Below are 46,215 nucleotides of genomic sequence, written 5' to 3' on the forward strand. Positions count from 1 at the left end.
CAGAGCTGAGGCTCTTTTTCTGCACTTAAAAGGTGAAAACGTAAAATTCCCATCAAGCACTTGAATCATGTGTTTGATGGGGATTTTGGAGTTTCTGGTGAATAATTCAGGTATCAATATATACCATAAATATTGCCACGAAAATAATTTTAACAACACCAATACCAATAGTTTCAATTAGTGATGCGTTAGTACCAATCCCTGTCTTTTGGAAAATAATAGGCGCATAATAACCGACCGCAATGGTACCAGTTAGCTGTTGAAAAGCCGCAGCTAACAGCGCAATCATCAAGGCAAAACGAACGCCCGGTTTAAACAGCTCCCTAAGCAGTCCTTTATTTTCTCCCTTGAGAGACTGTTTAATCGTGTTGCTTTCCTTTTTAGCAGATTCAGAACCATTCATACGAGTCAAAATTTTTTGTGCCTTGTCATCTTTTCCACGCCCAAATAAGTATCGGGGACTTTCCGGAATAATAGGCGTCAAAACAAAGAAAATGATGGCAGGAACCATCCCAGAACCAAACATGAACCGCCAGCCCATAGTTGTATTCCAAGCGGTTGAATTTAAATTAGCAATAGTTGCATTAACTATGTAAACTGTTGTCATTCCAATAGCGAAGGCCAGCTGATTGGCACTAACCAATGTTCCTCTAAGTCTAGCTGGCGCTACTTCTGAAATATAGAGTGGAACTATGGTTGATGCCATTCCAATTGCTAACCCAGAGATAACTCGTCCAATAACCAGGACAGTTACAGTCTGAGATATAGCTAACAGCAAACTGGATATCGTAAAAAGAGCTCCCGCAGTAACCATAACAGGCTTCCGTCCAGTACGATCACTCATCCAACCTGCAACAACACATCCAACCATTGCACCTAACGCCAAAACACCAGAGACAAAACCGACAGTAGCCTGTGACATGCTAAAATGTACACTGAAAAAACTGAGGGCACCTGAAACTACCCCTTGATCATAGCCGAAGAGTGAACCACCAATCGCTGCAATCAAAACAACTGCAACAATATACTTGAAACTCCCCTTTTGACCGGTAGCAGTACTAGTTGATTTTTCCACAAGGAACGCTTCCTTTTTGAATAAATATAAAGTTATCATTAATGAACACGTTAACATTTTCTGTCGAAAGCGCTTTCAACGGCTTAATAGTACACTCATCTAATTTTGTTGTCAATGATAACTAAGTGAAATTGCGCATGCCAGTCCTCAACTCCTGACAACCACTATGGCCTTTATTTAGAGAAAGCAGATCATTCAAAATATGACACATACTCAATTTCCAACAGCACTCTTGAAGACGTCAATCGCAGGATTAAGCAGATCAGAAAGACTACTTATGGCTATTGAAATTGGGTAACCTTCATCCAAAGAATTCAATTCAAATTCAAAAATCAAGGTACAGAAAAGGGAGTCAATTCATAAACGAATTGACCCCCTCAAAATCTTCCCTCATCAACATTCACTAACAAGGAGCTACTTTTTTCGACTACTTAAATTTGTACATATCTCACATCTATTGCCGTTGTTTCAACGCCAACTCCAACGTCCGATCAACCAACACCGATTGGCTATCCACCGTTGGTAACGTGGTTTCTGGTTCGCGTTCCTGAGCCAAGGAAAGCTCAGTGCAGCCCAGAATGACCACATCGGCATGCTGTTCGTCTATCATCTGGCGAATAATCCGATGATAGAGTTCCGCATCAACCGTATTGTTTTCCTTGATGCTGTGGTAAATCAAATCCATGGTCTCATTCTCAATCGCTTCCGTCGGCAACACGGGTTCCAAGCCAGCCGCCTGAACCTCGTGCTCATAAATCTTATCCGCAATCGTCCCTCGCGTACCGGTAATCCCGATGCGGCGAGCCTTGGGATAGCGCCGTTTAACCTCTTTAACGGTTTCCCGGGGCATATGCAGAATTGGAATGTCGGTTGCTGCCTGCAGGTCCTCATAAAAATAGTGAGCCGTGTTGCAAGGCAACGTAAAGAACGCCGGCCGCAGCTGACTCTGTTGCTGGATGTCTTCTAGCAGACTCGGCAACGGACTCGGCTGATTGTGATCTAAAATGTAGGCCGTGCGGTCGGGAACAGTCGCATGGTTAACCAAGATATAATTCAAATACTCCTGATCAGCGTGGGCTGGTGTCCGCAAGTTCAACTGATGCACGTAACTTTCGGTGGCCATGGTTCCCATGCCGCCAATAATCGTAAAGAATTTTTGCATGGTAATTACCCCTTGTTTTCTGCGAAATACTTCTTAAAGTTCACGGTGTAGTTGTGCTGCATCCACTGGATCAAGGCCCACCGCTTCAGATTCATATCCTGATCGAACCGGTAAGTCGTCCCGTATTTACCCGCAGCAATCAACTTCAATGCCCGTTCCTTATCGGCATTTTCACGCGTATACCGCTTAAACACCTTGACCGGCACCCCTAGCCACAATGCATGCTGGGCTTCGTCTTGGTTTCCATAAACGGTTGGCGCATCCACCAGCTCATTCTTGACATAGTCTTTGACAACCCAGTCAGCTAAGTTATAGCCGTTCAAGGTTACAAAGAAGCTGCTTCGTCCTTGACGCAGGTTGATTTCAAACAACTTAAAGGTTTGATCGCGCACATCGTACTTCATATCAAAGTTCGCATAACCGGTGAACTCGATGGCTTCTAAGAACTTCTGAATATTGTGGTAAATCGTTTCGTTATATTCAGGAATAATCGCCACGTAGTTTCCAATAGCCGATGGCGCTGGATCTTCCAACAATGGATGGCCCAGACACATCATTTTCACGTGATGGTGCTGATCAACATAGGCGTTCAGCACCCGCATGTTACTGTCGTCACCCGGAACAAAGTCTTGTAAGATCAAATCGGACGTGTACCCGTTCGCGTAGATCTTACCCACAATATCCTTGAATTCAGCTTCACTTTGAATCCGGAAAGCCTTCTTCCGCCCCTCAAAATGAACGTCGAGCCACTCGACACTGTTGGCCGGCTTCAAAGCAACTGGGTAGTCAAAAGGTTGTTCGACGTTGCCAGCCGTGGCCTCTTCCTTAGTGATGATTCGTGTTGCTGGGTATAGCAAATCATACTTGTCACAAACCTTGTAGAAGTTTTCCTTGTTATTTAAATGCCGTAACTTGTCATAATCAATGTATGGGCAAATAAAGACATCCTCAAGCTCTGCCTTATGCTTACTAATCAATTCGGCATAGCCATCCCCACAGCCAATCAAGATGACTGGTTCTGGGTGATTGGCGTACCGTTCCTTCAATTTACGCATGGTCTCAATCCAGACAGGATCCTCATCGAACCCGGGAATTAATTCTAGATTGACCACTTTGGTGTACCGCGTTGGGGCCAGCTGAATACTAGCAAAGGCCTGAACGGGTTCGTGATACAACTCATAAAACGACCGTGCCATTCCATAAACGTTGAAATCACTCCCCAACAGAATGGGGGTGAACTTTACGCCATTATTTTCCATAACGAATTAACGTCCCTTCACAACTACTTTTTTCTATTAAAACGCAATCAAGGTTGTTAGCGGACGAGTCCAATAGCAACCTTGAGCGTTATCGGTTAGCCATCGCTGGCATCCCGCTAAATATTAAACTTGGGTCCGGTGAACCAAATCAATGGTCTTCGCCGTCGTCTCTTCTGGGAAGTAAACTTCATACCACAGAATGAACGTGTAAATTGTAAAGATCTTTTGCATGCTGGACTTACCGTTGATGTGTTCCCGCAGGATATCCATCAAGGCTTCAGTATCAAAGAACTTGTGGGCCACGTCAGAATTGAAGGCTTCAATAATCCGTGACTTGTATGGTTCCGTCTTAATCCACGTTGCAATTGGGGATGGGAAGCCCATCTTTTCCTTCTTGGCAACCCGTTCTGGCAGTTCAGCTTCAGCAGCCGTCCGCAATGATACCTTAGTTTCGTCAGCGTGAATCCGCGTCTTAACTGGCATCGTCGCAGCAAATTTAGCCACTTCCTTATCCACCAGTGGCGTCCGGACTTCTAGCGAGTTCGCCATGCTCATCCGGTCGGCCTTGTGCAAGATATCATAAGGCAACCAGGTGTTGATATCGAAGTACTGCATCTGCGTCATTTCGTCTAAGCCCTTAACATCGTCAAACAGGTGCTTCGTGTAGGCACCAGCGTCCCGATTCAGTTTAGGATTCTTCAAGATCTTGTTCCGATCATGATAGTCGAAGACGTAGTTCACCCGGTAGTACCGTTCGCTCAGCGGCTGTGCGCCCCGAACCAAGAAGCGGCGACCGTGGAAACGAGGGAACTTCTCGGCGATGCCACCCAACATCTTGCGAATACCCTTAGGCACCCACTTTTGGTAACGTTCAAATGGAATGGCTTCAAGGTACGTGTTGTACCCACCGAAGAATTCATCGGCCCCTTCACCAGACAGCGCCACCTTAACGGACTGACGCGTCCCCTTGGAGAGGTAATACAGCTGCATCGCTGAAGGGTTGGACAGTGGTTCATCCATGTAATACATGATGGTTGGCAGGATGTCGAAATAGTCATCCCCCGTCATGTACAACGGTGTGTTCTTTTGCTTAATTTCCTTGGCGAATTCCGTAGACCAACTCAATTCACTATACTTGGAGTTCTTAAACCCTAAGGAGAAGGATTGGATCGGCTTTAACTTAGAAGCCTCGTTCAGCACGTAGGATGAATCGATCCCACTGGACAAGAAACTACCGACTTCAACGTCGGCGATCATATGTGCCTTAACGGATTCATCAACGATTCCCCGAATCTTCTTGGCATCTTCTTCGACCGTTTGACTGTTGTCGATGTGATCGTAGTTGAACTTGTAGTACCGGTGCGTTTCCGTTTCACCGTTTGCCCGGTGAATGAAATATTGACCTGGTAATACCTTGTAAACGTTCTTAAACATCGTATCGCGTGAAGGAATGAACTCAAAACTCAAATGAATTGGTAATAATTCTTCATTGAATTCCTTCTTGAAGTTAGGATGTTCCAAGAATGCCTTAATTTCGGAAGCCCACAGGAAGGTCTTCCCATCATCGTAGTAATACATGGGCTTGATCCCGAAATGATCCCGGGCACCAAAAACCTCGTTCTTGGTCTTATCGTAGATTGCGAAGGCATACATTCCCCGTAACCGGTCCAACAGCTTAGGACCCCAAGCATCGTAACCGTGAATGAGGACTTCTGAATCAACATCCGTTTTGAATTCGTAGCCGAGCTTTTGTAGATCTGCCCGGATTTCTTGATAGTTATAAATTTCACCATTGAAGGTCAGAACCTTCGTCTGGTCCTGGTTATACATGGGTTGCTTCCCGTGAGCCAAGTCAATGATTGATAGGCGTCGGAACCCCATCACGGCTTGATCATCACTGAAGAAAGCCTCGTCATCTGGTCCCCGGTGCTTGATTCGGTCTGCCATATTATTAATCGTGGTAGCCGGAACATCTTTTTGGTTCACATAGCCAACGAATCCACACATGTGCGTATCCCCTTTTTCCTCTTTAATAGTAAAACATGTCTAATTTGGTCGTCCATTAATATTTAAATGAAACACAACACCCATCATTTTAGCAAATTTATTTCGGGAATACCATATTATTAAGGATTCTTAAACGGTTCGCTGAAAATGCGTTAGGCCGGGGCCACATCCCCTAGCTTGGTGGCGTCGGTTATTTTGACCTGCCGGCGACCGATCGTTTCAATAATACCCGCCGTCACTAACTGACGAAGCTTGCGGCTGAGCGATTCGGGTGTCATCCCCAGATAAGCCGCTAAGTCTTGCTTACTCATCGGCAAATCCACGGTTCCCGCGGTATGACCGCTGAGTTCTCGTAAGTAACCGGCCAAACGTGGTAATGCGTCCGGAATCGCTAACAAGGTTGCTTGGCGTTCAGCGACCTTAAGTCGATCGGCTAGGGCGCCCAACAATGCCATCGATAAGGGCGGCATTTTTTTAATCAGTGCGGTCAACGCCGAGCGAGAAATCGTGCACAGCTCGGTGGTCTTGGTGGCTTCCGCGTAAGATGAGTGAATTTCATCCGTAAATAGTGCGATTTCACCAATGAAGTCCCCCGGATTGAGGACCCGCAGGACCTGCTCACGACCATCCTCGGCCAAATGATACAGCCGTACCTGCCCTTGATTGACAATGTACAGCGTCTGCGAGACTTCCCCCGTGCTAAAGACAGTTCCGCCCTTTTCCGCGTGAATCGGTCGGGTAACCTGTGCGACCGACATCATCTGATCCGCGGAAAGACGCTGAAATATGGGAACTTGTGAGACACACTCTAGCTCCCGTTCAATCGAATGTTCATGCGCCTGTCCATGTTCCATTACGACATCTCCCTTTAATTAAGCCAGCCATGATTCAGTTAGGACTGACCACTCACGGCTGGTTGATCATTATCTTCTAAAATGACTCTATCCAAAACCCATTCTAGCAAAATATTGCCGCCAACCGGTGACAAACGCCTCACGCCATTAAAATATGCTATAGTAAAATTTATAAATTGACGCACTTTATCCGGAGGAGGAACCCCTATGCTTCGTCAAACGCACCAAGCTTGCACGTCATTTCTAGCTGGAAAACACGCCACAATTGATGGTAGCCCGTTGATTGCCCGTAACGAGGATAACGGCGTCGCCATCTGGCCTAAACAGGCGGTCGTCTACCCGGCCACCGAGAACCAAGACACCACGTTTGTGTCCAAAAACAATCAGTTCACCACCACTTTACCCGTCCATGCGGCTCAATACACCGCCGTGCCGGACACCGATCCGAGCGAAGGTGACTACGCTGAAAGCGGGATCAATGCCCACAACGTGGCGATGAGCGCCACCGAATCAGCTTACGCTAACAGCCGGGTTCTCGGTGTCGATCCGCTGGTCGGCGATGGAATCGCCGAGGATGCCATGGTCACCGTCGTTCTGCCCTACATCGACTCCGCTCAGGCCGGTATCAAGCGGCTGGGCCACCTCGTAGAAACCAACGGGGCAGCGGAGGCCAACGGCGTTCTCTTTAGTGATGCGGACGAGGTCTGGTACATGGAAATTGTGAGTGGTCACCACTGGGTTGCTCAACGGATTCCTGACGACATGTACGCCGTGGTAGCGAATCAGTTAGCGATTCAAGACATTGATTTCGACCGGCCCGGCGACTTCTTAACTTCCACTGGCATCCGGCACTTCGTTCAAGCCAATCACCTCAATCCCGATGGTAACCGGTTCAATTCGCGCCATATTTTCGGCACCCAATCGACCTTTGACGCCCACTACAACACCCCGCGCGTCTGGTATGGCCACAAGCTGTTTACGCCCAGTGCCTTCGAAAATCCCACGGATCAGGAACTGCCATTTCTAAGACACGCCGAACGTAAAATCAGCGTCCCCGACGTCGCCGAATTATTGGGATCGCACTATCAGGAGACGCCCTACGATCCGCTGGGAACCGGGACCACCACGGAGAAACACCTCTACCGCGCAATCGGCCTGTCACGGACTGAAAATTCCCATATTTTACAAATTAGGCGCCACGTCATTCCCAGTCTAGCCGGGATTATCTGGCAATGCTTCGGGAATCCGGCCTTTAATCCGTACGTTCCCTTCTACGCCAGTGGCGATCAGCTCAGCGCCAGCTATCACGCGGACAACCGAACCTTCTCTCCGCAGAATCCTTACTGGGCCGGCAAGCTCTTGGAGACCCTCGGTGAAGCTCACTATCACCAAAATCGTGAGCAAATCAGTAATTTTCTTAAGCACACGCAAGCCTTGGGGATTCAACGCTTAGTTGTGGGAGATGCTTTGCCCCACCCCAATGCTTCAACGCTGGGAGAATTCAACGCCACCACAGCCACCACGTTTGCCACGGAGATTGAGACCCAAGCGGGAAAATTACTCTGTACCAACGCAGAACAATCCGCGCTGTCATTTAAGATGGACCATAATTTGTGAAATGATATCGTTTTCAGAGCAAGTGCGGTATAATGAAATTAGCAACTAGCCCTGAAAGGAATGATTAGGATGGATGAAGTTGTACTCTTTAATCCCGGCGATTCAATTGGTAACTTTCACGATTATCATGAAGCTGTGCAGACGGCGCAGATCTACCAAGCGCGGCACACCGATTCCGGTCATGTTTTGGTTGTGAAGAGTGAAAAGGGAGAACCTTCCTTTGATATCTTCTTAGCTGAATCACAGTTAAACAACGGTCAGACTGGGCACGCGGCCAGCGAAAAATATCGTATTAGTAAGAAACTCTAAATTAAACGAATTGAGCGTCAGCGGAATCATTCCGCTGACGCTCTTTTTCGTCGTTAACTAAAACATTTAGGTTCTAACAGTGATTTCGATAGCCAACATGGATGGAACTGCCGCCTTACCGTTCGCCAAATTTGAGCTGGATCGCTGTGGGCAGGACGGCTCGAGCCATAGAGCGGTCTCGAACCTCGCTTTGAGCCGAGAAACACGTCTCAAAGGCGCCATTTACCAAGCAAGCCACTTGGTAAATCCCACGGCTGAGCTCAAATTTAGCTCACTCACGGCTACGTAACGGTGGTCAACTCCTTGCCGACTGAATCTAGTTTATCATCCATTCAAGCTAACTCAGAACTCAACGACTTCCCTTAGCCGCAGGAGGGCAGAGATGGAGCCAGCTGTGACAACGGTGTTAGCCGATTCTCGGCTTACAGCGTGGGATGCGTTTGGAAACTGACGGTTTTGGTCAGGTTTCAAACCGAGCCGGAGGACCGCTTCTCAGGCCGCAGGCGGTCCCCCACAGCAGGCGGAATCTCTGCCAGCCGCAGGCGACTGGTTTAGGTTACCAGTTATGCGGTGAATAAATCGAGTTCCGCCTTCAGGTATTGACCAGTCACGCTGGCCGGATTCTCACTGACTGCTAGCGGCGTCCCCGTGGCGACTAACTTACCGCCGTTAATGCCACCACCGGGTCCCATATCAATGACGTAATCCGCATTGGCAATTAAATCCAAGTCGTGTTCAATCGCGATCACCGTCGCGCCCTGGTGAAGCAGCTGATCAAAGACTTTGACCAGTTGTTGAATATCCAGTGGGTGTAATCCTACGGTCGGTTCGTCAAAGATGAATAGCGTCCCATTCTGACGTTTACCGATTCGAGAAACTAATTTCAGTCGTTGCGCCTCACCACCGGACAACGCGGGCGTACTTTCACCTAACAACAAGTACCCCAATCCCATGTCATGTAGGGTTTGCAAGGTCTGCGAAATACCAGCCTCAGCCGCAAAGATCGGCAAGGCTTCGTCGACGGATAACGCCAAGACATCGGCAATGCTGTAATCATGCCATTTGACCGCCAACGTTTCGCGATTGTAGCGCTGACCATGACACTGCGGGCAAACTTCCGTAATATCTGGCAAGTATTGAACATCTAACGAGATCTGGCCGGTTCCCCCACACATGGGGCAAGCGCCAGCCTTAACGTTATAGGAGAAACGACTGCTGGTATAGCCCTGCTTTTGGGCCGCCGGTGTCGCTGCAAATAGCTTGCGTAGCCGGTTCAAAATATCTGTATACGTCGCGACCGTGGACCGCACGTTTTTTCCGACCGGCACGGAATCCACTTTCACCACGTGCCGAATTCCTGCTCGGTCAAGGGCTTTGACGTGCGTCGGCAAGGGACGGTGGTCCACTTCCGCCTCAATACCGGGGATCAAGCTATCTAATACCAGGGTGGTCTTACCGGCGCCACTCATCCCCGTCACCGTGGTCAGTCGATTCTTAGGGAACTTTACGGCGACATCGTCAATGTTAAACCGGTGCTGAACCTCCAACGCCAGACTTCCCTTTTGCCAAAGCGCTTGTTCACTGAGCTGCGGACGTTCCCGCAGTTGACTGGTGCCGTTTAAAAATGGTGCAATCAATGACCGCTGACTGTGGGCAATCTCCGTCACCGTTCCCTGGTCGACAACGGTGCCTCCATTCTTACCAGCACCTGGCCCGATTTCAATCACATCGTCCGCTGCGCCAATGATTCGCGTATCGTGGTCAACCACCACGACGGAGTTGCCTTGCGCCACTAGCCCCCGAAAAGCCTTAATTAAGCCCGTCACGTTAGCGGGATGCAAGCCGACAGAGGGTTCGTCTAGCACATAAAGCACGCCCGTAGTCGCACTACGCAGGGTCCGTCCCAATTGAATCCGCTGCAGTTCTCCCGTGGACAAGGTATTTCCGGGACGATCGAGCGTCAGGTAGTCTAATCCCAAGTCCACCATGGGTTGTAAACTCAAGAGCAACTCGTCGATCAGGTTGGTCCCCAGTTGATGCATTTTCGCTGGCAACCAATCCACGACTGTCGCCGCAAAGGTCCGCAATTGATCCACCGGCAATGCACACACTTCGGCCAGATTTTTACCATTTAGCGTTTGTTTTAGCAATTCCGGATTGAGTCGAGTTCCCTGGCAAGTCGGACACGTATCAAAGGTGTAAAACTTGTTGAGCTTCGCCATGGTCCGCTCATTCTTAGTCGTCGCCAGGCTATCCTCGACGGCGGCAAAGGCGTTCTCATAGACTGCATTGTCCATATGGAAAATTTTACCCTTGCTGCTGGGAATGTTAATCGCCACGGTCTGTTTCTTTCCATGCAGCACCCGTTGCTTGTCCGCAGCGCTAAGGTCCTTATAGGGCACATCAATGGGAATCCCAATTGCATTCGCCACGATCGGCATGAAGTTACGCCCCGGCAGATGCCACGATGCTACGGCACCCTCTTCCAAAGTCTGATCTTCATTGGCAATCAGTAAGGTCGCGTCCAGTTGCCGTACCTCCCCTAAACCGTCACAGGTCGGGCAAGCGCCGTCAGAATTGAAGGCAAAATCCTCGGCTCCCGGGGCTCGAAATCGAACGCCACAGGTTGGACAAATCACATAGCCATCATTTTCGGCGACTTCTAAAGTTGGGGGGACTTGATGACCGTTCGGACAGACTGGCGAGCCCAGTCGCGAAAAGACCAGCCGCAAGATGTTGAGGCTCTCAGACATCGTACCGACCGTCGAGCGTACTCCCGGCACGGCTGGCCGCTGACGTAACGCTAAGGCTGATGGCAAATACTCGACGGAATCAACCGCAGCTTTCCCCATCTGATTGATCCGCCGCCGGGTAAATGTCGACAAGGCATTCAAGTACCGGCGGGCGCCCTCGGCGTAGAGCACTCCCATGGCAAGCGACGACTTTCCCGAACCACTGCGCCCCGTAATGGCAACGAAACGATTCAAGGGGATGTCAACGTCAAGGCTCTTCAAGTTGTTGACCCTTGCTCCCCGCACTTTAATGGCTGATGGTAAGTGATTTGACATAAATATTGGGACTCCCTTCAAGTTTAGTCAGTGTTTTCATTTTACCCTAGTTGCCCTAAAAATTCAGGGTTACGCATTCACACGGTACCGCCGCCCACTTCCGTAAAAATTATACAAAGTGCGTCATTCATGCCAAATCTGGCAACCTTAACGTGTATAATATTTGGCAAGAGCTTATTCAGGAGGTGTCTCGTGAAAAATAAAAGTGACCTTTCAACCAGTGTCGTCGTCTTCTTAATCCTCGACGTCATCTTTGGCGTAGCTTTCTTCGCGCTGAACCAGTCCATCACTTGGTCCACGATAATTGCGCTCGTGCTCGCACTGATCTTCTGGTATTTCCCGCAAATCGGTCGACTCGTTGGCCTCAATCACCCCAAACCCGCTAAGGCAGCCCCGGCAGCAACGCCGTACGCTGACTATTATCAAATTAATTGTCAGCTTGATCGTCAGACCTGTCCCGACTGCGGTGCCCGTGACGGCCGCATCTACCGCACGGACGAAGCCCGGCCTGGCCGCAACTATCCCCCATTTCACGACGGCTGTCGCTGCATTGCCAGCCCCTGCACTGGCGACTTGCCCGAAAACAATGACCGTCAATACCGTGATCCTCAGACGGACGCCCTCAAGATGGGGCCTTACCTCACCTATGCCGACTGGCACAAGTCCATGGTCAAAAAATACGGCAAGTCGGTCTTCAAGTGATCTCAGCCGCTGAAATGGGCCTAATGCTTTCAAAATCACTCCGTCACATTTATTTTTTCAAAACAATTGTTCCGCCCCCATCAAGCCGGTATACTGGAAGCATTGGGGGTGAGTCATATGATTCGTTGGCTACCATTTATCTTAGTCAGCATCCTTTGGGTCAGCCTGAGTCTTCGGGACTGGCAACATGCACAGCGGCGGCGTATCTGGTGGTGGCTTGGGTGCTGGGGATTAAGCACCTTAACGTGGACGCCAGTCGCCCTGAGCTTCGGTAACAGCGTCGGCCAAATTCAAACGTTTTGGTGGGCCGGGGGTATTTGGGTGATCTGGCCGCTACAACCGGCTAGCATCGACACTTCGTTTTGGCTAAATATCCTAATGACGGTTCCCCAAGGGATCATCTGGCAGTATGACCACAGTCATCATCGCTGGCGTCAGTGGTTACTGGCCGGGTTAGGTGTCGGCTTGACGCTCGAAGCCGGCCAAGCCCTTTTCAATCGGCTAGTTAGCTTGGGACGCTGGGTTGATATTAATGATGTAATCACGAATTGTCTGGGCGTCGTCATTGGCGCAGCCATCATGCTGGTGCTACAACGACGTTACCAGACTTTACAATGAGGAGGAACTACATATGTTCATGACAACCGGTGGGTTAAATCGTTCCCACACTATTCAGGGGATTCTAACGGCTACAACGCACACGATGTTACGGTCAGAAAAACCAGATCAATTTGAGCTGTTTGATGGTTTGTTCGACGAGGCCAAACAGCAACTCATGAAACAGGCACAGGAAGCAGGTGCCGATGGCCTCATCGAAGTGCGTTTCAATACAGAGGTCGTCCAAATGAATGTTGCCCCTAAATTTTTAGTCGTTCACGGCTACGGTACCGCGGTTAAGTTCCCTAAATAAAGTTTTTTTAAATTAAGGGTTCACATTTATACACGGATAGTGTAATATATTACTTGTTGTTGAGTTGCCCCGATGGCGGAACTGGCAGACGCGCAGCGTTCAGGTCGCTGTTTGAGAGATCAAGTACAGGTTCGAATCCTGCTCGGGGCATCATGAATAACTTGAAAAGAACTCATTGGACTTAGGTCTGATGAGTTTTTTTTATTTCCTATTTTTCTGAATCAAAACCTCACGACTCCCCCAATTCCACCTGCACTTATTCATTATCCTTTTCATAAAAATTACCTTTTCATTTACCAATCTTCTGGTATACTTAAACAGGCTCGTCAACCGGGTGTTTAATTGACCAATTTAATCATAAGTTCACAAACTCGTATGCACCTCAGTTAATTAATTTATTCGCTATCTTTCTATAGCCGCAATGAGGGTCAGTCGCCAGACTATAATGACACATACCATTTACCATAGAGTCCTACTATTTTGCTTGGACTCGGCGATAAAATGTATTCCACCAATAAACATTGAACTTGTATGTCGATATGCTATATAATTAACTCGATGTTACGTTTAATCTAAAGCGGCTAGTTTCACTTCTCATTATATTTTCTACCAATAATGACCATCACCCATCAAATAAGTAATTTTGCTTGCCAGCGGCAATTTAATTGTATACAATACTCTGGAAAGTAAACGAAAGGAGGCCAATGCAATGGCAGACGTCAATCCTGTATTATTAGATGAACAATTGTGTTTTTCCATTTACTCAGCTAGTAAAAAGTTCAACCATTTTTACCAAAGCGCCCTTGCACCTTTTGGCTTAACCTATCCTCAGTACATCGCAATGTTGGTGCTCTGGGAAAAAGCCCCACTGACGGTTCATCAATTAGGTGACCGGCTAGAGCTCGACAGTGGTACATTAACTCCACTGCTGAAGCGGCTCGAAAAGCAAGGCTGGGTCAGCCGAGTTCGCAGTCAAACGGACGAACGTCAAGTCCTCATTCATTTAACGGAAATGGCTACAACTAAGCGTGATGAAGTTTACTCACGAATTGGCCAGTGTCAAAACCTGTTGGGGATGTCCGGCGACGAAATCGACTCAATGATGTCCGAGTTAGTCACCGTCAAGGAGCAGCTTGACAACGTGAGCCACCGCCGCTTAATTACCAAAGAAGTCGATAAAGTTAACTAAAAATGACCAACGCCCCCAGGTTTGAGTGCGTTGGCCATTTTTTAATTGCTATTGATAAGTATTCTCGCCATTAGATTCACCATAACAATAGTTGGAAAACATGACGACTTAGTGACTTCATTCTAACTATAACGACCCTGACAGTCACTATCTCAGCTAACTAGGAACACCGTGTCAGCCGTGAGGTCGGCAGATATGGGCTCAGGCACGTCGTTCGCACCGTTTCCAGCCCATATCTGCCGACCGGTAAGGCGAAAGGATCACCAAGTTGCCTAGCTTTAGTGTCAATGCTGTCCGAGAACTGATCTCACGTATTACCTTTCCAAGCTAATGCCGTAACGTCAGAATCATCAGTAGCACGGCAATTAAGTTGTTGAATCCGTGTAAAATAATCGTCGTCTGAAGCTTATCCGTCTTCCGGTAAATGTAAGCAAACGTGCCGCCCATGATCGCATAGATCAGCCAGCTGACAATATTATCACTCTGATGAACCAGTGAGAATACCACCCCACTGGCCACGACGGGCAACCAAAAGGACGTTGCGGGAAAACAACCACCCACTAAAATCCCCCGAAAAGTTAACTCCTCCAAGATGGGTGAAGCAAATACGGCCGTCAAACTCAACATAACCAGGGTCAACGTACTATGTCCCATGATCGTTGCAATCAATGTATTATTCTTGGTACTCGATTCATTAAAGAAAATATTGTTGACCATATTCAACAGGATCTCCACAACAATGATAAAGAGGTAACCCTTAATCATTAGCCGCCAATCTTGTGTCGTCAGCGACTGCCACCGACTGGTATGTGTCTTCCTGAAGATCCAGATGCCGAGTCCAATGGCGACGATAAATCCCAGCAGATAAGCTGCTGCCCATAATCCTCGTTGGACAACCGGCCCGCGCATCATGAACCCCAGTGGAATCTGAACCACTGACGTCACCACAATCATGACCAGCACCCAACCAAAGTTCCAATAACTCGGTTGTTTTATTTTCTCCGCCACACTATCATTCCCTCAATATTATTTGTTGTTTCTCCAAACAAACCCAGACGACGCCTAGGTTACCGCTGTCTAATAGTTTACAACGAAATCCCGCAATAAATTTGCCAAATATTTATATTTTAATGGCATTTTTTCTCATTCTGCGGTACTATAGGGTTGCGGGTAAGTTTGAACTAACCTTCAGCTTCCTCGTGAGGCTTCTGTCCTCATTCAACAGACAGATTTCATTTTACTCCCCCAAAGTAGATGAAATTTTTACAACATAATCCCCCAATTATGTTGTAACCTTACTCTTTGGCCATTGCGACTTATCGTAATGGCTTTTTTTATGCCCTTTTTTACGGGTTATCAGTCATCGTCATCATCAAAGGCGCGGTGCGGCCACAGCTTCCAAAACAAGTAGAAATTAACGAGCGTGGCAATCAACAGGCCCCCTAGTCCAAATAGGACCTTGGCCCAGCCAACTAGCGTCCATGCAAGCAGGCCCCACATCGTCCCCCCAATAATCAGTCCGGTTGCGAGAAAAATTAAGCTCATGGTCAATACTTTCATGCACGGTATCTCCTTTCACTCTGCTGATATGAGCTTACCACGTTTCATTCATTTATCGAAACTAATTTTCATCCCCCAGTCACCAACAATTGGTCGAACCACCCAGGATTGTTCAAAATTGTGCAATCGCTTGCAACTGCGTCATTTAAGCGTTCCTTCTTGCCGATTTTTCACCGAATTTAAGGGGAATTAATTGCTTATTGTGAGTCGGTAACCTAAGATTAATAGTGAATGAGTTCGCTAATTCTTAGTAGAAAGGAAGCCGATTAGCTTGAAAATAATTACGTTGCACGTTTTAGACGATTCCCTGCAGGTGAGTTATGCGCCTGCAGGTCAACCAGCGGCTCAACGCCAATTTACGATTGCCTACAATAGCAATCAAGGTATTGGCGAAAACCTCGAAAACTTACGAGTCAAACTCGTTGGGTTAGATGTTGACGCTGCCATTGTCGACAACGCCTTAAGCTATCCCTTCTCGGATACCGTCGTTGGGATTAATCACCAACGCATCGATATTGGCCTAGCCATTACCAATATGTTAAACATCCCCGTTGTCAGCAGCCAAGCTATTGCTGAACAAGGATTAGACGCTGCTCTGAAGGCCAAGCGCGATTACCTCACTTGGCACCTTGACTATTACGGTCAGTACCAGGGCAAACGCAACTATGGTCAAGAAGCCATGCTGACAGTTGGTAACGGTTTCTTCGGCCTGCGCGGGGCGTACACGGAAGCTCATGCCGATCAAGACAACTATCCTGGCATGTACACGGCCGGACTTTATGATCAATTAACCACTAATATTAATGGCCGTCAGGTGACTAACGAAGATCTGGTGAACCTCCCCAACGCCCAAGCTCTGACATTTGGCGTCGATCATCAGAATCCATTTCAGATTAAGGCCAGTGACATCCAAGACATCTATCGTAGTCTCAACCTACATACGGGTGCGCTGACCACGACCATGCTGGTTCAACTGTCCACTGGTCACAGTCTTCAAATCAAGACGACGAAACTAGCCAACATGCACGACTGGCATCGGTTGAGTATCCAATATAGCATCACGCCACTGAACTTCGCCGGCAGCCTCCAAGTTTACTCAGAAATTGACGGTAGTGTCATCAATGCTAACGTTGCCCGTTACGCGGCCTTTGATCAGCGGCACCTCAAAATCACAGGAACCGGGCAACAACCCGATACCATTTATTTAGAGGGGCAAACGCGAACGTCTCAAGTTGGTCTCATTCTCGGTTCCCACCTCACTGGACCCGGCAAGGCACTCGCTGCTCCCGTTGACGTACGACCTAATGCGGAACAACATATCCAACAGATGCGCTCCGTGACCGTTGAACCTAACCACACCTATACATTTGAAAAGAACGTGGTCCTCTTCACGCAACGCGAAACTTCAGACGACCTCATGACCGCAGCCAGTGCTGAACTCCCACGCACCAACTTTGCTGATTCCTTAAGCAGCAACACAACTTATTGGCAGAAACGCTGGCAAGATGCGGATATTCAGATTACCGGTGATATTACCGCGCAAAAGCTCACCCGGGTCAATCTGTACCACCTCTTCATCTCAACGCAGGCCATCGCTTCTGGCAAGATCGACGCGTCCGTCAACGCACGGGGACTCGATGGCGAAGCCTACCGTGGTCACGTCTTCTGGGACGAGATGTTTGATCTCCCCGTCTTCGCCGCACACGACCCGCAGTTGGCTAAACAGTTGCTCATGTACCGCTACCGTCGACTGCCCGCCGCTAAGAAGAACGCTCAGGACGCCGGTTTTGCCGGTGCCATGTATCCTTGGCAATCCGGCGCGACCGGTGATGAACAATCCCAAGTCGTTCACCTAAACCCGATGACCAACACCTGGGATCCTGATTACTCATCACTGCAGCGTCATATTTCATTGGCCGTGGCCTACAACGTCATCATGTATACCCGGATCACGGGCGATCAAGACTTCATGAGCCATTACGGTTTGGAAATGCTCGAAGAGATCGCTCAGTTCTGGCTCAGCAAGTCTAAATTCGATCAACAGACTCAGCGCTATACCATCGATCAAGTCATGGGTCCCGACGAATTCCACGAAAATTATCCCAACGCCAATGCAACGGGTCTCGCCAACAACGCCTATACGAATCTGATGGTCACGTGGCTATTCAATCAACTCGCGGCATTGCGCCAGTCCTTGCCTCAAGCCGACGTCCAAGCCGTCGACCAGAAGACGGGTCTCACTTCAGAGCTGACTAAAAAGATGACCGCGGTCAGTCACCACTTGAAGTTGGATATCAATGCTGACGGCATCATCGGTCAATTTGAGGGCTATTTCAAGCTCCCACAACTTGACTTCCGTAAGTACCAGAAGAAGTATGGCGATATTTCCCGCATGGATCGGATCTTAAAGGCCGAGGGTAAGACACCTGACGCTTATCAAGTTGCCAAACAAGCGGATGCTCTGATGGCCTTCTACAGCCTGGACACCGAGTCAGTGATGGGCCTACTCAAACAATTAGGCTATGACCTACCACGACAGGCTCTGCTGAAGAATCTTCAGTTCTATCTTGACCGCACGACACACGGGTCCACCCTGTCACGCATTGTTTACGCCGTACTAACCGCAATGGCTGGCAATATGGACCAATCCTGGCAGCTCTTCTCGCAAGCCTTACTGTCCGACTATTACGACATTCAAGGTGGCACGACGGCCGAAGGGGTCCACTTAGGCGTCATAGGTGCGGTCACGCTAATGTCCACACGGCATTACGCAGGGGTAGATGTGCTGGCCCCTAAGCTTACCGTCACCCCCCACTTGCCACAACACTGGCAAGCCATGCATTTCAACCAGCTGATTCGTGGGATTCGGTACCACTTTGACATTGATCACCATCAAGTTCAGGTGGCAGCTGACCACGCGGCTACACTAACGATTGGTCAACACCAAGTTTCACTAAAACCGCACCAACCAGTAACGATCACATATTAAGGAGTGTTTTGCTATGACAAAGTTTGCTGATATTAAAGGTTTCGTATTTGATTTAGATGGTGTTATTACGGATACATCAGTTCTGCACGGTACCGCTTGGCATCAACTAGCCGATTACCTGGGCGTCGCCTGGAATACCGAACTGGCCAATGGTCTCAAAGGGATCAGCCGGATGGACTCCCTGGAAATGATTCTTAAGGCCGGTGGTAAGGAAAACGACTACACGCAGGCCCAAAAGGAAGAACTGGCCGCCAAGAAGAACACCAATTATGTGGCTGAAGTCGACAAGATGACGCCGGCCAACATTCTTCCTGGAATGAAGGCCTTTCTGGACGATCTGCGTGCCAAGGGGTACTTGCTGTCACTGGCCTCTGCCTCCAAAAATGCGCCACGCGTTCTGAGCAAACTGGAACTGGCGGACTACTTCCCTAAGGTGGTCGATCCTGCCAGCTTGACTCACGGCAAGCCAGATCCTGAAATCTACACCAAGGGAGCTGAACTCCTAAATCTCCCCGCCAGTCAATGCATTGGCGTTGAAGATGCCGCAGCTGGCGTCCAAGCTATCAATGCTGCGGGAGAAGTCTCGCTGGGGATTGGTGACGCTAAGGAACTCGGTGCTGCTGACATGGTCTTTGCGAACACCGCTGATGTCACCTTGGCCAACATTGAAAAAGCTTTGGGTTAGCCTTGGGGCACCCCAGTTCAACTGAATAATTATGGAGCGGTCGGGACAACTGTCACGGCCGCTTTTTTCTAGCTAAAATTTGTATCAGAGAAGCACGCGCCAACTGACTAGCTGTTCCCTCACCCTTTTCGCCCTCATTTCGGCTCTAAAATGCCCTTTTTAGGCCATCAAAAAGCTACCGCGACTAAATGTACTTTTTCAGAATTAACAGTACCCAGCGGCCACGGTAGCCCCGATGAATCGTATTCAATTTCACACTTAATTTACTGAATCAGGCCAAAGTGCCGTAACCCTTTGACAATGCCATCATCCATATTGCCAGCCGTGACGTAAGCTGCCTTATTCTTGGCCTGGAAGACCCCATTCCCCATGGCAATAGGAATATCAACCTCATCAAACATTTGGAGATCGTTTAACCCGTCCCCGAAGGCATAAGTCTTAATACCAGCAAGACCGGCCTCTTTGAGAAATGTCCGAATCCCCGTCTGCTTGGTGATCCCGGTCTGCATAGTATCCAGTGCCCGTGGATTATTCCGGACGAACGAGAGGATCCCCGCAAACTTTTCTTGGTAAAGCTTCTCTTTGTCGCGGTTAAAGACATTCAAGAAATTAATATCCTGGTGTAAGTACCAAGTCGGATCAACCTGGGCGTCTAAGCGCAACAGCTTGAAGTTATCCGTGGTATCCTGATTAGCCTGACTGAGCCGAAATCCGCGGTTATTAAAGTACCCTAACGGATCACCCTGTTCTTTAGCAAACGCGGTAATGGCGGTCAACGTTTGCTGGTCAATCACTGCCGCCGTTAGTTTCTTGCCTTGATACTGCACGTAACTGCCGTTAGCACTGACGACCGCGTCGATTCCTGTCGCATCCAAGACATATTGAATCTCAAAAATGTTTCTTCCAGTCGCAATAACTGGTAGAATATGATGTTGTTGCATTTCTTGAATGGCTGCGATACTTGTCGGTAAGACATTCTTGTTATCGTCAAACAAGGTACCATCCAAATCAAAAAAGACGATTGCTTGATACATTTAATCAACCTCCTATTCCACTAATACCAACGGTTTCATTATACAACAATGACCAAAGTACTGGAAATGGCGGAATTTTTTCTTCCTGGCAGATTTAGTAGTCAGTCATTTTATGGTACACTATATCTTGTATTTCTAATAAAAGAGGGGCTATCATGGTGATAATTACAGCTGGAATGATCGGAGTCGGCAAAACGACTCTAACTGGAAAAATCGCATCACACTTAAATACGCAAGCATTCTTCGAACCGGTCGGTGATAACCCAGTGTTACCACTCTACTACCGCGATCCCAAGCAATACGGCTTTCTTCTGCAAATCTACTTTCTAAACAAACGGTTTAGCATGATTAAGCGGGCGCTCGCGGATGATAACAATGTTCTCGACCGTTCGATCTATGAAGACGCTCTGTTCACCCGAGAAAACAATGCGGAAGGTAACATCACGGATACGGAGCTCGAGGTTTACTTACAACTTCTCGACAACATGATGAACGAACTGGACGAACTTCCAAAGAAAGCACCAGACTTATTAGTCTACGCTGATGCTGACTTTGACACCATTCTTCACCGTATCAAGAAGCGTGGGCGTGATTACGAACAATTCGATAACAATCCTGAACTGGAAGCTTACTACAAGAAGATGTGGACGGCTTACCAAGGCTGGTTTGCCGATTACGATATCAGTCCTAAGATCAAGATCGACTTACAAAAGTACGACCTCGATCAACCTGGCAACACCGAAATCGTCTTGAGCCAAATTGACGATGCCCTAAAAGACATTCGTACCGACACAACGGTCTAACAACGGTCTTAACTAAAAAGAGCCCTTCTAAACTATGCCAACGCGTAGTTTAGAGGGACTTTTTATTATCTAGAAATGTATTTGATGGTCACCGTAACCTAATACAGTCCGGCCGTCAGAAACTTTGTCCGCTACGGGGCCCGTTCGTGGCCTGAGAAGCAATCCTCCAACTCAGTTTGACACCTAACCAGAATGGGTTAACACCATCGACACAGCTGGCGCCATCCCGCCCTCCTCTGGTTAAGCTAGTCTTTGGACAGAATATGACTTAAATAATTGATGGATCGTTTCAGCAATAGTAAATGATAACCTCCACGTAGCCGTGAGTGAGTCAAATTTGAGCTCAGCCGTGGGATTTGCCAAGTGACTTTCTTGGTAAATGGCGTCTTTGAGACGTGTTTTTTCGGCTCAAAGCGAGGTTCGAGACCGCTCTATGGCTCGAGCCGTCCTGCCCACAGCGATCCAGCTCAAATTTGGCGAACGGTAAGGCGGCAGTCTGATCGCATTGCAGCATGAAACAACGTGCTGTACAGGATGTCTTCTGTAGGTCGAATTAAAAAAAGCGCCGCTAAGCTACTTCAATGAGCAGCTCAGCGGCGTCCTTAATTTAACGATCTGCAGTTTCAGAAGGCAACAAGATGATCTGGCTGTCGCCATCATCGTATGCCAAGACAGTGTCTGGCAGCGCAGGAGCATAGGCAAAGTGAGTATCAAATCCCGCACTCAATGCACCTGGTTGATCATCGTCATCCATTTGCACGTATTCAAACGTTGTCGTCCCTTGGTTATTGTGTAACTTAAAGGTCAACAGATTTTCCAACGGGAAGACTCCCTGGAGATCATGGTCGATAATCTTCCATACGGCGTCGATCATGTCGCCAGGCAGAACCGCAACGGTCCCGTAACTGGCATAACGTGCATGATTTTTTTCGAACATTTTCTTCGCCTCCACTCTCGGTCATTTAGAACTATTATAACGTATTCATCTTTAAAACGGGAATAATTACGCTTGATGGTCATTCAGGCTCTGGGTCTCTCGCCGATCAAACAAGTTGACGATAAATGAGATCACGATCAACAGAGCGCCGGCAATGAAGATCACGTGCAACCCTTGATATAGAATACCATGAAGTGTTGGCAAAAGGTTGGCTGGCAAGTCTTTAGCCGTCTGTGGGTTAATCAACTTATTCATCATCGCCAAATTAGTGCCCGCATGTTGTGCCACACCACGCGCCATCGCCAGGTTCATGATGATTCCTAATACAGAAACCATGACGGTCTGCCCTAAGGTCCGGGCCAACGTGTTAAATGACGTGGCTACCCCGATTTCGTCAACCGCCACCTTACTCTGTACGGTCACCGTCGTTGTGGTAATGGTAATTCCGAATCCGGTCCCACAGATCGCGGCGATAATAAAGAAGCTCCAGAACGGCGTACTTGCAGGAATCACCGCCATGATCACGGCCCCTACCAATACGAGTGACAGGCTAATATTGACAATCTGATAAGGGGAGCGTTTCATTAATAATTTACCGGCAATAAAGGACCCCACAATCCACATCAAAGAACTGGGCGTGATTGCAAAACCGGCTTCGGAAGCCTTCAAACCTAACAATCCCTGCGTCCAAGTAGGCAAGTACACTTCAAATCCCATAATAAAGCCACTCAGTAGCGCCGCAATGAGGTTTTGGACGACGAAAGTTCGATTGGCAAACAGAGCCATGGGAATCAAAGGATCGGCTGTCCGCTTCTCTTGACGAATGAATAGCCAGAATGCCGCAATCGCCACGATAAAGCCAGCCACAACCCAAGTTAAATTGAGGTCACCTTCACCTAATAATTGGAAGGTCAACATCACGGCCAGTAAGCCAACGGATAGCCAGATACATCCGACCCAATCCAAACTGAATGCTTGACGCTCGATATTTTCATTCAAGTAGAACCAGATTAATAGCATGGTAATGATACCAATCGGAATGTTAATAAAGAAAATCCAGTGCCAGCTCAGCTGATCAACAATGAACCCACCTAACAGGGGCGCCACAACAGCGGCGATTCCCCAGGCAGAGCCGTTGAGGCCCATCACTCGGGCCCGTTGCTCTACCGGGTAGATATCTGCCAGAATCGTAAAGGAGACCGGCATGATAGCGCCAGCACCAATTCCTTGCAAGGCGCGCCAAGCAATTAGCGTCTCCATACTGTGTGACATCCCCGAGAGTGTTGAACCGATGACAAAGATCAAGAGTCCCACAAGAAAGACCGACTTGCGGCCAACGGTATCAGCCAACTTGCCATAAATTGGCGTCGCAATCGCGCTGGTCAATAAGAAGATGGAGAACACCCAATTCATTAAGGCTACCCCGCGCAGGTCCCCAACAATGGTAGGCATTGCGGTAGAGACGATGGTCCCTTCTACGGCGGACATGAACGTTGCCACAAAGACAGCAATCGTCACAATTTTAACGTTCGTTTGTTTCTTTTGCATAATTTCCTCCTACCGTTGGGCCCCACCACACAACGAAACTGAGTAGCCAAGCGCGCTACTTCCCAAATTCTGTTTGAAACAGTAATACTTTACATTATCACGGGTTAACTGCTAAAAAACAACCCCTCAACACTAATAAACTAACTTAATTGATACCTAACCTATCTCAGTATTCGTATTGTTAAGCTAGGTTAAATTGCCGCACTCCGGCTGCCAGGGGTTCCGCCTGCTGTGGGGACGCTTCAGTCTGGAGAACCACCAGTCTTCTCGCCCGCTTTGGAACTATTGATATCACAAAAATCCCGTTAGCCGACTAATGGTCAGACTAACGGGACGATTTTTCTTAATTCATTTTTGAGCTTACTTGCAAGCGGCCTTCAAAGCATCTACCTTGTCTGTGTGCTCCCAAGGTAAATCAATGTCAGTCCGGCCAAAGTGACCGTATGCTGCCGTTTGCTTGTAAATTGGCCGCTTCAGATCCAACATCTTGATGATGCCAGCTGGGCGCAGATCAAATAATTGACGAACGGCCTGGGCCAATTTGCCTTCTGAAACGGTCCCGGTGCCAAACGTATTGATGGAAACGGAAACAGGTTCCGCCACACCAATGGCATACGCGATTTGAACTTCACATTCGCTAGCTAACTTAGCAGCGACAATGTTCTTCGCGATGTAACGTGCTGCATAGCTGGCAGAACGGTCCACCTTCGTGGCATCCTTCCCTGAGAAGGCCCCACCACCGTGATGGGCTGCACCACCGTACGTATCAACGATGATCTTCCGACCAGTCAGACCGGCATCCCCTTGAGGGCCACCGATGACGAAACGACCAGTTGGGTTAATGAAGTACTTCGTTTGATCATCCAACAGTTCTGCTGGAATAACTTCCTTCACAACTTGATCGATCACGTCTTGGCGAATACGATCTAACGTCACGTCGGGATCATGTTGTGTACTCAAGACCACCGTATCAACGCGCTTAGGCTTACCAGCATCGTCGTATTCAACGGTCACTTCCGCCTTAGCATCCGGACGTAAGTAGTCGATGACGCCCATCTTTCGTAGACTGGCGATCCGACGCATGAGCGCGTGACTCAACGTAATCGGTAATGGCATCAATTCTGGCGTCTCATCAATGGCATAACCAAACATCAAGCCTTGGTCACCGGCACCAATCTTGTCTAATGGATCTTCGTCACCTTCGCGCGTCTCATAAGAATCATCGACACCTTGCGCGATATCTGGTGATTGTTCATCGATCGCGACTAAGACGGCACAGTTATCACCATCAAAGCCATATTGACCGTCCGTGTACCCGATTTCCTTAATCGTTTGCCGAACGACCTTCTGAATGTCCACGTAGGCCTTCGTTGAGATTTCACCAAAGACTAGGACTAACCCAGTCGTAACGGAAGTCTCGCAAGCCACCCGTGAATCTGGATCCTGTGCCAGCAAAGCGTCCAAGATGGCGTCACTGATTTGATCAGCAATTTTATCTGGATGCCCTTCTGATACGGATTCTGACGTAAATAAATGTCTTTCTTGCAATGGATATTCCCCCTAGATAGTGTTGACGACGAGTTGACCGATAATCTCGCGCCAGTCGGTTACAAGGCAGCTTCACTAGACTCGTGAATCCTATCGGGAATTGACTCATAACTTAAGCATTCTAACACATATCGCGAAGTCTTAAAAGCAACGGCGGACTTTTTTCAAAGAATGATTGACCGCGCCCAAAACTATATCTATTATAAAAGACAATACTATAACTTGTTGAAACGGAGCGATTCCATGACCACAATCATGGCCTTCTTTAAAAACCGAACGGTTCAGCAGATTTTTATCTTTGCTGTTTTTCAAAACATTCTTTGGTGGGTGGCGGGTTCCACCGCAGCGACGGGGTCCCCACTGGCCACTGACGTCAAGATCTACATAGGCGGGTACGGCCTCCTGCTGGCTAGCGGATACTTCTTGATTCTCAAACACCACTTCCAGTCGCACATTGGTCCCATCCTCGTCGTGGCCGCGGCAACGCTAGGTTTTCTCGCTGCACCCCATGACCACCAAATTCAATTCTTTGCCTTACTCCTGTGTGTTTTCTTAGTGCTGGCCTGCGTGCCCCAACTAGGGCTCCAGTCAGCATACGGGCTCGTAGCCTTTAGCTTTTTAGCTGGGGGCGGCGTTCCCGTGATCCTTTTCTTCCTACGTAACCACTACTTAGCCACCCAATTCTTAGTCCCCCTGATTCCACTCGTTGCCAGCTACCTTGTCTTGTTTGAGCCTTACTACGTCCACCGGGAGCGGGATTGGCGATGGTCGCTGGTGACACCATTAGTCATGGTGCTCGCCCTACTCACGCTCCCATTCTCTTGGCGGGTAATCCTGGCAATACTGGTCGTGGGTGCTTACTGGTGGCTGCAGCCTAAGATCAATCAACGTTACCAATTAGTGACAACTAGTGTGATCCAACTAATCCTCGGTTTATTTATTTTCAAATAGTCGTAGGGCCGTCCTTTTTTAAAGTTTCGCTAAGCTCCACTGATTTTGTCCCGTTCCAGCCAATTGCCGTGTTAAAATGGGGCATCATTGAAATTGGAGGAACCCCTATGCCTGAAATCAAAGTGATCGGTGACATCCTCAGCGGTAAATTTCAGCCCACGCTGACTGGCAATGCCGTTGTCGATGCTGCCCTGATCGATCGCTTTTGTCAGAGCCTCATCACCGCTCTGGCCTTAACACCCCATGCCGTTCAAGCTGAACATCATTGGAATCTTCAGGTTGACCCAGCTACCATCTATATCATCGACGATCATATTCTTAAAACCAGCGGTCACCACCGCGTGGCTAACGTGATCCCCGTCAGCCATTCTGACCTGCTCCACGGTCAAGTTGACGTGACTAAACGCAAGTTAGCCCCCATTCTGGCCGCACAATCGTCCCTGAAATAATTAATCCCACCAGCACAATCACATGCGGTGGGATTTTTTTGTGGATTGAGTGCGCTTCTCGCTAAGTGAAGTCTTTAATCTGTAGCAGCGATTCACTTAATAAGAGCGATCGGAATTCTAAGCGTTGCTGGAGGAGCATCAGCCCATCCGTTAACGAGAATGGCCGGCCGCTCACGTAGAACTGAACCTTTTCGAAGTAGAGATGGTGATTTTGAATATCAAACGTCCGCCGAATCTTATAATTAAAATGGGTATACGTCAACGTCTCAACGGCCGTCCCCGTCTTGATATCACATTGGTCCGCCTGTAGAAGTTCTGCTTTACTAAAGCAATATTTACGGTGTGACTGCCGATCCCAGAATTCCAGTTGGTACGTTGCGTCTACCGATTTCTGCAGGAAGTACCCGACCCGACGAAAAAAGTTCAACCGGAAGTGCGTTAGGTCACTAACATCCCGATAAAATAATCGCTGATGATGGTAGAACTCGAGGGGCTCATTCAGCCGTTGCTCAATTTCAATGGTCAACTGTCGATGAGCCTGATCTGAAGCCAAAAAACGATCAATAATTTCACGATCTTGTAAAGATAGCGGTTGCTGACGAGTCTCAGTGCTAGATAAGGCGCGCGGTGAATCTTGGTCGTTAGTGGTTGTCATAGGAACTCCCTTATTTGTGGACCCCTTGCTAGGTCTCCAATTTCCACTTTAACACATGCGTCTCAAAATTAACATCTAATATTATTCATTAAAAATACTATGTAAGCACTAACTTACCGACTATATTCAATTCTTACGTTCATAGGGGCTATTTAGGCCCGCTTCCATGAATAAATAGCCAGATTTTGCCTAATCATTCAGCCAACTTTTTTCTGCAAGCGACGCAAAAAGCGAAGAATCGTTTTGACCCTCACTTTAGTTGTTTTTCCCAATGACTACCGGTATATTAGGGATAGATCAATGAGGAGGATGTCTACTATGTCAGAAATTTTAGTGACCACCACAGAAAAGATTCCGGGAAAAGAATATGAGGTATTAGGCGAAGTCTTCGGTCTTACCACGCAATCGAAGAATATCATGCGTAATATCGGTGCTTCACTCAAAAATGTCGTCGGTGGCGAGATCAAAGATTACACCAAAATGCTGAATGAATCCCGAAACATCGCCATCGAACGTCTCCGCCAAAATGCCGTCGCCATGGGCGCAGATGCTGTGGTCATGATGCGATTTGATTCCGGTTCGATTGGGACCGATATGCAATCGGTCGCTGCATACGGAACCGCTGTCAAATATCTGTAATTCACCACACATTTACGAATGTGTTACTATCGAATGTTCGTTACATGTCTTACACTTATCTAGTTAGTCAATAGAGCAGACGAAGTGACTCTCAAAAAGAGTTCTACTTTATCTGCTCTTTTTTTGTTGTTTGAAATTATCGTTACAACCCAATTTTTCCAAATTTTCAAGTAGCCACAATCCCCGATGTGTAACGCTTTTCGAGGGTTTATGGCTGCTTTTTTTAGTTTTATATCCACCTCGGCAATATTGTCCCCCGAAAACTATCCACACTCACCATTGTGGCATAACAACTCACTTACGACTCGCTTTATACTAACGATAGTCAATAAGATATAACACAACCGAATTGTAAAACGTTCGGAATTAAATCAGAAAGCAGGTTATTAACATGTTAAAGAAAGTTGTTAAATGGACAGTTTTAGTTATCGCCACCATCGTTTTAACCCTCGCAAGTTTTAGTTCAACGATCTTCGCATCCGCAAGCAAGCCTACACCATCTTGGGGAAGCTGGGACGCTACCACGATTACTTACAAGACCAACACGTCATCCTCTTACTACAAGAGTGTTTGGAAGAACGCCGTTAAGCGTTGGAACAAAGTTGGGGTTGTTCAGTTAAAGGCTGCCAAGAGCGGTGAAAAAGCTGACATTACCTTAACTTCTTCCAAGTCATTGAGTACGAAGAACGGTAAACTTGCTGGTTACACGAATTACTCCTACTTAAAGAAGAGTAACAACAACGAAATCGTTTCCGCTAAGTCCACGTTGAACCGTAGCCTTCTAACCAAGTACGGTTACACGAAGAACCAACGGACGAACGTTGCAACTCATGAAATTGGCCACGCCTTAGGGTTAAGCCATTCAGCTGACAAGTCCAGTGTGATGTATGCTTCCGATCGTTACGCTTCAATCGACCACCAAGATAAGGTTGGTTTACAAAACGCTTACGAAGATTAATCATGATAATCTAACAACTTTCAGTTAATAACCAAACCTAGCCTGTCCAGCTAGGTTTTTTTATTACCATTTTTTTAAGGGCAGTCATGCAGACACTGTCGACGAGTCGCCTGCCCTACGCATACGTACCAGTTGTATTTAAAACCCAAACAGCCGCCAGCTACTATTGAACGAGTAGTTGACGGCTGTTTTTGATTGATTCTCTGATCGTGCCGGTGAACGTTAAAATATCCATTTAAGCGGGCCCTCCTTCGTCTCTTAGCCAAACTACCGGATACCATTGGATACTCTTCTTTCTGCCTAACCTCACCTGGGGCACGCTTACTTCCTGGTTCTCATGCCTCACCGAATTTCTTCCTGACTGACCGGAATTCCTACTTATCTTGTAGCGATCAGCAGTACCCGTTGTCAACTAATGTATAACCAGCTACTAACCAATCTAAGCCGCTTAGAACCACTTGACTGGTATGCCTGGTTCCTTAGCAGACCTACGCTAATCGCCAATTAGACGCTATTTCGTCCAACCAATTGGCATCGCTTGGTTTGTTGACGCTGGAAGCTGGTCAGCAGCTCGCTCCCTCCTTTTTGATGCGCTAGACGGCTATTCTTCTTAGACTGTGTGCCCCTCACTATGCTATCTAATTTAAAGAGGTGTAATCTCAACGAGCACTGCTGATCTTTCACCACCCCTTCACCAGTTACTTACTCTTATATACGTCTCAGAACGTCTCTCGCACAACCATACTTATGCTGTTCAGGACTGGCCTGAAACAATTGTTGACTCCTCTAATAACACAAATAAGGACATCTCCAGCTGGGGAGGTGCCCTTTTCCTATAGTGATCTATATTTAACAATTAAGATTCTACGTGAACGAGTGCATCTTTTTAACATAGCCTATGTTACTTTGAACAGAAAAAGCAATCCCAAATAAACAAATTCTTAAAAGTCAATTTCCAAATTTAATAGCTAACGGTTGATTTAAAGCCTCAGCAATTCTAGTCAATGTTTTTAAAGATGGATTTCCGTTTCCGTTTTCTACACGACTAATAGCATTTTGACTGGTTCCAACTAACTTTGCTAATTCACTCTGACTTAATTTAGCATTTTCTCTAGCTTCCATAAGACTAACAGCTAAGTCTAACTTGGCTTTTCATTTAACATATCTGCCTTGACTTTATCGTCCTTCATTCGCGCTTCAATGATAGTATCTACATAACCAGTCTTCATATTAAAAAACTCTTTATTTATATACTTTCCTACTGCATCACTTAAAGTAGAACCATCTATTTTAATTTCAAGGCTCATACATACTTAATTTAAAATTATTATACCCGTTATACAAGAAGTCAATAACATAGCAATGTCTCTAAAAGTAATACATTTTAAAATATGCTTTCTTCAAGAACAAAAATGACACAACGATAGATGGATCTAACTGAATGGGACCATCTAGACTACTTAGTATTGTTTGAAGTCATCCTCCCATCATTTCCGAACATCACGCCCATGCTGTTTTTCTCTTTCAGGCGTTTTATTGGTCTTCTTCCGGAAACCATGCGTAATTATATAACGGCTTCCGTCGGCTTGAAAATAAACTCCTCTCAGCCAATGTTTATTTTGCAAAGCCCTAATTTCATATAAATTGTTCTCAATTCAGCCAACCTATCCCACTTTTCTGGCAGTCGGTAATCCATACTCTTCAATGGAAGCAATTACGGACAACAAACAAAAAACGACAAACGCTGAATACTCAACGTCTGTCGCACTTTTGTGAAAACCGAACATGTTCTTTGTGATACCGGAGGTGGGGTTCGAATATACTCCGGGGTTCGTACCTCTGCTACCTCCATTACCCTTTCTTCCTAAGGGTGTATATTATCCTAGTCACGAGTTAGTCATGACCTCATTATGCATTAATCAGCTAATACCATTCATTTCCTGCTGACTGTCCTCGCTGAACGTTGGCTAGTCCTGTTCTTCCTTTGGTTGGTCAATAACCTACTTAGTCATGGATTCGGTCATCTAGTCATGACTTAGTCACGGATTGCTGGTGACTTGACCTGTTTGCTCTTCGGTCAACCTCATCAGCCGGATAACCCATCACTTAGTATAATGGTAGAAAGACCATCAAACTCTTACTGCCACAAGCGTCTTCAACGTTGACGGGACAATCATCACACCACTTCGCCCAATCTACATTCTTAGATGCATAATATTCAGTCACTGGATAAGGATTGTATAGCTATTCATGGCCGATTTATTTTTTCAACTCTCTGATTTCAGCCTTCAGCCGTCTAACTTCGCTCCTCAACTTAGCGTTGCTGTTAGCGGCCTTGGCGTCTTCCTCAGCCCACAACTTCTTGTAGATATACAGCGTTGATTTAGCGATATCGTAATGCTCAAGGAACTCCTTATCTGACAATGCAGAATACTGGTAATCCTGTCGCACTTCATTGGCTCTTGCTAACCGCTGCTCTTTACGCTCCTGATTGTAAACTTTGCGTGGTCGTGCTTTACCATTCGCTCGTCGCCATCTCGTCGTATCAGACTTAGCTTCATCCGACCTAGACTTTAAATATTGAAGATGATATTTATCAGCTATTGTTTTGGTGATTTTCAAGCCATCTTCAACCTCTTCCGCCGAATAACCGTCAAACCAATCATAAGTGTTTAACTTCTCAATATCATTGTTGGCGAACATCATACCGTTTACAACTGGGCTCTCATAACCAGACAAGGCATAAAACCCACTATAGTCAGTGGATAAATCTTCAGTATAACCATACAGCTTTGACAAGAAGAACCATAGATACTGATAATATGTTGATTTCTCCTCAACCGTCTTCGATTTCGCTCCAGTATGCTCAATGGCTCTAACTGGAGTTATTCCTCTCAGGTCACTTAGCATCAATCCGGATTTGCCAAGCTCAATATCATCTTCATCAGATTGCATGATTAAATATTTACCATCCATAATCTCAAAATCAATATCGCCTAAGTCTTGTTCGGTTAACGTTGTCTGCTTACCATCAGTTTCTACATTACCAGTTAGGTCTTCATTCTCGATAATATAATCCTCATCGCTCATGACTAGGTATTCAGGTTGCAACCGTAAAAGGTCATCGACTATCTTCCGGTCATTAATCGTCGCATGTTCTGATTCCGGCAACTCATCATATGGATGATAGCCAAAGAAGTACTCGGGGCGCAAAGCGTCTAACTTGGCTAACCGTAACCTAACTAAGCTATCCAAGTACATACTCCTCGTGCGTTCAATCGTTATGTAGTAACGACCCATCTGTGATGCCATTGCTGCTGTTACACCACTTCCGCTAAATGTATCAAGTATCAAATCCTCGGTATCAGAGTACATCTCAATTAGTGACTTCCACAATGAATTCGGCTTTTGCGTCGAATGAATCCGATGCCTAAGGTCTTCGGTGGCCGAATAGGATAACAGTCCATCTTCATAACCTTTATCCTTCAGCTGTGTTTCGATTCTCAAATTAAATGTATTATCATCCGATTTGGTCGCCACAATGTAAGACTCAAATACCTTACTTTGGCGCTTGTGCGGTTTCCTATCCTTGGCGTTCGGTTTGTGCCAGACAAATAGCCTGGGGTATGTACTCCTATCACTCGGATTCCCAAATCCATTAGCCAATAAGCCATTCACTAAGTCACCAACCTGACCATCGCCACAGAAGATTACCGCTGTACCAGTCTTCTTCACTTTGGGACTAATTAGCTTAATCCACTCGTCAAGGTCAAATCCACCTTTACTGGTATCACCACTATCCCAGTCCTTACCTAGATAACCAATGTTGTATGGCACATCCGTCAATAGCAGGTCAACTGATTCATCATCAATCACATCAAGATAATCATGATAGTCACCTTGGTTAACTGTATCAATTAGCTTGCGCATATCCGCGGACATGGCTCTTCTATCCATCATAGTTTCATTTCACCTCATCATACTCATCACTAATCCGAATTTAACTGCTAAGTTAATCATATCACTACGCTGTTACGGCGTATATGCTCGTACTTAATTTAATCGGCCTATTCGGATTGGCCTGATAGCTCGGTGCAACGTACTCGTCGCTCTAGCCCGCGACCCTTCATTTCATATCATCATACTTATATTAATCAGGATAACCTAATACATGGCAACTGGACTGGCCATCTATCTAATCGAAGATAGTCACACTTGCATAAATCGACACTAGCCACTTCCTCTTGCCGACCAACTGCCAAATCTTGGCGACAAAAAAGGCCGCTTGCGCGACCTAACCCCTCTCTAATGCTAACCCTATCACTGATTCTCTTCGCTCTATCTTGAATGCTTATCACTTGTATCAGATTCCTATCATCTGGCCTAACGGTCTCTTGGTCTAGTTGTTTATTATAATAGAATCACACTTTTGCATACCCTCTCCAGACCATTATGTAACTGCCACCTACCTATCATCCTTATTTTTCGACGAAATAGGAATTGTGCTAACTGCGGTTGAATCGTGCATGCTCCTGCTTATATTCATCAGACTGAACGCGGAAATCTTCTAGTTTGCTTAATGCTTGCTTCTTAGTTCCTGATTTAATCGCCTCAATATCTTGACCCGCCAACTCTACTTCTGGCTTAACCATTTGACCATCGACCAAGCCTTTATCAATCGCTTGCGATACTAGGCTCAAGGTCTCATGGCTCGCATTAACTGCATACTTTGCTAATTCATTTACATCCATATTCTTATCCCCCTGCACTGTACGTGTACTTACTTCCAATTGCTTAGCCAACTTGCTTGCGCTCAACGTTCGACTCTTCTGTACAATGACTACTTCACATAATTTGATTTTCTTCTTGAACTCAGTGTTGATTAACTGCGCCAACTTGATTTTAAATTCAGCCCTTGCTTCCGCTAACTCCTTTGGCACTAGTACCCGCATATGGCTGGCCTCTTCATCAGTTAACTCTAACTCTTCAGCTAGCGTCGCGGCCTTCTTGGGTAAGTGCAGTTTATCATCCTTGCGATAGCTATCCATCGACTGCTGCAGCAACTCTACTCCATCCTCGTTCATTGGATAAGCCAAATGTTCATTATAACCGGACAAGTCTCTTGCCCCGCGGATATAAGCTTGGATTAACAGGCTGTGCCGATGACCATCAATGGCCCGACCACGTAACTTAGATAACATAATAAAATCCATCAAGAAGTCTTTGTTCTGCTGCTTATTATGCGCCTTACCACTGGCCACCTGACCCGCGTTCTTATCCCTATCAACCCGCTTCTTAACCTTGGCCTTGTTCCGCCATGCCTTCTTCGACCTGATGATTTGGCTGACCTGAAGCACCGGCGGATTAGGCTTGATGACCCTTTTGGCCTCTCTATCATCTTCAGCTACCTCAGCTGACTCTGATTCGACGTCATCTGCCATTTCAGATGGTCGGACTGGCTGTAACTCGGTTAACTTGGCACATAAATCAGAATAACCATATGTAATACCAGACTGATGCACCAGCTTGACTGGTCTTGGGTCGTCTTCATTCTTATAATTGACCGAACCCGGCAACCGTAAATTATGATTCAGGTTACTGACATTCCCATCGGCATAGTCAATACCAGCCTGCTTCATGGTTGTGACTAGCCCCTTTAGCTGGTCGCCCAACTTCTTTACAGCCCACACATTGTTCTTGGTTACTTTAAGCCCATCTTCAAGCACCCAATATAGATAATAACCATGACCAGAATCGATGACTAAACTTGGATTTAAGTCGATAAAACGCAAGTAACGCAGTAATCTTGGCAATTCTTCCGCTTTAACTTTTTTTGCCTTCTCAACATCAAAATCAAGGTAAATAGCGTTAATAAATCCTAAATCATCAATCTTCTGTCCATGGCTGTAAGGCTTAAACACGTTTGGCGTCCAGCTTAGATTCACACCGTCATACTTTGATAACACTTCCTCGGTCTGATTAACAAGCTGGGCCTTGGTGAACCTTTCCACTGGCACTAATCTTCCACCCTCTTCAGTCGACGACAATACAAATTGATATGCAGAATCGCCAAATAGCGGTAGGCTATCAACCACTTGACGCAGGTCATTAACTCTATCGCTATCTATCTTCACCGGATTTAACGTTGGCAATGGCTTACGTGACTCTGCCGATAACCAGTCATCGAACCCTTTGTATTCGATTTTTATTCGACTTAATATTTCTTCAATTTCTTTATCATTTTCTAACATGGATTTAACCCCCAATTGACGCTATTCTGGGGGTAAAAACCTCACCGAAAACCTAGGTTGAACTTGCATTCTTCATTAGTCTGCATTATGCTGTCTTCGATGAAGTAATTACCTGCTAACCCATGCTGTAATCCGCCAAGATTATAAGCAGCTTGGGTTATTTTTTTGCGTCAAATTTTAGTTGAACCAACCTCATTGATTGGTTCACATCCTTAATCTAAATCAACCTAACGGATTACTCAAATTAATCAGGGGTTAAAATTATCAATTTATCTACTTTACTCCGATTTTCTTGCTTACAGCCTGACTTATTAGCTTTAGATGAATATTATTCACCTAACTGCATCTTATCATGAACAAATTATGCTTATTTATTTCAGCCTCATTTACACTCGCCATTCTCAGCCCTTGTGTGCCACCTTGCCCCGTTCACGAATAATTACACCTAATTAATCTTAAAATCGCTGTGTGACGATTTGTGGGGGCTGTTTTCGGCGGTTAACCGTTTCTTATCACCTCTGACTAATCATAAAAATCATCTAAATCTTATCAATCCGGGTCAATTTATCATCAATCCTGCATTTCATATAGTCATACTAGCCCGTTGTGTACATAACTGCTTATTATAAGCTGATTACGTCCACATATCTATCACTTATAGCCATACTTTGGCCGACGACCAGAAGTTCCATTGACCAATTTCATATCATCATACTTAATTATGAATCATCAAACAGCTAGACTACTTAACCTAATCAGCACAATCTAACATAAGTGGTCATACCCTGACCAACCTAATAACCACGCTGGTCTAACTTACGCTTCAAGCGAACATACGTGCCCTTGATAAATAAATCCAATTTGGCCAAGCAAAAAGGACGACCCAAGGGCCGCCCTCTTCAAACTATTATAAGCATTGGCAATACACATGTTGATGTCGAACAATTAATCATAAAATGGAAGTCGCTTAGTCTTCACGCTTCTTGTTACGCAAGTGTAACGCTGTCGCTAAGCCACCTAAAGCTAATAACAACATTGCGCCTAAACCACCATACTCACTACCTGTCTTTGGCATTGCTTTGGCTGGCTTATCCTTTAACTGACACTTCGTAATCTTATTATCTTCAATCTTGAAGTAGCCTGTCTCAGTCGAACGTTGATAACCCTTAGGCGCCTTAGTTTCGCTAAATGAATAAGTTCCACTTGGTAATGTGAAGTATGTTGGCGTCTTCTTACTGATAAAGTTAATGTTAACACCTTTACCTTTAATGTGAATGTGCGCACCTGGTAATTCATGCGTGTTCGTCACATCCGTCTTCGTAAACTTCAATTTACCTAAGCGGTTATCCTTCATTGTCACTGGCGTTACCTTCTGGTCTTTGACCTCGAACGTAATGCTGTGTGTCAACTTATCATAACCCTTAGGGGCAATTGTCTCACGCAAGCTGTACTTGCCGTCTGGTAATGTAAAGTACTTAGCATGCGACGTAGATACGAAATGAATCTTCGTATTCTTACCCGTTATCGTGATATGTGCACCCGGTAATTCATGTCCGTTGGTAATATCAGTCTTGGTGAACTTTAATTTGCCTTTCTTAAGGTAGTTCTTTACCGTTAACTGACTGACCTTCTGACTCTTAGCTTCACGGACACTGGCTGGCGTTGGTGCTACATTATCCTTCAAGTCTACGTTACTTGGCATCGTTACTTTGGATAAATCAGTTGTGCCTTCTGGCGCTAATAAACCACCATAATCTAACATTGCTGGATTTTTCACATCTGCGGACTTATCACCAGTGGTGTTACCCTTGGCATCACTAGTCTTATCTGTAGAATCAACCTTATTAGTAGTCGTACTACTATCGGTTGCAGGTGCTTCTGGTAAGATACTGCCATCCTCGGATACATTAGCCGTTACTCCTGCTTGGTACGTCTGGTCTACTGGTAAGGTACCTTTCGTCTTGGACGTGTTAGCATCAGTTCCATCAGTCACATCAGCTACCATATTGCTGGTTGGCAATGCCATTGCCACATAATCGGCATCCTTACTGTGGTCGACGCTGGCAACAGTCACTAGATTTAACTTCGCGTCCTTACCACTGGCAGTAATCGTTGTCTTGTCCTTGGTAATCTTGACTGTGTAGGTTGTCTTGGATAACCGGTACGTATCATTCGGTGCCTTGGTTTCCTTCATCTGATAAGTACCAACGGGCAATTCATGACTGACTGCTTGACTGTTAGCTCCGATTACTAGGTTCTGAACATGCTTACCCTTACTATCTGTAAGACTGAAAGTAGTACCCTTGGCTACTTTATCGTCTTGCTTAATCGTATATGTAGGTTGGTTGTCCTTTACCTTGTATTCTTCTACCAGCTTCTTAATTGCAAACCGACCACGATATAACCGGTTATCAATTGGTCGGATGGTTTCACTTGCCTTATCAGCATGTAAGGTCGTGTGACCACTATTCTTCAAAGCTTGGTTAGCTTTCTTCGTAATTTGGTCATTGCTTCGTAAGACTGAATCCTTGGATAAACCTACGCCGTTACTACCGATAAACAACGTCTGACTGGCATTGTTACTGTATGGTTCGTATTCAAACGCAAACTTACCATCGGTCAATACGTGGTTCTTATCCGTCTTTAATTCCTTTGCGTAAAAATGAATCATTGGGAATTTAGCTTCAAACTTGGCTAGGCCATCTTTGCCGGTCGTACTTACACCAACTAAGTTATCCTTGGCTAAGATTACCTTGCCGTCAGCATTCTTGATGTCTTCGGCGTTATAAACGCCAAACGTCACACCGGCTAATGGGGCATTCTTCGTTTCAAATCCCTTACCCTGGTCGACCCAATTCTTGAACTGTTCACCTTGCTTCATGATATTTAACTTCAATGTTTGTAACTTGTTGTTGATATCTAAGTTGGTGTTGTTCAAGTCTTGGTTGACTTGGGCTAACTGACCATCATATTTCAGGTCAACGTTCCATGTCTGATTTTTATCAATCACATAACCAGCTGGTGCCTTGGTTTCCTTCAAATGGTACTTACCTAATTCCAAATACTTAGATGTAGCAATACCCTTATCACCGGTGGTGATAGTGTCAACTACTTCACCTTTGCTGGCCTTCTTTTCACCATCAGGCTTGACAATATCTTCACTGGCAATTACTTGGAACGTTGCGTTCTTCAATGGCAAGTTGGCAAACTTGAAATTGTGATACTTAATTCCTGTCTGCTTATCCGTTACTTGCCCAACGCTATTAATCGTTTGACCAGTCTTCGTGACTTGAATCTTACCCTTTTGACTCGTATCTGGTTGCTTAACTACTTGGGCATTTTGCATGCCAGCTTGACTGTCTAATGGGACATCAAATTGAATCGTTGCTGGATTCAACTTATAACCAGTTGGTGCTTGGATTTCTTTAATCGTATAGCCCTTGTTATTCTTATCAAGCTGGCGTGGTAAAATCAGATAACCTTCGGAATTCGTGTGGAAGTTTGTACGCTGCTCATTCTGTGCATCCTCATCATTGTATGTCCAAAAGTTTACTAAGTCACCGGTATCATTGTTAGTAATTTCATAGACAGCGTTGTTCTCTAACACTGGACTTTCGTTGCCTGATTCAGCATCTACCTTCACAATCTTTAACATCGTCGCAATCGGCACGTTAGCAATATGCTCTACGTCCGCCGCTTCATCTCGACTATCGCTGGTATCACCAGTTGTGGTATTTAACCACTGGTTATCACCTTGCGGACTTTGCTCATGCGGCGTACCCAAGAAAATCTTGTAATCAGTCATTGCTTGATGTTTGCCATCTGGAACTTCATGAATGTTGTATTCACCATACGGAATAAAATCTGTACGTGCAAACCCATCTTTATCAGTAATCAGTTCCAATTGGTTGTGGTCTTTGCCATCTGGTAACGTGCTTCCACTTACAATTGGGTGTAACTGCTCAAATGATGTGTCTTCACTGTTCTGGTTGGCCGCGTAATGAATTACTCCATTATTTTCGCCCTTGAACACCCGGGTCACAATGAAATGAATACCAGCTAGACCATTGACTCGGCCACTACTTGGGGCTCCATCCTCAGTGTTGGATTCACGAACGTCCGTCTTGTCAATAATCAGACGCGTTTGACCTACGTGATTACTCATTGTCACGTTCAACGTATTATCCATTGATGGCGTAACCACTGGCGTGAACTCATCCTTATAATTAATCGTTACTGTCGCAACTGGTGCATCTAACCGATAACCTTGTGGTGCTTGTGTTTCAGTCACTGTGTATGTACCTAGATGCAGGTCGTCTCGACTCATCACAGTTCCATCGACACCAGTTACAACATCATCTGTATCTGGACTGGCTGGCATATTACCCCAGTAATCACTGATTTGTTGAATGTGGAAATGCGCGCCAGCAAAGGTACCATCACCTTCAGTTTCTGAACCAGTTGTTGCGTCATTCTTGATGATTTGCAACTGACCTTTTTCCTGTAAGTTCGTGAAGCCATTGCCTTGACCATACTCGGGTTCATTCACAGTGCCATATACTGGGTCTGTGTCACCTGTTACTTTACCATCTTTATCCGTTGTCATCGTATGACCAGTTAATTCGATTGGGTCAGATAGCAGGCCTTCAGAATCACCGTCATTCAATACATAGGGTGCTGGTACATGCGTTTCTTGTAATCGATATGTACCGCTATCCAATTGTGGTGTAGTCGCTGTACCACTTGCATCCGTGGTAATCTTACCATCATTCGGCAATGCTGCCCCTTGGAACCCGGTAGTTACCGGGTCACCATCTTCATTTGTAATTTGGAACTCAGTACCAGCAATGGCCTTCCCCGTTTCACGGTCGGTCTTATGCGTTGATAAAATTACTGGCCCCTTATCCTTGGTTGGGATATGTGTATCCGGCGTTCCATGATAAACACTGACACTAATTTTCTTCTGCTTTGGGCCACCGCCGAATCCCATTTCTTGATAGCCGGACTTGGTATAGAATGTCGGCTTCAATCCTAAATATGGACTAGTCGATGCAACCTTATTCCATGTAATCTTCAATGGGTTGCTCTTTGTATGCGTCGTATCAGTCTTCCACGCAGCTTTAGGGGTTACATTAATACCCTTCTTATCGATTTTTGTCGTGAAATACTTGCTAGTCTTCGGCGTTCGCTCACCATTGACCTCATCAACCAGCGTATATGTCTTACCTTCATACTTGTAGCCAGCATATTTGAACAAGATAGCCTTGTCATTCATAGCTTTCTTAGTTCCATTAGCAGCCGGTTGCGTCTCATACAGATGAATCATCGCATAGATTCTATGTACCGCGTTCATGACATTTGCCGTAGTCAGCTTAGGCGTACCAGTTGCGTAATGTGGGTGCGCTTGCTTTAACAAATTCCAATCAATCTTGAAGCTGCTTGCCGCCTTACCATCGGTGTAATGCCAAATCACAAATTGCGTTGCCATGTAATCAATCAACTCTTGATGCGTGATAGGGTCGTTAGTCTTGCCGTGGGGTTGGTACATGCCAAAATAGGCGGCTTCGCTAATCTTCTTTACAGTTGACGCGCTAAAGTTACGACTATCCTTCTTACTGTACCCGGTACCCGAACCTAGATGATGATTGTAATCGACGCAGAATACCGCGCGATGGTCTGCATCACGCAATACCGATTCATGGTAAACAAATCCGGTACTCCCATATTGCATGGCGATACCACCTGACCCCGTAAAGCCAGAAATGAAGTAGAATGTGGCCGCGTTGACCTTATTGTCGAACATCTTCATTGCGCTTGATTTAGCTTCGGCCTTCAACTTAGGGTCACTGCCTACTTTATCGCTCGGCAAATACACTTGATTATAGTCACCCTTATCGATAACCGTATTTAACGGTGCTCCATAATTGTCTGGGTATAGCTTATCAAATGTAGACTGGCTGACCGAATTCTTGACCTGATTATATGCTGCACGCTGGCCGTCAAAGTCGCCCGTCTTACTCATACTCTTATCAATCAATGCTTTAGCAGCATCTTCGGTAAGGTAACCAGAATCATTAACAGCTTTGGTTACAGATTCGCTTGTACTAGATTCCGAACTAGCATGCGAATCCGCCTTCTTAACTGTCGCCTTAACCTGATTACTTTGACCATTCTTAATTGCTACCTTATTCTTTACTGCTTGCGCTTGGCTGACTCCCGAATCATCAGCCTTTACGTTTACTTTACTAATACCAACTGCACCGACCGGCACTAATGCCGCGCTCAACGCCGACAAAGTTAGTAACTTAGTCTTATTACTCATACTCATTTAACAACAACACCTTCCGAATTGATATGTGAACGTCATATTCCGATTTTTGAAACTTTAAAATATATCTTCAACATATATAATTACTTTTATTTCGGATTATTAACCATTTCGGAAGGTAATTAAGGTAAGAAAAAAGACAGCATCTCTGCTGTCTTCATTTGACCTCGATTTATTTTTCTAAATTCCATTGGAGTAGATGTTGATAACGTCATAGATTCGATTGCCAGATTTGGTTACGCCAATTCCAACCTTCTTCGCTTTATCCCATGATAACAATCCACGGTGCCCCCAACCACTATCTGCATCATCATAAAAGTACTCGTGGATGATTTCTTGGGCGGTATCCATGTTTGTGTCACCGGGATTAGTAATCCCTGCAACCTCGGATACTGGAACATATACATTCATCTGATGCAGTAATCCATGAATGTACGTATCATTCGTCTTTGGGTCAATGTGATTAAAATCACTGACCAGTTGATTAGCACGGGTTTGACTTGCTGATTCAACGCTGGTTGCCAACGTAACTGGTGCTAATCCACGCTTGGTACGTTCCTGATTCAACAGTATTAAGATATCGGCCTGAACAGCACTGGCATCAAATGCCTCAGCTTGCTTATCAGTAGTTGGCTTTGTGGCTGATGGCTTAGTATCATTAGTCGTCTTAGCATCAGATTTATCATCGTTAACATTAGCATACTTCTTATTCAGCTTATTAGCCAAATTAGCATAATAATTTGATGACTTACCTGCTGTTGCCTTTGGATTCTTACCAGACTTCAAATATCCCCGCCAAATCCAGCCACTGTGCTTCTTATTGCCAGAAGTGACATAGTAATAAATCTTACTATGACCGTCCTTCTTGACCAGCAACTTCTCATGCTTGCTGGTGTACCACGTCGTCTTCGGGTAGGACTTCAAGCTCTTGTATCGACGACCTAGATGCTTGCTATATAGATACCCCTTGGTGCCGTGCATTGCGTGCTTCTTCATACTCTTACGCCATACTAGCTTTACGCTATGACTACGCTTGGTGCTGTAACTACTTGCATTGGCCGTTGTTGTCGTTGCTAGTAATCCTCCTGACAATAATCCTAATGCCATTAATCCAGTAGTTAAAATCTTATTACTTTGCTTCATCATTAACACTCCTCTCAATTACCGAACTACTACAGCTCGTGAATGACGTGAATGGTACACGCTCATAAAGTTCTTAGTTGAAGTCCAATATGCCTTACTTGGCCAGCTCTTCTTCATGTATGGGTCAGCGACAAGGAACTTACCATGCTTATAGCCAACTAAGGCTAGTACGTGATATGGTCGTTGACCTTGCATCCGCCATGCGCCGGCAAAGATGACTGGATTGCCACGTTTAACCTCGCGAATTAGTTTAGTCTTGCTTGCGCCAGTGATATTCGCCGCTTTCTTATCATACGTCTTGGCATACTTGGTCAATGGCGCCGGATAAATCGTCCGTGTTTCACCTGGTCGACTTTCGGTATATGGATTGCCAGTGAATCCCTTGTTAGGCGTTTTCGCCTTTGGCATCCGATTAATAATTGTCTTAAGGCTGGTCTTCGTCGCAATACCCTTTACGGACAATGCCATCTTTAGACTGGCTGATTCACAGGCGTTCGGAGCGTACAACGGGTACAACTGACTGGTGTATGTGTAGGGCAAGGTGTAGGTCTTTGGCTTAACCATGTACACGGCATTAATCCAGCCGTAGTTATGACCACGACGACTGATTTGATAATAGGTTGCTTTATTTGACTTAGCCACTTTATTAATCTGCATCAGCTTATTCTTCAAAGCCTTACCCGTCTTATGCGTGTACTTGTCGCCTTTCTGGTACGGCGTTGACCACAGCTTAGCTTTCTTGCTGATGATAGTACGGGAATTGTAACTACGACCTGATTTAATTTGATAATTTGTATTAGCCGATGCTTGAACCGGCGTCGTATTGGCTACTAACGTTAATCCAGCTAATGCTGACGTTGTTGCTAATATCGTTACTAATTTACTTTTTAACTTCATGATTTATCTTCTCCTTATTGAACAGCTACTGCGTAATGTTTGTAATTATAGCTACGACTGAACTTCTTCGCGCCAACCCAGTACTTACCGTGGTTCGGGTCAGCTACGTGGTAAGCATTCTTCTTATAACCATCTAATAGCATTACATGACTATTGTTAATCCCACGACCCCAGAAGTAGTGGCCATACTGGGCTTTGGCGAAGTGTAGGGTGACGTAAACAACCACTGGATTGTGCATTCTCAACTGTGAACGTAACGTGGATAGCTTCGACCCGCTGATGTTCTTCACCGTTGTGTACTTATTACCCCATTTAGCTAACGGTTTTGGGAATATAGATTGGAAGACTCCTGGCGTTACCCGATATGGGGAACCGGCAAATCCATTATTTGGATTGTTGTTCTTGCTTCGTGGCAATTTCTTCATAAACTTGACTAGGCCGGTAGACTTCATCACACCTTTATAGTGTAATCCTTCTAGTAGCGACGCTGATTCACAACCCATCCATGCCTTAACAGCTTGTTGACTGATGTACGGCGCATTCAGATTGACCTTGCTTGGCGTCTTCAAATACTTGTGCCAGACCCAGCCACTATAATTCTTCTTTGATTTAGCGCTGGTTGACGTCACGTAATAATAACGGTAATCCTTGCCATTATTCTTCTTTACCAATGCCGATTTGCTGATAATCCATGCTGTATGCGGGAAGTTCTTCAGCTTATGTGTTTGGATAAACCGTAATTTACCAGTATTATCAGTTGGCAGGTTATACAAACTGCCTTTAACATCACCTGTCACCTTGCCAAACTTAGTAACTTTACCTTGACTAATAATATGTGGATTAACCGTTGCGGCACTGGCTGTTAACCCTGTCCCAGCAATCATACCCAATCCAATCGATGCAATAGTAACTGCATTCTTCAATCTATTCCGCATTAACTTAATCTCCTCTTATCTATCAATCGTATTAACCATACTAGCTAATCATAAACCTAACTACTCGACCTATCAATGTGCATTACACGTTGAACGGCAACTTACCTTCGGTCAATAATTTGCTGTAAAACATCTTCGTCAACGCCGGTAAGGTTAATCCCATCTTAGCGGCCAGCTCATCAAGCTCTTGACGCTCCTTACTACTTATTCTGATTTGAACTGTCTTATTATTCTTATCCATCACTAATTCCCCCATCCGATTAATCTTTATATAACTTATTACTTATCATCTTTATGTCGTAAATCTAACTCTGCCTGCAATACTTGTCAATTAAAATCCTGCAAAAAAATGCAAAGTCATTACACGAACGACAAAAAAGCCCGCTAACTCAACGTTAACCGGCATCAAATTTAATTATTTTATTTTTCATATCATCATACTCATTCAAATCAGCCAATAAATGTCGGATGCGAAAAATCCAACTCATCTGTATTGATATCAAAGTCGGGTGGCAATAACCATTGCAACGTCCTATCACCGCTACAACGCACGAACAATTGTCTGATATCATCTTTATTAATCGCGTCAATATCGTCATACTCTACATTATCATCGCGGTCTAATCTGTTATCACCTTGGGCATCTAACTTATAACCCTCAGCCACGACCATCCTGATTGGATTGCCATTGGCATCAACTAGGTTGACTACTCTTAGTTGATTTACATCAGGGTATAACATCGCCCGATACCAACTGCCATCATACTCAGCATCAATCTGATTCATCACTGCTTGACCGTCGACGCAAGCATTATCATAATCGCCAATCTTGCGGTAATTATCTGGTATTTGCATCATATATCTCCCATTTCATATCATCATACTCTGGCAATTGTCTTAATCAGATAATCAACCCCGGATGCGACCAATCAATATGTACTCTATCCATGTCAGCAGACTTCGGTGCGAACCACAACATAGTCAGACTGCCATAAAATCGACGCTCCAATTCTTCCTCATCCTCTGGGTCAATATACTTGTCATCGTCGTTGAACATTATCCTACCGTTATCATCCAATCGATTACCTGATTCATCCATCCGATAGCCGCTAACTGATATAGCCTTACACTTGCCGCCATAAATGCTGTTTATCAAATCAAAGTTCACCTCATTCAGCGGCCTGAATATCCGCGCCCGGTACAACTTGTCCCGGTACTCCATGTCAATCGCCATCGTTGGGTCGCTATCAGTCTCGGCATACAATTCATCCACTGTCATTAATTTAGGCTTAATCATCATTACATCCTACCCCTTCGTCATTTAACTTGTCGTCATCCTAACTCTGCTTCCTAACCCAAATCCAGTCCTAATTGTTTGATTTAGCCAATTATGCTTGGCTTACCTTCTTCTTGTTGACTCTTCCGAAAACACAAATAAAGACACTCCATTAACCAGAGTGCCCTCTTTACTGTTTCATTTTTAATTCAGATACAAAACCTCGTACCAATTATCAGGGAATCCCATTTTTCCTAAATCAAGTGCGTTTGTCCTTACCACTTTATCTTGAAGCTTATCTAAAAAGTTATTCCACTTTTCTCGGTCACTATTTCTTAATTCCGAATAAAAGTTTTTCAATGTGATTAGGGTCCGTCTGAAAACTACTTAAGTAAGATGCAAATTGAGGCAATGTAAACCGTAGCCAGATAAACATGAGCGAGCTTATCATAACGCGTTGCAATCCTACGAAAGTTC

36 protein-coding genes, 1 tRNA gene, 2 pseudogenes and 1 riboswitch are annotated in these 46,215 nt (G+C 45.7%); of the genes and pseudogenes, 14 read left to right on the forward strand and 25 right to left on the reverse strand.

The genetic code is table 11. From position 1 onward, the window contains the following. Window positions 1-106 precede the first annotated feature (106 nt). The 5 genes from HF569_RS10040 to HF569_RS10060 form a co-directional block, all read right to left on the reverse strand. Window positions 107-1,075 (reverse strand): MFS transporter, encoded by a 969-nt coding sequence (locus HF569_RS10040; RefSeq protein WP_332870972.1) that lies wholly within the window; start codon window positions 1,073-1,075, stop codon window positions 107-109. A gap of 454 nt (window positions 1,076-1,529) precedes the next feature. Then, complete coding sequence (locus tag HF569_RS10045) at window positions 1,530-2,237, reverse strand: aspartate/glutamate racemase family protein (protein WP_168902313.1); 708 nt, start codon at window positions 2,235-2,237, stop codon at window positions 1,530-1,532. Between the two features lie 5 nt (window positions 2,238-2,242). Then, the gene (locus tag HF569_RS10050; RefSeq protein ID WP_168902314.1) at window positions 2,243-3,496 is read right to left on the reverse strand and encodes a carboxylate--amine ligase; all 1,254 of its coding nucleotides are present in this window, start codon (window positions 3,494-3,496) and stop codon (window positions 2,243-2,245) included. 123 nt (window positions 3,497-3,619) lie between these two features. Further along, window positions 3,620-5,503 (reverse strand): asparagine synthase (glutamine-hydrolyzing), encoded by a 1,884-nt coding sequence (gene asnB, locus HF569_RS10055; protein ID WP_168849265.1) that lies wholly within the window; start codon window positions 5,501-5,503, stop codon window positions 3,620-3,622. Between the two features lie 152 nt (window positions 5,504-5,655). Beyond that, window positions 5,656-6,357 (reverse strand): Crp/Fnr family transcriptional regulator, encoded by a 702-nt coding sequence (locus HF569_RS10060; protein WP_168902315.1) that lies wholly within the window; start codon window positions 6,355-6,357, stop codon window positions 5,656-5,658. Between the two features lie 207 nt (window positions 6,358-6,564). Between HF569_RS10060 and HF569_RS10065 the strand changes: the two genes are divergently transcribed. After that, window positions 6,565-7,974, forward strand: a complete 1,410-nt coding sequence (locus tag HF569_RS10065) for a C69 family dipeptidase (RefSeq protein ID WP_168902316.1) — start codon at window positions 6,565-6,567, stop codon at window positions 7,972-7,974. Between the two features lie 69 nt (window positions 7,975-8,043). Further along, window positions 8,044-8,283 carry a hypothetical protein gene (locus tag HF569_RS10070; RefSeq protein WP_168902317.1) on the forward strand — a complete coding sequence of 80 codons (240 nt, stop codon included), beginning with the start codon at window positions 8,044-8,046 and terminating at the stop codon, window positions 8,281-8,283. A 563-nt stretch (window positions 8,284-8,846) separates the two neighbouring features. On the opposite strand, the gene HF569_RS10075 is transcribed toward HF569_RS10070, so the two are convergent. After that, window positions 8,847-11,351, reverse strand: coding sequence for an excinuclease ABC subunit UvrA (locus HF569_RS10075; protein ID WP_168902318.1), 2,505 nt, complete (start codon window positions 11,349-11,351; stop codon window positions 8,847-8,849). Between the two features lie 192 nt (window positions 11,352-11,543). Here HF569_RS10075 and HF569_RS10080 point away from each other — a divergent pair, with 192 nt between their 5' ends. The 5 genes from HF569_RS10080 to HF569_RS10100 all read left to right on the forward strand — a co-directional run bounded on the left by HF569_RS10080 (window position 11,544) and on the right by HF569_RS10100 (window position 14,152). Continuing rightward, a complete protein-coding gene (locus HF569_RS10080) occupies window positions 11,544-12,053 on the forward strand; it encodes a minor capsid protein (protein ID WP_168902319.1) in 510 nt (169 codons plus the stop codon). 117 nt (window positions 12,054-12,170) lie between these two features. Next, on the forward strand, window positions 12,171-12,671 hold the full coding sequence (locus tag HF569_RS10085; protein ID WP_168902320.1) for a VanZ family protein: 501 nt from the start codon (window positions 12,171-12,173) through the stop codon (window positions 12,669-12,671). Window positions 12,672-12,684: 13 nt separating this feature from the next. Further along, entirely contained in the window at window positions 12,685-12,963 is a 279-nt protein-coding gene (locus tag HF569_RS10090; protein WP_168849258.1) for a heavy metal-binding domain-containing protein, read from the forward strand. Between the two features lie 66 nt (window positions 12,964-13,029). Further along, window positions 13,030-13,113 (forward strand) — tRNA-Leu (locus HF569_RS10095). A 559-nt stretch (window positions 13,114-13,672) separates the two neighbouring features. Beyond that, complete coding sequence (locus HF569_RS10100) at window positions 13,673-14,152, forward strand: MarR family winged helix-turn-helix transcriptional regulator (protein WP_168902321.1); 480 nt, start codon at window positions 13,673-13,675, stop codon at window positions 14,150-14,152. 327 nt (window positions 14,153-14,479) lie between these two features. Here the strand turns inward: HF569_RS10100 and HF569_RS10105 are convergent, their stop codons facing one another. Together HF569_RS10105 and HF569_RS10110 are read right to left on the reverse strand one after the other, a co-directional pair. Continuing rightward, window positions 14,480-15,160: a type II CAAX endopeptidase family protein gene (locus HF569_RS10105; RefSeq protein ID WP_332870973.1), complete on the reverse strand. Its 681-nt coding sequence runs from the start codon at window positions 15,158-15,160 to the stop codon at window positions 14,480-14,482. A 348-nt stretch (window positions 15,161-15,508) separates the two neighbouring features. Beyond that, the gene (locus HF569_RS10110) at window positions 15,509-15,712 is read right to left on the reverse strand and encodes a hypothetical protein (protein ID WP_168902322.1); all 204 of its coding nucleotides are present in this window, start codon (window positions 15,710-15,712) and stop codon (window positions 15,509-15,511) included. A gap of 271 nt (window positions 15,713-15,983) precedes the next feature. Here HF569_RS10110 and HF569_RS10115 point away from each other — a divergent pair, with 271 nt between their 5' ends. Together HF569_RS10115 and pgmB are read left to right on the forward strand one after the other, a co-directional pair. Next, a complete protein-coding gene (locus HF569_RS10115) occupies window positions 15,984-18,701 on the forward strand; it encodes a glycoside hydrolase family 65 protein (protein WP_168902323.1) in 2,718 nt (905 codons plus the stop codon). 13 nt (window positions 18,702-18,714) lie between these two features. Further along, window positions 18,715-19,386 carry a beta-phosphoglucomutase gene (gene pgmB, locus HF569_RS10120; RefSeq protein WP_168902324.1) on the forward strand — a complete coding sequence of 224 codons (672 nt, stop codon included), beginning with the start codon at window positions 18,715-18,717 and terminating at the stop codon, window positions 19,384-19,386. A gap of 263 nt (window positions 19,387-19,649) precedes the next feature. Here pgmB and HF569_RS10125 read toward each other — a convergent pair whose 3' ends face one another. Further along, on the reverse strand, window positions 19,650-20,420 hold the full coding sequence (locus HF569_RS10125) for a Cof-type HAD-IIB family hydrolase (RefSeq protein WP_168902325.1): 771 nt from the start codon (window positions 20,418-20,420) through the stop codon (window positions 19,650-19,652). Window positions 20,421-20,575: 155 nt separating this feature from the next. Between HF569_RS10125 and HF569_RS10130 the strand changes: the two genes are divergently transcribed. Further along, entirely contained in the window at window positions 20,576-21,223 is a 648-nt protein-coding gene (locus tag HF569_RS10130) for a deoxynucleoside kinase (RefSeq protein ID WP_168849253.1), read from the forward strand. A 607-nt stretch (window positions 21,224-21,830) separates the two neighbouring features. Here HF569_RS10130 and HF569_RS10135 read toward each other — a convergent pair. The 3 genes from HF569_RS10135 to metK all read right to left on the reverse strand — a co-directional run bounded on the left by HF569_RS10135 (window position 21,831) and on the right by metK (window position 25,256). Continuing rightward, on the reverse strand, window positions 21,831-22,160 hold the full coding sequence (locus HF569_RS10135; protein WP_168849252.1) for a DUF960 domain-containing protein: 330 nt from the start codon (window positions 22,158-22,160) through the stop codon (window positions 21,831-21,833). A gap of 66 nt (window positions 22,161-22,226) precedes the next feature. After that, complete coding sequence (locus HF569_RS10140; RefSeq protein ID WP_168902326.1) at window positions 22,227-23,708, reverse strand: MDR family MFS transporter; 1,482 nt, start codon at window positions 23,706-23,708, stop codon at window positions 22,227-22,229. A 360-nt stretch (window positions 23,709-24,068) separates the two neighbouring features. Then, on the reverse strand, window positions 24,069-25,256 hold the full coding sequence (metK, locus tag HF569_RS10145; RefSeq protein ID WP_168902327.1) for a methionine adenosyltransferase: 1,188 nt from the start codon (window positions 25,254-25,256) through the stop codon (window positions 24,069-24,071). Beyond that, a riboswitch (SMK box riboswitch) is annotated at window positions 25,254-25,372 on the reverse strand. (Overlaps the previous gene by 3 nt.) A 127-nt stretch (window positions 25,373-25,499) precedes the next feature. Between metK and HF569_RS10150 the strand changes: the two genes are divergently transcribed. After that, window positions 25,500-26,207: a hypothetical protein gene (locus tag HF569_RS10150; RefSeq protein WP_168902328.1), complete on the forward strand. Its 708-nt coding sequence runs from the start codon at window positions 25,500-25,502 to the stop codon at window positions 26,205-26,207. Window positions 26,208-26,314: 107 nt separating this feature from the next. After that, entirely contained in the window at window positions 26,315-26,656 is a 342-nt protein-coding gene (locus HF569_RS10155; protein ID WP_168902329.1) for a hypothetical protein, read from the forward strand. A gap of 61 nt (window positions 26,657-26,717) precedes the next feature. Here the strand turns inward: HF569_RS10155 and HF569_RS10160 are convergent, their stop codons facing one another. Then, window positions 26,718-27,311, reverse strand: coding sequence for a hypothetical protein (locus tag HF569_RS10160; RefSeq protein ID WP_211089709.1), 594 nt, complete (start codon window positions 27,309-27,311; stop codon window positions 26,718-26,720). A 318-nt stretch (window positions 27,312-27,629) separates the two neighbouring features. Between HF569_RS10160 and HF569_RS10165 the strand changes: the two genes are divergently transcribed. Then, on the forward strand, window positions 27,630-27,950 hold the full coding sequence (locus tag HF569_RS10165) for a heavy metal-binding domain-containing protein (RefSeq protein WP_168902330.1): 321 nt from the start codon (window positions 27,630-27,632) through the stop codon (window positions 27,948-27,950). Window positions 27,951-28,341: 391 nt separating this feature from the next. Beyond that, a complete protein-coding gene (locus HF569_RS10170) occupies window positions 28,342-28,908 on the forward strand; it encodes a matrixin family metalloprotease (protein ID WP_168902331.1) in 567 nt (188 codons plus the stop codon). A 948-nt stretch (window positions 28,909-29,856) separates the two neighbouring features. On the opposite strand, the pseudogene HF569_RS10175 reads toward HF569_RS10170, so the two are convergent. The 12 genes and pseudogenes from HF569_RS10175 to HF569_RS10230 form a co-directional block, all read right to left on the reverse strand. Further along, window positions 29,857-30,033, reverse strand: a pseudogene (locus tag HF569_RS10175) (helix-turn-helix transcriptional regulator); the annotation flags it as partial. Window positions 30,034-30,395: 362 nt separating this feature from the next. Beyond that, window positions 30,396-30,563 carry a type II toxin-antitoxin system RelE/ParE family toxin gene (locus HF569_RS10180; protein ID WP_168902343.1) on the reverse strand — a complete coding sequence of 56 codons (168 nt, stop codon included), beginning with the start codon at window positions 30,561-30,563 and terminating at the stop codon, window positions 30,396-30,398. 604 nt (window positions 30,564-31,167) lie between these two features. Then, the gene (locus HF569_RS10185; protein ID WP_168902333.1) at window positions 31,168-32,868 is read right to left on the reverse strand and encodes a site-specific DNA-methyltransferase; all 1,701 of its coding nucleotides are present in this window, start codon (window positions 32,866-32,868) and stop codon (window positions 31,168-31,170) included. Between the two features lie 545 nt (window positions 32,869-33,413). After that, the gene (locus tag HF569_RS10190; protein ID WP_168902334.1) at window positions 33,414-35,159 is read right to left on the reverse strand and encodes a hypothetical protein; all 1,746 of its coding nucleotides are present in this window, start codon (window positions 35,157-35,159) and stop codon (window positions 33,414-33,416) included. A 967-nt stretch (window positions 35,160-36,126) separates the two neighbouring features. Then, window positions 36,127-41,487 carry a SpaA isopeptide-forming pilin-related protein gene (locus HF569_RS10195; protein WP_168902335.1) on the reverse strand — a complete coding sequence of 1,787 codons (5,361 nt, stop codon included), beginning with the start codon at window positions 41,485-41,487 and terminating at the stop codon, window positions 36,127-36,129. A gap of 180 nt (window positions 41,488-41,667) precedes the next feature. After that, window positions 41,668-42,630: a CAP domain-containing protein gene (locus HF569_RS10200; RefSeq protein WP_168902336.1), complete on the reverse strand. Its 963-nt coding sequence runs from the start codon at window positions 42,628-42,630 to the stop codon at window positions 41,668-41,670. A gap of 18 nt (window positions 42,631-42,648) precedes the next feature. Beyond that, a complete protein-coding gene (locus HF569_RS10205; RefSeq protein WP_168902337.1) occupies window positions 42,649-43,527 on the reverse strand; it encodes a C39 family peptidase in 879 nt (292 codons plus the stop codon). Window positions 43,528-43,541: 14 nt separating this feature from the next. After that, entirely contained in the window at window positions 43,542-44,462 is a 921-nt protein-coding gene (locus HF569_RS10210; RefSeq protein ID WP_168902338.1) for a C39 family peptidase, read from the reverse strand. An 82-nt stretch (window positions 44,463-44,544) separates the two neighbouring features. After that, window positions 44,545-44,703 (reverse strand): type II toxin-antitoxin system RelB/DinJ family antitoxin, encoded by a 159-nt coding sequence (locus HF569_RS10215; protein ID WP_168902339.1) that lies wholly within the window; start codon window positions 44,701-44,703, stop codon window positions 44,545-44,547. Between the two features lie 209 nt (window positions 44,704-44,912). Then, a complete protein-coding gene (locus HF569_RS10220) occupies window positions 44,913-45,317 on the reverse strand; it encodes a hypothetical protein (protein WP_168902340.1) in 405 nt (134 codons plus the stop codon). Window positions 45,318-45,363: 46 nt separating this feature from the next. Further along, entirely contained in the window at window positions 45,364-45,762 is a 399-nt protein-coding gene (locus tag HF569_RS10225) for a hypothetical protein (RefSeq protein ID WP_168902341.1), read from the reverse strand. Window positions 45,763-46,121: 359 nt separating this feature from the next. Then, window positions 46,122-46,215 (reverse strand): annotated as a pseudogene (locus HF569_RS10230) (IS5-like element ISLpl3 family transposase); the annotation flags it as partial.

The organism is Levilactobacillus tujiorum (assembly GCF_012641185.1).
GTDB classification, from domain to species: domain Bacteria; phylum Bacillota; class Bacilli; order Lactobacillales; family Lactobacillaceae; genus Levilactobacillus; species Levilactobacillus tujiorum.

Bases quoted from the DNA above. Each gene is read 5' to 3' on its own strand.
- HF569_RS10060 (WP_168902315.1), bottom strand. From the start codon at position 6,357: ATGGAACATGGACAGGCGCATGAACATTCGATTGAACGGGAGCTAGAG.
- HF569_RS10220 (WP_168902340.1), bottom strand. From the start codon at position 45,317: ATGCAAATACCAGATAATTACCGCAAGATTGGCGATTATGATAATGCT.
- HF569_RS10135 (WP_168849252.1), bottom strand. From the start codon at position 22,160: ATGTTCGAAAAAAATCATGCACGTTATGCCAGTTACGGGACCGTTGCG.
- HF569_RS10190 (WP_168902334.1), bottom strand. From the start codon at position 35,159: ATGTTAGAAAATGATAAAGAAATTGAAGAAATATTAAGTCGAATAAAA.
- HF569_RS10185 (WP_168902333.1), bottom strand. From the start codon at position 32,868: ATGATGGATAGAAGAGCCATGTCCGCGGATATGCGCAAGCTAATTGAT.
- HF569_RS10065 (WP_168902316.1), top strand. From the start codon at position 6,565: ATGCTTCGTCAAACGCACCAAGCTTGCACGTCATTTCTAGCTGGAAAA.
- HF569_RS10045 (WP_168902313.1), bottom strand. From the start codon at position 2,237: ATGCAAAAATTCTTTACGATTATTGGCGGCATGGGAACCATGGCCACC.
- HF569_RS10155 (WP_168902329.1), top strand. From the start codon at position 26,315: ATGCCTGAAATCAAAGTGATCGGTGACATCCTCAGCGGTAAATTTCAG.
- HF569_RS10110 (WP_168902322.1), bottom strand. From the start codon at position 15,712: ATGAAAGTATTGACCATGAGCTTAATTTTTCTCGCAACCGGACTGATT.
- HF569_RS10170 (WP_168902331.1), top strand. From the start codon at position 28,342: ATGTTAAAGAAAGTTGTTAAATGGACAGTTTTAGTTATCGCCACCATC.
- HF569_RS10140 (WP_168902326.1), bottom strand. From the start codon at position 23,708: ATGCAAAAGAAACAAACGAACGTTAAAATTGTGACGATTGCTGTCTTT.
- HF569_RS10050 (WP_168902314.1), bottom strand. From the start codon at position 3,496: ATGGAAAATAATGGCGTAAAGTTCACCCCCATTCTGTTGGGGAGTGAT.
- HF569_RS10150 (WP_168902328.1), top strand. From the start codon at position 25,500: ATGACCACAATCATGGCCTTCTTTAAAAACCGAACGGTTCAGCAGATT.
- HF569_RS10215 (WP_168902339.1), bottom strand. From the start codon at position 44,703: ATGGATAAGAATAATAAGACAGTTCAAATCAGAATAAGTAGTAAGGAG.
- HF569_RS10160 (WP_211089709.1), bottom strand. From the start codon at position 27,311: ATGACAACCACTAACGACCAAGATTCACCGCGCGCCTTATCTAGCACT.
- HF569_RS10200 (WP_168902336.1), bottom strand. From the start codon at position 42,630: ATGAAGCAAAGTAATAAGATTTTAACTACTGGATTAATGGCATTAGGA.
- HF569_RS10125 (WP_168902325.1), bottom strand. From the start codon at position 20,420: ATGTATCAAGCAATCGTCTTTTTTGATTTGGATGGTACCTTGTTTGAC.
- asnB (WP_168849265.1), bottom strand. From the start codon at position 5,503: ATGTGTGGATTCGTTGGCTATGTGAACCAAAAAGATGTTCCGGCTACC.
- HF569_RS10085 (WP_168902320.1), top strand. From the start codon at position 12,171: ATGATTCGTTGGCTACCATTTATCTTAGTCAGCATCCTTTGGGTCAGC.
- HF569_RS10225 (WP_168902341.1), bottom strand. From the start codon at position 45,762: ATGATGATTAAGCCTAAATTAATGACAGTGGATGAATTGTATGCCGAG.
- HF569_RS10195 (WP_168902335.1), bottom strand. From the start codon at position 41,487: ATGAGTATGAGTAATAAGACTAAGTTACTAACTTTGTCGGCGTTGAGC.
- HF569_RS10090 (WP_168849258.1), top strand. From the start codon at position 12,685: ATGTTCATGACAACCGGTGGGTTAAATCGTTCCCACACTATTCAGGGG.
- HF569_RS10100 (WP_168902321.1), top strand. From the start codon at position 13,673: ATGGCAGACGTCAATCCTGTATTATTAGATGAACAATTGTGTTTTTCC.
- HF569_RS10205 (WP_168902337.1), bottom strand. From the start codon at position 43,527: ATGAAGTTAAAAAGTAAATTAGTAACGATATTAGCAACAACGTCAGCA.
- pgmB (WP_168902324.1), top strand. From the start codon at position 18,715: ATGACAAAGTTTGCTGATATTAAAGGTTTCGTATTTGATTTAGATGGT.
- HF569_RS10075 (WP_168902318.1), bottom strand. From the start codon at position 11,351: ATGTCAAATCACTTACCATCAGCCATTAAAGTGCGGGGAGCAAGGGTC.
- HF569_RS10070 (WP_168902317.1), top strand. From the start codon at position 8,044: ATGGATGAAGTTGTACTCTTTAATCCCGGCGATTCAATTGGTAACTTT.
- HF569_RS10130 (WP_168849253.1), top strand. From the start codon at position 20,576: ATGGTGATAATTACAGCTGGAATGATCGGAGTCGGCAAAACGACTCTA.
- HF569_RS10165 (WP_168902330.1), top strand. From the start codon at position 27,630: ATGTCAGAAATTTTAGTGACCACCACAGAAAAGATTCCGGGAAAAGAA.
- HF569_RS10210 (WP_168902338.1), bottom strand. From the start codon at position 44,462: ATGCGGAATAGATTGAAGAATGCAGTTACTATTGCATCGATTGGATTG.